General features: G+C 67.7%; 52 protein-coding genes, 2 tRNA genes and 1 pseudogene. 32 read left to right on the top strand and 23 right to left on the bottom strand.

Features of this window, described 5'->3' with window-relative positions; translation table 11 throughout:
• The first annotated feature begins 78 nt into the window (after positions 1-78).
• From dnaA to LF262_RS07140, 11 genes and pseudogenes are all read left to right on the top strand, one after another.
• A complete protein-coding gene (dnaA, locus tag LF262_RS07190; protein ID WP_235779600.1) occupies positions 79-1,503 on the top strand; it encodes a chromosomal replication initiator protein DnaA in 1,425 nt (474 codons plus the stop codon).
• Between the two features lie 482 nt (positions 1,504-1,985).
• Positions 1,986-3,110 (top strand): DNA polymerase III subunit beta, encoded by a 1,125-nt coding sequence (gene dnaN / locus LF262_RS07185; RefSeq protein WP_235779599.1) that lies wholly within the window; start codon positions 1,986-1,988, stop codon positions 3,108-3,110.
• Between the two features lie 68 nt (positions 3,111-3,178).
• A pseudogene (gene gnd, locus LF262_RS07180) lies at positions 3,179-4,072 on the top strand (phosphogluconate dehydrogenase (NAD(+)-dependent, decarboxylating)); the annotation flags it as partial.
• Between the two features lie 19 nt (positions 4,073-4,091).
• Complete coding sequence (gene recF / locus LF262_RS07175; protein ID WP_235779597.1) at positions 4,092-5,384, top strand: DNA replication/repair protein RecF; 1,293 nt, start codon at positions 4,092-4,094, stop codon at positions 5,382-5,384.
• Entirely contained in the window at positions 5,377-5,988 is a 612-nt protein-coding gene (locus LF262_RS07170; RefSeq protein WP_235779596.1) for a DciA family protein, read from the top strand. The genes recF and LF262_RS07170 overlap by 8 nt, the downstream gene beginning before the upstream one ends.
• Before the next feature lie 211 nt (positions 5,989-6,199).
• Complete coding sequence (gene gyrB, locus LF262_RS07165) at positions 6,200-8,308, top strand: DNA topoisomerase (ATP-hydrolyzing) subunit B (RefSeq protein ID WP_308190501.1); 2,109 nt, start codon at positions 6,200-6,202, stop codon at positions 8,306-8,308.
• Positions 8,309-8,400: 92 nt separating this feature from the next.
• On the top strand, positions 8,401-11,013 hold the full coding sequence (gene gyrA / locus LF262_RS07160; protein WP_268933681.1) for a DNA gyrase subunit A: 2,613 nt from the start codon (positions 8,401-8,403) through the stop codon (positions 11,011-11,013).
• Complete coding sequence (locus tag LF262_RS07155) at positions 11,010-11,606, top strand: DUF3566 domain-containing protein (protein ID WP_235779594.1); 597 nt, start codon at positions 11,010-11,012, stop codon at positions 11,604-11,606. Before gyrA ends, LF262_RS07155 begins: the two co-directional genes overlap by 4 nt.
• A gap of 71 nt (positions 11,607-11,677) precedes the next feature.
• Positions 11,678-11,751, top strand: a tRNA-Ile gene (locus tag LF262_RS07150).
• A gap of 22 nt (positions 11,752-11,773) precedes the next feature.
• Positions 11,774-11,905 carry a DLW-39 family protein gene (locus LF262_RS07145; RefSeq protein WP_308190500.1) on the top strand — a complete coding sequence of 44 codons (132 nt, stop codon included), beginning with the start codon at positions 11,774-11,776 and terminating at the stop codon, positions 11,903-11,905.
• A 21-nt stretch (positions 11,906-11,926) separates the two neighbouring features.
• Positions 11,927-11,999, top strand: a tRNA-Ala gene (locus LF262_RS07140).
• A gap of 135 nt (positions 12,000-12,134) precedes the next feature.
• On the opposite strand, the gene LF262_RS07135 is transcribed toward LF262_RS07140, so the two are convergent.
• Entirely contained in the window at positions 12,135-13,217 is a 1,083-nt protein-coding gene (locus tag LF262_RS07135; protein ID WP_235779592.1) for a DUF1648 domain-containing protein, read from the bottom strand.
• On the bottom strand, positions 13,214-13,606 hold the full coding sequence (locus LF262_RS07130; RefSeq protein ID WP_235779591.1) for a GntR family transcriptional regulator: 393 nt from the start codon (positions 13,604-13,606) through the stop codon (positions 13,214-13,216). Before LF262_RS07130 ends, LF262_RS07135 begins: the two co-directional genes overlap by 4 nt.
• A 92-nt stretch (positions 13,607-13,698) precedes the next feature.
• Between LF262_RS07130 and LF262_RS07125 the strand changes: the two genes are divergently transcribed.
• Positions 13,699-14,646: a DMT family transporter gene (locus LF262_RS07125; RefSeq protein ID WP_235779590.1), complete on the top strand. Its 948-nt coding sequence runs from the start codon at positions 13,699-13,701 to the stop codon at positions 14,644-14,646.
• On the opposite strand, the gene LF262_RS07120 is transcribed toward LF262_RS07125, so the two are convergent.
• A complete protein-coding gene (locus LF262_RS07120; RefSeq protein WP_235779589.1) occupies positions 14,643-15,518 on the bottom strand; it encodes a glycosyltransferase family 2 protein in 876 nt (291 codons plus the stop codon). The two genes, LF262_RS07125 and LF262_RS07120, sit on opposite strands and share 4 nt — an antisense overlap.
• Positions 15,519-15,661: 143 nt before the next feature.
• On the bottom strand, positions 15,662-16,750 hold the full coding sequence (locus tag LF262_RS07115) for a hypothetical protein (protein ID WP_235779588.1): 1,089 nt from the start codon (positions 16,748-16,750) through the stop codon (positions 15,662-15,664).
• A 165-nt stretch (positions 16,751-16,915) separates the two neighbouring features.
• Between LF262_RS07115 and LF262_RS07110 the strand changes: the two genes are divergently transcribed.
• Positions 16,916-17,461 carry a peptidylprolyl isomerase gene (locus LF262_RS07110; protein ID WP_235779587.1) on the top strand — a complete coding sequence of 182 codons (546 nt, stop codon included), beginning with the start codon at positions 16,916-16,918 and terminating at the stop codon, positions 17,459-17,461.
• 7 nt (positions 17,462-17,468) lie between these two features.
• Entirely contained in the window at positions 17,469-18,347 is an 879-nt protein-coding gene (locus LF262_RS07105) for a rhomboid family intramembrane serine protease (RefSeq protein WP_235779586.1), read from the top strand.
• A 238-nt stretch (positions 18,348-18,585) separates the two neighbouring features.
• On the opposite strand, the gene LF262_RS07100 is transcribed toward LF262_RS07105, so the two are convergent.
• Together LF262_RS07100 and LF262_RS07095 are read right to left on the bottom strand one after the other, a co-directional pair.
• The gene (locus LF262_RS07100) at positions 18,586-19,074 is read right to left on the bottom strand and encodes an SRPBCC family protein (RefSeq protein WP_235779585.1); all 489 of its coding nucleotides are present in this window, start codon (positions 19,072-19,074) and stop codon (positions 18,586-18,588) included.
• The gene (locus LF262_RS07095) at positions 19,071-19,475 is read right to left on the bottom strand and encodes an ArsR/SmtB family transcription factor (RefSeq protein WP_235779584.1); all 405 of its coding nucleotides are present in this window, start codon (positions 19,473-19,475) and stop codon (positions 19,071-19,073) included. Before LF262_RS07095 ends, LF262_RS07100 begins: the two co-directional genes overlap by 4 nt.
• 363 nt (positions 19,476-19,838) lie before the next feature.
• Here LF262_RS07095 and LF262_RS07090 point away from each other — a divergent pair, with 363 nt between their 5' ends.
• Together LF262_RS07090 and LF262_RS07085 are read left to right on the top strand one after the other, a co-directional pair.
• On the top strand, positions 19,839-20,687 hold the full coding sequence (locus LF262_RS07090; protein WP_235779583.1) for a polysaccharide deacetylase family protein: 849 nt from the start codon (positions 19,839-19,841) through the stop codon (positions 20,685-20,687).
• 54 nt (positions 20,688-20,741) lie between these two features.
• Positions 20,742-22,169: a bifunctional pirin family protein/GNAT family N-acetyltransferase gene (locus tag LF262_RS07085; RefSeq protein WP_308190499.1), complete on the top strand. Its 1,428-nt coding sequence runs from the start codon at positions 20,742-20,744 to the stop codon at positions 22,167-22,169.
• A gap of 191 nt (positions 22,170-22,360) precedes the next feature.
• On the opposite strand, the gene LF262_RS07075 is transcribed toward LF262_RS07085, so the two are convergent.
• Genes LF262_RS07075 through LF262_RS07045 form a run of 7 tightly spaced genes read right to left on the bottom strand, consistent with a single transcriptional unit; the run spans position 22,361 to position 30,037 of the window.
• On the bottom strand, positions 22,361-23,065 hold the full coding sequence (locus LF262_RS07075) for a GntR family transcriptional regulator (protein ID WP_308190505.1): 705 nt from the start codon (positions 23,063-23,065) through the stop codon (positions 22,361-22,363).
• Positions 23,046-24,734 carry a dipeptide ABC transporter ATP-binding protein gene (locus LF262_RS07070; RefSeq protein ID WP_235779581.1) on the bottom strand — a complete coding sequence of 563 codons (1,689 nt, stop codon included), beginning with the start codon at positions 24,732-24,734 and terminating at the stop codon, positions 23,046-23,048. The genes LF262_RS07075 and LF262_RS07070 overlap by 20 nt, the downstream gene beginning before the upstream one ends.
• Entirely contained in the window at positions 24,718-26,550 is a 1,833-nt protein-coding gene (locus LF262_RS07065) for a gamma-glutamyltransferase family protein (protein WP_235779580.1), read from the bottom strand. Before LF262_RS07065 ends, LF262_RS07070 begins: the two co-directional genes overlap by 17 nt.
• Before the next feature lie 3 nt (positions 26,551-26,553).
• Complete coding sequence (locus tag LF262_RS07060; protein ID WP_235779679.1) at positions 26,554-26,997, bottom strand: ABC transporter permease; 444 nt, start codon at positions 26,995-26,997, stop codon at positions 26,554-26,556.
• A complete protein-coding gene (locus tag LF262_RS07055) occupies positions 26,915-27,460 on the bottom strand; it encodes an ABC transporter permease (protein WP_235779579.1) in 546 nt (181 codons plus the stop codon). Before LF262_RS07055 ends, LF262_RS07060 begins: the two co-directional genes overlap by 83 nt.
• Entirely contained in the window at positions 27,460-28,413 is a 954-nt protein-coding gene (locus LF262_RS07050) for an ABC transporter permease (protein WP_235779578.1), read from the bottom strand. The genes LF262_RS07055 and LF262_RS07050 overlap by 1 nt, the downstream gene beginning before the upstream one ends.
• 4 nt (positions 28,414-28,417) lie before the next feature.
• A complete protein-coding gene (locus LF262_RS07045; protein ID WP_235779577.1) occupies positions 28,418-30,037 on the bottom strand; it encodes an ABC transporter substrate-binding protein in 1,620 nt (539 codons plus the stop codon).
• Between the two features lie 165 nt (positions 30,038-30,202).
• On the opposite strand from LF262_RS07045, the gene LF262_RS07040 reads away from it, so the two are divergent.
• Complete coding sequence (locus tag LF262_RS07040) at positions 30,203-30,940, top strand: YoaK family protein (protein WP_235779576.1); 738 nt, start codon at positions 30,203-30,205, stop codon at positions 30,938-30,940.
• A 114-nt stretch (positions 30,941-31,054) separates the two neighbouring features.
• Here LF262_RS07040 and LF262_RS07035 read toward each other — a convergent pair whose 3' ends face one another.
• From LF262_RS07035 to LF262_RS07020, 4 genes are all read right to left on the bottom strand, one after another.
• Positions 31,055-32,563, bottom strand: coding sequence for a DHA2 family efflux MFS transporter permease subunit (locus LF262_RS07035; RefSeq protein WP_268933641.1), 1,509 nt, complete (start codon positions 32,561-32,563; stop codon positions 31,055-31,057).
• A gap of 131 nt (positions 32,564-32,694) precedes the next feature.
• Positions 32,695-34,284, bottom strand: a complete 1,590-nt coding sequence (locus LF262_RS07030) for an ABC transporter permease (protein WP_235779575.1) — start codon at positions 34,282-34,284, stop codon at positions 32,695-32,697.
• Complete coding sequence (locus LF262_RS07025) at positions 34,281-35,294, bottom strand: ABC transporter ATP-binding protein (RefSeq protein WP_235779574.1); 1,014 nt, start codon at positions 35,292-35,294, stop codon at positions 34,281-34,283. The genes LF262_RS07030 and LF262_RS07025 overlap by 4 nt, the downstream gene beginning before the upstream one ends.
• A gap of 12 nt (positions 35,295-35,306) precedes the next feature.
• A complete protein-coding gene (locus tag LF262_RS07020) occupies positions 35,307-35,750 on the bottom strand; it encodes a GNAT family N-acetyltransferase (RefSeq protein ID WP_235779573.1) in 444 nt (147 codons plus the stop codon).
• Between the two features lie 883 nt (positions 35,751-36,633).
• Between LF262_RS07020 and LF262_RS07015 the strand changes: the two genes are divergently transcribed.
• A complete protein-coding gene (locus LF262_RS07015; protein ID WP_235779677.1) occupies positions 36,634-37,128 on the top strand; it encodes a uracil-DNA glycosylase family protein in 495 nt (164 codons plus the stop codon).
• 99 nt (positions 37,129-37,227) lie between these two features.
• Here the strand turns inward: LF262_RS07015 and LF262_RS07010 are convergent, their stop codons facing one another.
• On the bottom strand, positions 37,228-37,374 hold the full coding sequence (locus LF262_RS07010) for a hypothetical protein (RefSeq protein WP_235779572.1): 147 nt from the start codon (positions 37,372-37,374) through the stop codon (positions 37,228-37,230).
• Between the two features lie 64 nt (positions 37,375-37,438).
• Between LF262_RS07010 and LF262_RS07005 the strand changes: the two genes are divergently transcribed.
• Positions 37,439-37,840 (top strand): RNA-binding S4 domain-containing protein, encoded by a 402-nt coding sequence (locus LF262_RS07005; RefSeq protein WP_235779571.1) that lies wholly within the window; start codon positions 37,439-37,441, stop codon positions 37,838-37,840.
• Positions 37,841-38,036: 196 nt separating this feature from the next.
• On the opposite strand, the gene LF262_RS07000 is transcribed toward LF262_RS07005, so the two are convergent.
• Positions 38,037-39,089: a LacI family DNA-binding transcriptional regulator gene (locus LF262_RS07000; RefSeq protein ID WP_235779570.1), complete on the bottom strand. Its 1,053-nt coding sequence runs from the start codon at positions 39,087-39,089 to the stop codon at positions 38,037-38,039.
• A gap of 215 nt (positions 39,090-39,304) precedes the next feature.
• Here LF262_RS07000 and LF262_RS06995 point away from each other — a divergent pair, with 215 nt between their 5' ends.
• From LF262_RS06995 to LF262_RS06960, 8 genes are read left to right on the top strand one after another with little or no spacing between them, the layout of a single operon-like run.
• On the top strand, positions 39,305-40,612 hold the full coding sequence (locus LF262_RS06995; protein WP_235779569.1) for an extracellular solute-binding protein: 1,308 nt from the start codon (positions 39,305-39,307) through the stop codon (positions 40,610-40,612).
• A 16-nt stretch (positions 40,613-40,628) separates the two neighbouring features.
• A complete protein-coding gene (locus LF262_RS06990; protein ID WP_235779676.1) occupies positions 40,629-41,525 on the top strand; it encodes a carbohydrate ABC transporter permease in 897 nt (298 codons plus the stop codon).
• The gene (locus LF262_RS06985) at positions 41,525-42,427 is read left to right on the top strand and encodes a carbohydrate ABC transporter permease (protein ID WP_235779568.1); all 903 of its coding nucleotides are present in this window, start codon (positions 41,525-41,527) and stop codon (positions 42,425-42,427) included. The genes LF262_RS06990 and LF262_RS06985 overlap by 1 nt, the downstream gene beginning before the upstream one ends.
• Positions 42,428-42,456: 29 nt before the next feature.
• The gene (locus LF262_RS06980; RefSeq protein WP_235779675.1) at positions 42,457-43,599 is read left to right on the top strand and encodes a Gfo/Idh/MocA family protein; all 1,143 of its coding nucleotides are present in this window, start codon (positions 42,457-42,459) and stop codon (positions 43,597-43,599) included.
• Between the two features lie 9 nt (positions 43,600-43,608).
• The gene (locus LF262_RS06975) at positions 43,609-44,622 is read left to right on the top strand and encodes a sugar phosphate isomerase/epimerase family protein (RefSeq protein ID WP_235779567.1); all 1,014 of its coding nucleotides are present in this window, start codon (positions 43,609-43,611) and stop codon (positions 44,620-44,622) included.
• Positions 44,623-45,318 carry a ThuA domain-containing protein gene (locus LF262_RS06970; RefSeq protein ID WP_235779566.1) on the top strand — a complete coding sequence of 232 codons (696 nt, stop codon included), beginning with the start codon at positions 44,623-44,625 and terminating at the stop codon, positions 45,316-45,318.
• 5 nt (positions 45,319-45,323) lie between these two features.
• Positions 45,324-46,493: a Gfo/Idh/MocA family protein gene (locus tag LF262_RS06965; RefSeq protein WP_235779674.1), complete on the top strand. Its 1,170-nt coding sequence runs from the start codon at positions 45,324-45,326 to the stop codon at positions 46,491-46,493.
• Complete coding sequence (locus LF262_RS06960; protein ID WP_235779565.1) at positions 46,494-47,435, top strand: aldose 1-epimerase family protein; 942 nt, start codon at positions 46,494-46,496, stop codon at positions 47,433-47,435.
• Between the two features lie 15 nt (positions 47,436-47,450).
• Here the strand turns inward: LF262_RS06960 and LF262_RS06955 are convergent, their stop codons facing one another.
• Positions 47,451-48,671 carry an ROK family transcriptional regulator gene (locus LF262_RS06955; RefSeq protein ID WP_235779564.1) on the bottom strand — a complete coding sequence of 407 codons (1,221 nt, stop codon included), beginning with the start codon at positions 48,669-48,671 and terminating at the stop codon, positions 47,451-47,453.
• Positions 48,672-48,794: 123 nt separating this feature from the next.
• On the opposite strand from LF262_RS06955, the gene xylA reads away from it, so the two are divergent.
• Genes xylA through LF262_RS06940 form a run of 3 tightly spaced genes read left to right on the top strand, consistent with a single transcriptional unit; the run spans position 48,795 to position 52,711 of the window.
• Complete coding sequence (xylA, locus tag LF262_RS06950) at positions 48,795-49,994, top strand: xylose isomerase (protein WP_235779563.1); 1,200 nt, start codon at positions 48,795-48,797, stop codon at positions 49,992-49,994.
• A gap of 3 nt (positions 49,995-49,997) precedes the next feature.
• On the top strand, positions 49,998-51,446 hold the full coding sequence (locus LF262_RS06945; RefSeq protein ID WP_235779562.1) for a xylulokinase: 1,449 nt from the start codon (positions 49,998-50,000) through the stop codon (positions 51,444-51,446).
• Positions 51,443-52,711, top strand: coding sequence for a D-arabinono-1,4-lactone oxidase (locus LF262_RS06940; RefSeq protein WP_235779561.1), 1,269 nt, complete (start codon positions 51,443-51,445; stop codon positions 52,709-52,711). Before LF262_RS06945 ends, LF262_RS06940 begins: the two co-directional genes overlap by 4 nt.
• A 127-nt stretch (positions 52,712-52,838) precedes the next feature.
• On the opposite strand, the gene LF262_RS06935 is transcribed toward LF262_RS06940, so the two are convergent.
• From LF262_RS06935 to LF262_RS06925, 3 genes are all read right to left on the bottom strand, one after another.
• Complete coding sequence (locus LF262_RS06935) at positions 52,839-53,357, bottom strand: MFS transporter (RefSeq protein ID WP_235779560.1); 519 nt, start codon at positions 53,355-53,357, stop codon at positions 52,839-52,841.
• 442 nt (positions 53,358-53,799) lie between these two features.
• Entirely contained in the window at positions 53,800-53,991 is a 192-nt protein-coding gene (locus tag LF262_RS06930) for a hypothetical protein (protein ID WP_235779559.1), read from the bottom strand.
• Between the two features lie 213 nt (positions 53,992-54,204).
• Complete coding sequence (locus LF262_RS06925) at positions 54,205-55,083, bottom strand: SDR family oxidoreductase (protein WP_235779558.1); 879 nt, start codon at positions 55,081-55,083, stop codon at positions 54,205-54,207.
• An 82-nt stretch (positions 55,084-55,165) separates the two neighbouring features.
• On the opposite strand from LF262_RS06925, the gene LF262_RS06920 reads away from it, so the two are divergent.
• Both LF262_RS06920 and LF262_RS06915 read left to right on the top strand, forming a co-directional pair.
• Positions 55,166-55,783: a TetR/AcrR family transcriptional regulator gene (locus tag LF262_RS06920; protein WP_235779557.1), complete on the top strand. Its 618-nt coding sequence runs from the start codon at positions 55,166-55,168 to the stop codon at positions 55,781-55,783.
• Complete coding sequence (locus LF262_RS06915) at positions 55,780-55,950, top strand: YqaE/Pmp3 family membrane protein (RefSeq protein WP_235779556.1); 171 nt, start codon at positions 55,780-55,782, stop codon at positions 55,948-55,950. Before LF262_RS06920 ends, LF262_RS06915 begins: the two co-directional genes overlap by 4 nt.
• The last annotated feature ends 347 nt before the right edge of the window (positions 55,951-56,297 follow it).

Here is a 56,297-nt window from a genome sequence, read left to right as displayed (position 1 = left end):
GGACTCCCACCGGTCACCATCGCGTCACAGACGTGGGGCAGCCGGAGGGCGCAGATGATCAGGCAGGTAGAGGAGCACATGGGACCGGAGGAAGCCAACGAGGCAAACACCCTTGGCAGTTCGTGGCGCCGGGTGGTGCGTCTCCTTGAGGAGGACAACCGAGTCTCGCCACGTCAGCGCGGATTCGTCTCCCTTGCCCAAGCCCAAGGACTGATTGGCTCAACCCTCCTCGTCGCGGTTCCCAATGAACTCACCCGAGAGGTGCTCCAGGGGCAGATCAAGCCCGCACTCGACGACGCGCTCCGCTCGGTCTTCTCGGAGGACATCCGGTGCGCGATCGACGTCGACACGGATCTGGTCCCCGTGCACGGAGAGGCGTTCGAGCCAGTCAAGCGTCCGGACCTCCGCGAAGAACTGCGCGAAGAACTCCGCCCGGCGCCCACTCCCCCGAGTACATCCCAGGAGGTGAGCCGGCTCAATCCCAAGTACGTCTTCGACACGTTCGTGATCGGCGCTTCCAACCGCTTCGCCCACGCTGCGGCGGTCGCCGTCGCCGAAGCTCCCGCCAAGGCGTACAACCCGCTGTTCATCTATGGCGACTCGGGGCTCGGCAAGACCCACCTCCTGCACGCGATTGGCCACTACGCCCGCCGGCTCTACAACGGGATCCGGGTGCGGTACGTGAATTCGGAGGAGTTCACCAACGACTTCATCAACTCGATCCGTGACGACGAGGGCACGAGCTTCAAGACCACGTACCGCAATGTGGACCTCCTCCTGATCGATGACATCCAGTTCCTCGCTGGCCGCACGGGAACCATGGAGGAGTTTTTCCACACGTTCAACGCCCTGCACAACAGCAACAAGCAGGTCGTGATCACCTCGGACCAGCCGCCCAAGGCACTCCACGGCTTCGAGGACCGCATGAAGTCCCGCTTCGAGTGGGGGCTCCTGACGGACATCCAGCCGCCGGACCTCGAGACCCGTATCGCGATCCTCCGCAAGAAGGCCAACAGCGACGGGCTCTCCGCGCCGGATGACGCACTCGAGTACATCGCCTCGCGAATCTCCGCGAACATCCGCGAGCTCGAGGGCGCTCTGATCCGCGTGACCGCGTTCGCGAGTCTGAACAAGCAGCCGGTCGACGTCGCGCTGGCGGAGATGGTCCTCAAGGACCTCATCACCGACGACTCCGCGCTCGAGATCACCGCGGACCAGATCCTGACGGAGACGGCCGCCTACTTCAAGCTGACGGTGGACGAGCTCAACAGCAAGTCCCGAACCCGGACCCTAGTCACGGCCCGTCAGATCGCGATGTACCTATGCCGGGAACTCACCGACATGTCCCTGCCGAAGATCGGCCAGGTCCTGGGCGGCCGCGACCACACCACGGTGATCCATGCGGACCGCAAAATCCGTGAGCTCATGGCCGAGCGCCGCCCGATCTACAACCAGGTCACAGAGCTCACGAACAAGATCAAGCAGGCCCAGCGCGGCCTCTGATCACTCGGCCCTCGCGCATGCGTGCCTTATTAACAGGTGCTTGTGGACAACCTTGTGGATGGTTAAGTGCACATCCTCCTCGGATGGGGTGACAACCCATCCGTCGCTGTGGAGAGCACGAATCACACGGAATGACGCGTCCACAGCGCCACCTGACGATGTCCGCAGAGAATCAACACCGCGTGAACAGCCAACTTCCGCGCGAGTCCGCGGGCAGAAGCGGTTATCCACAGTTTCCACAGCGGTTATTAACACCACCAATACCAAGAATTATGAGATTTCTAGCCACCAGCTATCCCACGACCCTTCCCAACACCTCAGGTAGGCCTCAACTACACAAACCGGGTTGAGCCCGGACCCAGCCCTAGGGCTAAGCTGTGGTCAGCGTCTGCCGAGAGCCCACTTCCGTGTGATTCTCAGCAGGCACCCATGAACGTGCGCCCTCGCGGCCATGAGACAGCGATGAAAGGCGGAACGCGTCCGTGAAGTTCCGAGTCGAACGGGATGTCCTCACCGAGGCCGTGAGCTGGGCGGCCCGCTCGCTCTCTCCGCGTCCCCCTGTACCCGTCCTGGCCGGTCTCCTGCTCAAGGCCCACGACGGCGTTGTCAGCCTCAGCAGCTTCGACTACGAGACATCCGCGCGCCTTGAAATTCCCGCCGAGATCAGTGACGAGGGCACGATCCTCGTCTCCGGCCGCCTCCTCGCCGACATCTGCCGCAGCCTCCCGAATGCACCAGTGGACGTCGAGACAGACGGCACCAAGGTCACCCTCACGTGCCGACGCAGCTCGTTCCACCTCGCTACCATGCCCGAGGCCGAGTACCCGCCTCTCCCCGGCCTCCCTGCAATCCTGGGCAATGTCTCGGGTGACACCTTCGCGAAGGGCGTTGCCCAGGTGATCATCGCGGCCAGCAAGGACGACACACTGCCCATCCTCACGGGCGTACGGATGGAAATTGAGAGCGAGCTCATCACGCTCCTCGCCACCGACCGCTACCGACTGGCCATGCGTGAGATTCCATGGCAGCCGGCAAATCCCAACACATCGACCTCGGCCCTCGTGAAGGCGAAAACCCTCAGCGAAGTTGCCAAAACCCTCGGGGGATCCGGCGAGCTGAACCTCGCCCTCGCGGATGACGACTCCCGCCTCGTCGGCTTCGAAAGCGGCGGCCGCACCACCACATCCCTGCTCGTCGACGGCGACTACCCCAAGATCCGTTCTCTCTTCCCCGACTCGACGCCGATCCACGCCGTCGTCGCCACCCAGGACCTCGTCGAGGCCGTTCGCCGCGTTTCCCTCGTCGCCGAACGGAACACTCCCGTCCGCCTCGCATTCACCGAAGGCCTCGTCGCTCTGGATGCGGGCACGGGAGAGGACGCCCAAGCATCCGAGGAACTCGAAGCTCAGCTCACGGGCGAGTCAATCACGGTGGCCTTCAACCCCCATTACCTCATCGAGGGTCTCACCGTGATCGAGACGCCGTTTGTCCGCTTCTCGTTCACCAGCGCCCCCAAACCCGCCATGATCACCGCACAGCGGGAACTCGACGGCGAGGACGAGGACGATTACCGCTACCTCGTCATGCCGGTCCGGCTCCCGAACTAGAGGCCCTCACCGGATCACCCACCGGTAACCTCAACCACCCCCCGGGAAGCGTTCACGAAGGAAGGGACTCGCGCAAGATGCACATCGGACTCATCGGTCTTGGCAGGATGGGCTTCAATATGCGCGAGCGGCTGCGCCGCGCGGGCATCGACGTCACCGGATACGACCGCAACCCTGAGGCCAGCGATGTGTCGGACATCGAAGAGCTCGTCGGCGCTGTTCCCGTGCCCCGCATCATCTGGGTGATGGTCCCCTCCGGAGAGATCACGGACAAGGTCATCACCGAGCTCTCAGAGCATCTCTCCGAGGGTGATCTCGTGATTGACGGCGGCAACTCGCGCTTCACGGAGGACCAGCGGCACTCCGCGCTCCTGGCGGAGAAGGGGGTACGGTTCGCCGACTGTGGGGTCTCGGGTGGCGTGTGGGGCCTCGAGAATGGGTACGGCCTGATGGCCGGTGGTCAAGCGGAGGACATCGAACGCGCCATGCCGGTCTTCGATGCCCTGCGTCCGGAAGGCGAACGGGCCGACAGCTTCGTGCACGTAGGCGATGTCGGTGCGGGGCATTACGCCAAGATGGTCCACAACGGGATCGAGTACGGACTCATGCAGTCCTACGCCGAGGGCTACCAGCTCCTCGCGGCGAAGGACATCGTCACCGATCTGCCCGGTACGTTCCGCGCCTGGCAGAAGGGGACAGTGGTCCGCTCGTGGCTCCTCGACCTCCTGGTCAAGGCGCTCGACGAAGATCCCGGACTGGAGGCTATCGACGATTACGTCGAGGATTCCGGCGAGGGCCGGTGGACCGTCGAGGAGGCTATCGCCAACGCGATTCCGGCTCCCGCGATCACGGCCGCGCTGTACGCACGCTTTGAGTCCCGCGAGAACTCGTCCCCTGCCATGAAGATGGTCTCGGCGCTGCGCCACCAGTTCGGCGGGCACGCGACCCGACCGGCCAAGTAGGCAGGAGCCCGGCCCACCGGTGTACGTTGAACGCCTCTCCCTGACCGACTTCCGCTCCTACGCCCAGCTCGACCTCGAGCTCTCCCCGGGAGCCACCGTCCTCGTCGGACAGAACGGGGTCGGCAAGACGAACCTGGTCGAGGCCCTCGGCATGCTCTCGACGCTCAGCTCGCACCGGGTCAGCTCCGATGTACCACTCGTGCGCTTCGGCGCGGAGCGCGCGCTCGTCCGAGCAGGGTTCGTCCGTGGTTCACAGCGTTCGACCCTCGAGCTCGAGATCAACCCTGGCAGGTCCAATCGTGGCCGTGTCAACCGCGGAGGAACTGTTCGGGCACGGGACCTCCTCGGCATCGCACGCACTGTGCTGTTCGCCCCCGAGGACCTCAGCCTCGTCAAGGGCGACCCCTCTGCACGCCGCCGGTTCCTCGATGAGCTGCTCACGGTGCTCCTTCCCCACCTCGCCGGCACCCGCGCGGACTACGATCGTGTGCTCAAGCAGCGCAACGCCCTCCTCAAGAGCGCGAGGGCCGCCCGTTTCTCCCGCCGCGCACCGGTCGCCGATCGTGACTCGCCGGGCGGCGCCACCGTCGAGTCGACCTTGGACGTGTGGGACACGCACCTCGCCCGCGCCGGGGCCCGCCTCCTCGCCGCCCGGTTGAAGCTGGTGGACCGGTTGGGGCCGCACCTCGACGCAGCCTACGCGCAGCTCACCGACGGGTCGAAGGTTGCCCACGCGGTGTACCGCTCGAGCGTCGATGGCGCCGTCGCGGATACGGAGGAGGACGCGCACGACGCCGGCCACGCGCCGTCGTCCGCCTCAGAACCCGCGGCGGGACCCGCGGCCGGGATAGGTGGAAGCCTAGCGGGACTCGGTGTCGACGAGATCGCCGAACGATTCCTGGCAGCCCTCGCCGCGGCGCGGCGCCGCGAACTCGAGCGCGGACTGACGCTCGTGGGTCCGCACCGTGACGATCTGGAGCTGCTCCTCGGAGAGGCCCCCGCCAAAGGGTTCGCCTCGCATGGCGAGACATGGTCGTTCGCGCTCGCGCTCCGGCTCGCCTCCTACTACGTCATGCTCGATGACTCGGCAGTTGCCGGGGATGAGCCGATCCTCATCCTCGACGACGTGTTCGCCGAGCTCGATGCCGAGCGACGAGCGCGGCTTGCCGCAATTGTGGTGAAGGCGGAGCAGGTGCTCGTCACGGCCGCGGTCGACGCCGACATCCCACCTGAGCTCGGTGGGCGGCGGATCCGTGTGGTCCCGGGCGCGATCGCCCCGGACACAGCACCCGCGGAGCAGGGCGATGCCTGACGTCACGGGCCCGCACCACGGAGCCGGGCGTGCCGACCGAACCGGCGCCGTCGGTGGGGACACTCCGTCGGACGGCCAGCCTGCTTCCCACGAGGTCGACGCGGCGCGGGCCGCCCTCAACCGCGTGAGGCAGGCAGCCGAGGCGCGCGGTGAGGTCCGTGTCCGGGCCTCAGGCTCGCTCGTGCCTGACGCGAACGCGCCCCAGAAGCCGCGGGGAAGAAGGCCCAGGATTCCCGCCGGATACAGCGGGAGGGACCCTCAGGGGTTGGGTGCAGTGGTGAACCGCATGGTTGCCGAGCGCGGATGGAACGCACCAGTCGCCGTGGGGTCCGTCATCTCACGCTGGCACGAGCTCGTGGGACCGGAGATCTCTGCGCACTGCACGCCAGAGAGCTTCGAGGGCACCGACCTGCGCGTCCGCTGCGACTCGACCGCGTGGGCCACCCAGCTGCGCCTCATGAGCTCGACCCTCCTGGACCGCTTCCGCCGAGAGCTCGGCGAGGGCATCGTCACGCGCATCCAGGTGCTCGGCCCCTCCTCGCCGAGCTGGCGCAAGGGCCCACGGCATGTCCGGGGCAGGGGCCCGCGGGACACCTACGGCTGAGCGACGGGCGATTCATGGCGTGCACGGCGCGTGGGGCGCGCAGAAGCCCCCGAGAGGCACTCCCCCTTGGCAAGGCGCCGCTGGGAGACCCCGCGAGGCCTTTCCGGGCCTCCCAGCAGGCCCTCAGGGTGGCGATGGCCGTCCGGGCGAGCCGGACCCGGTAGAATTGACACGTTAAGCCCGCCTAAATGAAGAGGGGTCGAGAACGCCTGTGGCTGACGAGAGTCCAGTGGACCCGAACACCCAGCAGAACTCCGCGCAGCATGACGCTCACGAGAACGCAGATCGGCCCTCGGCATCCCGTCCGGAACCAAGGGAATACGGGGCAAGCAGCATCACAGTCCTCGAAGGCCTCGAGGCCGTGCGCAAGCGCCCCGGAATGTACATCGGCTCGACCGGCTCCCGCGGCCTCCACCATCTGGTCTATGAGGTCGTGGACAACTCGGTCGATGAGGCCCTCGCCGGATTCTGCGACCACATCCAGGTGACCCTGCAGCACGACGGCGGCGTGCGCGTCGAAGACAACGGCCGCGGGATTCCGGTGGACATCCACCCCACCGAGGGCAAGCCGACGGTCGAGGTCGTCATGACGATCCTCCATGCTGGCGGCAAGTTCGGCGGCGGAGGGTACACAGTCTCGGGCGGCCTCCACGGCGTCGGCATCTCCGTGGTCAACGCCCTCTCCACCCGGGTTGAGACCGAGGTGCGCCGCCAGGGCCACGTGTGGCGCATGTCCTTTCGTGACGGCGGCCACCCGGTGGGCGGGCTCTTCGAGGGCGAGGAGACGGAAGAGACCGGGACAACCCAGACCTTCTACCCGGATCCGACCATCTTCGACGACACGGTGTTCGACTTCGAGACGCTCCGTGCGCGTTTCCAGCAGATGGCCTTCCTCAACAAGGGCCTCCGCATCACGCTCACGGACGAGCGCAGGGGTGAGGAAGAGGAGAGCGAGGTCGCCGGCGAGCCTGGCGATGCGACGATCCGGCCCGAGGAAGCGGCCTCCACGGCGAAGCACCGCGTTGTCGACTACAAGTACGACGATGGCCTCCTCGACTACGTCAAGCACCTGAACTCCTCGAAGAAGATCGAGGTGATCGACGAAGAGGTCATCGCGTTCGACAGCGTGGACCACGAGCGCAAGATGGCACTCGAGGTTGCGATGCAGTGGACCACGGCATACGCCGAATCCGTGCACACCTACGCGAACACGATCAACACCCAGGAGGGCGGGACCCACGAGGAGGGCTTCCGCGCCGCGATGACCTCGCTCATGAATCGGTACGCGCGGGAGAAGGGCATCCTCAAGGACAAGGACGACAACCTGACTGGCGAGGACGTGCGCGAGGGGCTCACCGCGGTCGTGAGCATCAAGCTCGCCGAACCTCAGTTCGAGGGCCAGACCAAGACCAAGCTCGGCAATTCGGAGGCGAAGGGCTTCGTCCAGCGGGTTGTCACTGACCAGCTCGGAGACTGGCTCGAACGCAACCCGGGCCCGGCCAAGGACGTGATCCGCAAGGCGCTCCAGGCCTCGCAGGCGCGCATGGCGGCCCGCAAGGCCCGCGACAACGCCCGGCGCAAGAGCCCGCTCGAGTCGTTCGGCATGCCCGGCAAGCTCTCTGACTGCTCGAGCAAGGACCCCTCGCGCTGCGAGGTCTACATCGTGGAGGGCGACTCGGCAGGCGGGTCGGCAAAGCGCGGCCGCAATCCCGAGACCCAGGCCATCCTGCCGCTGCGGGGCAAAATCCTCAACGTGGAGCGCGCGCGCCTCGACAAGGCGCTCGGCAACGCCGAGGTCCAGTCCATGATCACCGCGTTCGGCACCGGGATCGGCGAGGAGTTCGACATCTCCAAGCTGCGCTACCACAAGATCGTGCTTATGGCGGACGCCGACGTGGACGGCCAGCACATCACGACCCTGCTCCTGACTCTGCTGTTCAGGTACATGCGCCCGCTCATCGAAAACGGCTACGTGTTCCTGGCCCAGCCCCCGCTGTACCGCATCAAGTGGTCCAACCACGCCCACGACTATGTGTTCAGCGATCGCGAGCGGGACGAGGCCATCCGCACGGGCATTGCCAACGGCCAGCGCCTGCCCAAGGAGAACGGCATCCAGCGCTACAAGGGCCTCGGCGAGATGGACTACACCGAGCTGTGGGACACGACCATGGACCCGGACCGGCGCACGCTCCTGCAGGTGACGATGGAGGACGCCGCTGCCGCGGACCAGACGTTCTCCGTGCTGATGGGCGACGACGTGGAATCCCGCCGCCACTTCATCCAGCAGAACGCCAAGGACGTCCGCTTCCTGGACATCTGATCTCGGGTACGACGAGCAACTAGAGGAGAGAATCTGTGAGCGACGAGACTCCCGAGAATCCCGACGGCACCACCCCCGACGAGGCGGCCTTCATGGCTGATTATTCGCCTGCGGCTGGCGCAGCGGTCGACCGCATCGAGCAGGTCGACCTCCAGACGGAGATGCAGCGGTCCTACCTCGACTACGCGATGGCCGTGATCGTGGGGCGGGCGCTTCCGGACGTCCGGGACGGCCTCAAGCCTGTGCACCGCCGCGTGCTGTATGCCATGTACGACGGCGGCTACCGCCCCGACCGCGCGTTCAACAAGTGCGCGCGCGTGGTGGGCGACGTCATGGGCACGTACCACCCGCATGGCGACATGGCGATCTACGACGCCCTCGTCAGGCTCATCCAGGACTGGGTCATGCGGTACCCGCTCGCTCTCGGCCAGGGCAATTTCGGCTCCCCCGGAAACGACGGTGCCGCTGCTCCCCGCTACACCGAGACGAAGATGGCCCAGCTGGCCATGGAGATGGTCCGGGACATCGACGAGGAGACCGTCGACTTCCAGGACAACTACGACGGCAAGAACCAGGAGCCCACGGTCCTGCCGGCGCGGTTCCCGAACCTGCTCGTCAACGGCTCATCCGGCATCGCCGTGGGCATGGCCACGAACATCCCCCCGCACAACCTGCGCGAGGTGGCCGACGGCGTGCAGTGGTACCTCGAGAACCCCGAGGCGACCCGTGAGCAGCTCCTTGAGGCACTCCTGACCCGCATCAAGGGGCCCGACTTCCCCAGCGGCGCCACAATCCTCGGCCGCAGGGGTATCGAGGACGCGTACCGGACTGGCCGCGGCTCGATCACGATGCGTGCAGTGGTCAACGTCGAGGAGATCCAGGGGCGCACATGCCTCGTGGTCACTGAACTGCCGTACATGGCCAACCCGGATAATCTCGCCATGAAGATCGCGGAGCTCGTCAAGGACGGCAGGATCTCCGGCATCGCGGACCTGCGCGACGAGACTTCAGGACGCACAGGCCAGCGCCTCGTGATCGTGCTCAAGCGCGACGCGGTCCCGAAGGTCGTCCTGAACAACCTGTACAAGCACACGCAGCTTCAGGACAACTTCGCGGCGAACATGCTCGCGATTGTTGACGGCGTGCCTCGCACCCTCTCGCTCGACGCGTTCGTCCGGCACTGGGTCACCCACCAGATCGATGTGATCGTCCGCCGCACCCGGTACCGGCTGCGCAAGGCCGAGGAGCGCATGCACATCCTGCGTGCCCTCCTGAAGGCCCTCGACATGCTCGACGAGGTCATCGCCCTCATCCGCCGCTCCCCCACGGTGGAGGATGCGCGAGAGGGCCTCAAGTCGCTCCTGGACATCGACGACATCCAGGCCCAGGCCATCCTCGACATGCAACTCCGCCGCCTCGCGGCCCTCGAGCGGCAGAAGATCATGGACGAGCACAATGAGCTCGAGGCGCTCATCACCGAGTACAACGCGATCCTCGCCGACCCGGCGCGCCAGCGGCAGATCATCTCCGAGGAGCTCACCGGAATCGTCGACAAGCACGGCGACGACCGCCGCACGCGCGTGGTCGCGGGCTTCGACGGGGACATGAGCGTCGAGGACCTCATCCCCGAGGAGGAAATGGTCGTCACGATCACCCGCGGCGGGTACGTCAAACGCACCCGCAGCGACCAGTACCGCCAGCAGCAACGCGGAGGCAAGGGCGTCAGGGGTGCCCAGCTGCGCGTGGACGACGTGGTGGAGCACTTCTTCGTGACGACCACGCACCACTGGCTCCTGTTCTTCACGAACCTCGGACGGGTGTACCGGGCCAAGGCCTACGAGCTCGCGGAGGGCGGCCGCGACGCGAAGGGCCAGCACGTGGCGAATCTGCTCGCGTTCCAGCCGGACGAGCGCATCGCCCAGGTCCTCGCCTTGCGGGACTACCAGCAGGAGCCCTACCTCGTGCTCGCGACGAAGAAGGGCCTGGTGAAGAAGACTCGCCTCGAGGACTACGACACGAACCGGTCCGCGGGCGTCATCGCCATCAACCTCCGAGAGGACGATGAGCTCGTCTCTGCCCAGCTCGTGAGCGAAACCGACGACCTCATGCTCGTCTCCCGCCACGGTCAGTCGGTTCGGTTCACGGCGAACGATGACGCGCTGCGTCCCATGGGCCGTGCGACGAGCGGCGTGACTGGCATGAAGTTCCGTGACGACGACGAGCTGCTTGCCGCGGACGTCGTGACCGACAGCTCCTTCGTGTTTATCGTCACCGGGGGCGGCTACGCCAAGCGCACCGCGGTCGAGGAGTACCGCGTCCAAGGCCGCGGCGGCCTCGGCATCAAGGTGGGCAAGTACCAGGAGGAGCGGGGGCACCTCGTGGGCGCCCTGATCGTCAACGAGGAAGACGAGGTGCTCGTGGTCATGGAGGGCGGCAAGGTGGTCCGCTCCGCAGTGACCGGCGTACCGGCTAAGGGCCGTGACACGATGGGCGTCATCTTCGCCAAGCCGGACAAGGGAGACCGCATCATCGCCGTCGCGAAGAACACCGAACGGACCCTCGGCGGCGAGCAGGAAGCGGCGCCCGAGGGCACGCCGTCGGACGCCGAGGAGGCCTCGGTGGCCGAAGGAGGGGAGGCAGCGGAGGAGCCTCATGCCGTAACGTTGGCTGGAGACTCAGACCAGACTCCGGGAGGTAACGAGTGAGCACGCCCGAGAACGCGCCGTCGTCCGGCGGCTACCCGCCGGCCGCTGCGCCGTCGCGCCCGCCGCAGCGTCCCAGTTCCCCGCCCCAGTCCGCCGGGGCGGGCGGCTACGGCGCTCAGCGCCCGTCCGAGCGCCCGCTCACGGCGGCTGCCGCACAGCGGGCCACTGGCCAGCGCACAGGGCAGCGCCCGGGCCAGTCCGGCCTGGTGCGCCCGGCCCCGAAGGCCAAGCAGCGGCGTGCCCGCCTCATCGTGAGCAAGGTCGACACCTGGTCGGTGCTGAAGATGGCCTTCCTGCTCTCCGTGGCGCTGGGCATCGTCACGGTGGTCGCCTCGATCGTGCTCTGGATGGTGCTGGACGTCACGGGCATCTTCGACAAGATCAACGGCCTCCTCGGCGAGGTGGCAGGCTCCGAGAGCGGCACCGTCGACCTCAAGAAGATCGCATCGCTGGGCCAAGTGGCCTCCTTCGCCACGATCATCGCGGTCGTCAACGTCGTGCTGCTCACGGCGCTGTCGATGCTCACGGCCGTCCTGTACAACATCTCAGCCACGCTTGTGGGAGGCATCGGGGTCACCCTCACCGACGACTGAGCTGATTTGGCCGGCAACAGAAATGTGCTGTAGAGTCAGGTCTCGGCCCGAGGGCAATGAACGGGCTGTTGGGGCGTATAGCTCAGGCGGTTAGAGCGCTTCGCTGATAACGAAGAGGTCCCAGGTTCAAGTCCTGGTACGCCCACGGAACTTTGGTATTCGTACACGTGGAGGTGCCCGTGAAGAGACTGATTGCGCTCGCAGTCGCTGCTCTGGCGGGTGCTTTCCTGTATCGGAAGGCCAAAGAGTCCGAGGCTCAGAAAGAGGTCTGGAGCGGGTCGACCGACGCAGTCGAGTAGCCCGAGATGTTCCAGAGCCACGGGGGCATGGCGCAATTGGTAGCGCACCTGCTTTGCAAGCAGGGGGTTAGGGGTTCGAGTCCCCTTGCCTCCACCGTGAGTTGAATGAGGGAAGCCAGGCGTTCTGAACGCCTGGCTTTCTGGTTTCCCCTGTCTGACGCGGATTCAGCACTTCGCGCCCACTGTCACGTTCGGGCCCATCTACGAGCGTTACGAGGGCAGGTGGGGGTCAGCCCTCGAAGCGTAGGGCGATCGCGAGGCCGATCAGGGCGACTAGACCGACCAGGAGCATCGCCGCCGTGGGGTTGCCGAAGTTGAGCGTCCATCCCAGACTGAACCGACGCGGGACCAGCAGCGCGCGGTCTTCACGATTGATGTAGATCAGTCCGCCCCGCCAGTATCTGTCGTCGTCCCGGTGGGACAGGCCGGTGTCCTCCTCCCCCTCGTCCGGCTCGCGGTTGTTCCGGGCCAGGACCACGGCGGCCACTGCGACGGCGGCCAGAATCGGGAGCCCGATCACCGCGGACGCCCACTGAGTGACCGTCCCTGTCCACATCAGCAGCGACGATCCGAGCATCCCGAGGTCGATCACCGCGGCCAGTCCGAGCAGGGCCTTCGCGCCGAGGACCATGTAGTGGCGGTGCCAGCGCGCGGAGCCGGCAGGGTGCGCCGGGTCGATGTCCGGTCGGCTGCGGAAGATGATGGCCGCCGCCATGCCGGCGAGCAGTGCGGTGATGCCGACCTGGACGAACACCAGTGAGAACGCTGTGCCCACCGACTTGGCGGCGATCCTGTTGGGCATGCCCTTGGCGTAGTGCACCGCGAGCACCTCGGGCATGGACGGGTAGCTGAGCACGCCGATGGCCACTGTGGCGACCGTGAGTATCAGCGCCGGTGCTAGCCAGAGCCAGGGGAAACGCGGCGGGTCGGTCCGCAGCCCGGTGTCCACCGCGATGGCCTGGTGCAGGCCCTTGTACCAGCCTCCAGCGGCCTTGGCCGCACGGATCTCGCGGTTGGCCAGGAAGAAGCAGCCGTACCAGAGCCCGACGAGAAGCAGCACCGATAGCGACGGCAGGAATGTCTCGCCGGTCAGGCCGTAGACGACGACGCCGACCGCGGCGGCGAGGGTCCAGCTGGCCACAACCCGCGAGCGGTAGATGCGGGTCTGCCTAAGCACGGTCGGGTCGTCTGCATGCTGCTCCGGCACCCGGACTCCGAAGGGCACGGTCCGACTGTTGATCGAGGGAAGCAGCAGGGCGACTGCCAGCACCAGTGCCGACAGCGCCGAGCTCAGCACGACGGCAATGGTCATGGCATCTCCTCTGTCTGGGTGGATCCGAATGATTCGAGCACGGCCCGGCAGGCCTTGAGGACCTCCTCGGGGGGCACTCCTGCGGCAACGGCCTCGGCCAGCAGGGTCCGCGCCCTCGCGGCCCACTCTGCGCGGAACGGCGCGCCCGCGTCCGTGAGGGCCACCACCGCGCCGGTCTTGCGGTTCAGCCGGATCAGGCCCTGCTGGCGCAGGAGGTCGTAGGCCTTGTTCACGGTGTGGAAGTTGATCCCGAAATCCGCAGCAAGGGCCCTGGTGGATGGCAGCGAGCTGCCCTCCGTCAGCACGCCGTCGGCGATCGCCTCCACGATCTGGTCCCGAAGCTGCTGGTAGATCGGCGCTTCGCTGTCGAGGTCGACGGTGAGGATCATCGGTCCAACCTCCCGCCCCTTTGATGTATGAGTTATAGAACAACAGGCGGAGAGAGGCAAGGTGCTGGGCCGCGCGGCACTAGAGTGGGCTGGTGATCCCCCTCCTCGTGGTGCTCGGCGTTCTGGGCGTCTCCGCCTCCGGCCCGCTCATTGCCGCCACCCTCGCGGGCACTTCGGTGACGGCGCTTGCGATCGCCTTCTGGCGCAACGCCATCGCGGCCGTCGTCATGGCCGGGCCGGTCGTGGTCCGGAGCCCGCAGCAGTTCCAGCGGCTCGGGCGGCGCGAGTACATGTGGTCAGGGATTGCTGGGACGGCGCTGGCCTTCCACTTCGTGTGCTTCATCCTCTCGCTCACGCTGACATCGGTCGCGGCCGCCACGGCGCTCGTCTGTCTCCAGTCGGGCTGGATCGCCGTGTTCTCGCTCCTGCGCGGCCGCAGGCTGCCGGCGGCCGTCCTGGTCGGGCTCGGGCTGGCGTTCGCTGGCGTCGTGGCGATCACTGGACTCGACCTCGGCTCATCGCGCGAGGCGGTGCTGGGCGATGTCCTCGCAGTCTCGGGCGGGATCCTCGCCGGCCTGTACACGATGGCGGGGGGCAAGGCACGCCAGACCATGGGAACGGGCACGTACACGGCCGTGTGCTACTCGGTCTGCGCCGCGCTCGTGGCCGTCATGGCGCTCTCCACGGGGCAGCAGCTCACGGGCTTCGAGCCTCTCGGCTGGGTGGGCATCCTCGCGATCACCGCCGCCGCCCAGCTTGTGGGGCACACCGCGTTCAACCATCTCGTGGCGACCCTGAGCCCGCTCGTCGTCTCGATGTTCATCCTGCTCGAGATTCCCGGCGCGGCCCTGCTCGCGGCAGTCTTCCTCCACGAGGTCCTCCCTGCCGGGATCTACGCAGGGCTCGGCCTTATCCTGGCGGGGCTCGCCGTCGTCGTCATCGGCCAGCGCCGCAACAGGTCAGCGGCGGGACCGAGGGCTCAGCCGGAGGCCGGGAGCGGACCGGAGGCCCGAGTCGAACCGGAGCTCGGCGCGGACTAGACCCCGCCGCGCTTGACCGCAGGCTGGTTGGCCGAGTGGATGGCCCGGAGGAGCTTGGCGGGGTAGTACACCGAGAAGATCACGGCCATTGGGGCGCGGAGGGCGATCTTCTTGATGTTGTGCGCTTTGTAGGTGCGGTCAAAGCGCTGGACGTAGTACCGGTAGTCCTTCGGCGAATCCTCGAGCCGGCGGGCGGACATCCCTGAGACCATTTCGGGCCAGTACTGGATCTTGAGCCCATGCTCGGCCAGATGCAGCGACAGGTCGATGTCCTCGTGCATCTCGTCCTTCTCATCGCGGCAGGTGGAGCCGCGGATTGACTCCCAAGCCGTGCGGCGCATTGCCATGTTGGAGCCGAACAGGAAGTGGTACTCGTGGCGCGAGAGCTTGAGCAGGAGCTGGCGCACCTTGTCGTCCGCCTTGAGCCCGAACCGCCGCATCGGCATGTCGTAGTAAATCACCGGCCCCGTTGCGGCCTGCACGCTCTGGTCCGCGAAGGCCCGCTGAACCTCCTCGACCCAATCGGGTTCCAGGAGCGAGTCCGCGTCGATCCTGCCGAGGATGTCTCCCGTGGCGTGGTCGAGGCCGAAGTTCCGGGTGGGAATGAGTCCCTGCTCGCGGTCCTGGGTCAAGAGGCAGATCCTTGACTCTGGATATTCCTGCTGCAGCTGGCTCACGGTCTGGGCGGTGGAGTCCTTCGACATGTTGTCCACGACGATGATCTCGTGGGCCGGGACCGACTGGTAGATCGCCGCCGTCACGCACTGGCGAATCACGCTCTCCTCGTTGTACGCCGGGATCACGATCGACACGCTCGGCGACAGCGACGCAGGCGCGGCCGTGGCGTTGATCAGGGCGTTTTCCGTGAGCATCAACACCAAATCTAGCAAAAGCGAGGGCCCGTCCGGGGCGCCCTGTGACGGCAGAGCGCACGACGGCGGCAACGCACGCGGACGCGGAACCGCACCTAGGCGGTTCCGCGCCCGCTGGTTCCGTGAGGGCGGGTGGACGGGTGTCAGGCGCCCGGGGTCTCCTTGCCCTCGGACTTGTCGCCGTTGGAGGCGGCATGGATGTTCTTCATCGCCGTCGACGCTTCCGCCGCATGGGTCCCCGTTTTCGGCGCGCCAGACACTTCGTGCGCGGCGGTCTCGGTCCCGACGGTCCCGCTGACCTCCTCGGGATTGGTCGGCGAACCTTCGAGCACTGCGGCCTGGCCGGCGTCGAAGGTCGCCGCCGCTGCTGCCTCTGCCTCGTCAGCCGCCTCGGGTTCGACGGCAGAGACGGGCTTCTCTGCCGTCACGACCGGCTCGGTGTTGGCTGTGCTGGCCGGGACGGGTGCTGGCGTTGTGGTTGGAGTTGTCGCGGCGGCCGGCGTGGCGGCTGGAGGTGCCGTCGGCGTGCCGCCGGGAGCCGGCGTTACAGGAACGGGCGTCTTCCAAGGGTCCTCCACCGGCTTCGCTGCCTTCCAAGCGGCTACACCGGCTGCCACTGCTGCAGCCACCACTCCGAAGATGAGGAGGCCACGGCGCTTCTTCCTGCGCGGCGACACTTGGTCAGCGGCCCTGCGTGCGGCCTGCTGGGCTGCGACGACGGCATCCCTCGCGGCGGCGTCCGCCTGACGGACGATGCCCGACTCGGCGAGCTTCTGGGCCACCGAGTCGACGTGGCCTGGTGCAGTGGCGAGGCCGCGGTTCACGGACTCGGCGGCCTGCGCGATGCCGCCGGAGATCCTCGGCAGATAGGTGTCTGCCGCGTCCTTAATCGCGGGGGCCGCCTTGTCCACTACCTGATGGAGCCGCGGCGCGGCACTGTCGACTGCATCGGTGATCCGCGGCGCGAGCTGGGACAGCCCGTCCTGGAGCTTGGGCGTCACCGTCGCCACGCCTTCGGCGAGATTGTGGGCTGCGGACTTGAGCCCTTCCTGGATCCGCGGGGATGCGGAATCGAGTCCCTGCTGGATCCTCGGTACAGCCCACTGCACCGCGGCGTCGACGCGGGGCTGTGCCCACTCTCGCGCGTTCTCCACACCTGCGGCCACATTCTCCTGAACGTCCCGCGCCAGGGACTCGGACGCGTTCAGGCTCTTCTCGACTGGTTTCTTCACGACTACCTCCGGGAATCTGCTGGAACCAACGCCAGCCTACGTGGCACGCGTTGCCTAGGCTATGGCCACACGGCCCAAGAAGCCCCCGGGCTCCCCGATTTCACCCAGCGCGGAACGCCACGGGCACCGGGATTCGGCGCGTGCTGCCATGGAAGAATGGCCGCCATGAGCGCACAACCAACTGCCAAGGCAACCATCCACACAAACCACGGCGACATCGTGGTCAACCTCTTCGGCAATCACGCGCCGAAGACCGTGAAGAACTTTGTGGGCCTCGCCACCGGCGAGCAGGCGTGGACCCATCCCGAGACCGGCGCGGACATGACCGGCACCCCGCTCTACAACGGCACGATCTTCCACCGGATCATCAAGAACTTCATGGTCCAGGCCGGCGACCCGCTCGGCAAGGGAATCGGCGGCCCGGGCTACAAGTTCGATGACGAGATCCACCCGGAGCTGAACTTCAAGGAGCCCTACAAGCTCGCCATGGCCAATGCCGGCATTCAGGGCGGCAAGGGGACGAACGGTTCGCAGTTCTTCATCACCACCGTGGACACGAGCTGGCTCTTCGGCAAGCACACCATCTTCGGCGAGGTCGCGGACGAGGCGTCCAAGAAGGTCGTGGACGAGATCGAGTCCGTGCGCACGGGCATGCAGGACCGCCCGGCGGAGGACGTGGTCATCAACTCGATCGACGTCGAACAGCTCTGACCCACCCGTGGCCTTTGGAAGCCCGGCGGCCGGACCCGAGAGCATCCCGGTCTGCCCCCGTCACCCCGACCGCGTCTCCTATGTGACGTGCCAGCGCTGCGGGCGCCCCGCGTGCCCCGAGTGCCAGCGGCCGGCCGCCGTCGGCTTCCACTGCGTGGACTGCGTCCGCGAACTCTCCGCCGAACGAAAGGGCAGCCAAGCGCGCACTGCCTACGGCGGCACCGTCAGCCAGGGCGGCCGCCCGGCCGTCACGCTGACCCTCATCGGCGTCTGCGCCCTTGCCTACCTCCTGCAGTGGGTCATTCCCGGCTTCTCCGAGGACTTTGCCTACGCGAACTCGGCTGCGCTCACCGCCGCCCAGCCGTGGCGGATGCTCACGAGCGCGTTCCTGCACTCGCAGGGCTTCCTCCTGCACATCGTGCTGAACATGTACACGCTGTGGCTGTTCGGGCAGGCGCTCGAGCCGTACCTCGGCAGGACCCGCTTCCTGGCGGTGTACCTTCTCTCCGCTCTCGGCGGGTCCGTCGGATTCCTGCTGCTCACGCCCCACCAGGAGGCAGTGGTGGGGGCTTCAGGTGCAATCTTCGGACTCTTCGGCGGCCTCTTCGTCGTCATGCGCCAACGTGGGGGAGATGTGCGGCAGCTCGTCATTCTCATCGCGATCAACGCGGTGCTCGGCTTCATGATCCAAGGGATCGCGTGGCAGGCCCACCTCGGAGGCCTCCTCACCGGAGCCGTGTCGACGGCGGTGATCGCCTACGCGCCCCGGGGACGCGCGCGCACGGGAGTGCAGATCGGGGGACTCGTGGCGGTCGCAGTGGTTCTCGTGGCGGCGACGCTGGTGAAGGTCTCGAGTGTGCCCGTTCATGGGGGCGCGGTCCTCTAGAAGCCGCCGGTGCCGGAAATCCGGGGCCTACGGGAAACCCCTGTGGAGAGTTCTCCACAGGGGTTTTCCACATTGTGCACAACTTACAGGCTTGTACTTACTGACGCGTAGTGAGGCCGCACGTGCCGTATCGCATAGGAAGAAGACCGTGGAGCCCGTGGCGCAGGACCGAGAAGTCCCCATGCTGTGGACAACGTTGTCCTCGATGCTGTGGATCGGCGCGGTTGCGCCACCCCGCCTACGCTGCGCCGGAGGCGAGGATTCCGTCGAGGCGGTCGTAGCCCTCGTTCATGCCGTCGGTCATGCCCGCGGCGAGCATGGCGTCGCGGTCCTCGACCGATTGGAACGTCGAGTGCACCGTGAGACGGCACCGCCCGCCGTCGAGGTTCTCGATCTCCGAGATGTCGAGGGAGACGTGCCCAGGGGCACCCTCGAACTCGAAGGTCTGGACCATGCGGCTCGGTGCGGTGAGCTCGTGGAAGGAGCCGTGGAAGGCGAATCGCTCACCATCGGGACCCGTCTGTGAGAAGCGGTAGGCGCCGCCGGACCGGGCATCGAAGTGTTCGATGGCCGTGGTGTACTTCGCGGGTCCCACCCACTGCGCGTAGAGGGCTGGGTCCGTATGTGCGTGGTAGACGCGCTCGGCCGGGGCGTTGAACTCGCGGACCACGTCCACGAACGGGAGGGCCGGCTCGGCCGTTACACGGGTGGTCTGGGTGGTGCTCATGGCTGCTTCCCCTTGTCTTGTTCTGTTCGGCGTTTGTCTTGTTCTGTTCGGCGTTGTGTCTCCTCGGCGAGGACGGCGTCGAGGCGTCCGTACTTCTGCTCCGTGCGTTCGCGGTAGGTCTCGATCCATTCGCCGAGAGGTCCGAAGGCGGCAGGTTCGAGATGGCAGGGTCGGCGCTGGGCGTCGCGGCGGCGGCTGATGAGGCCCGCACCCTGGAGCACCTTGAGGTGCCGGGACACAGCCTGCAGGGTCACGTCAAACGGTGCCGCGAGCTCATTGACGGTGGCGTCTCCGAGGGCGAGACGGGCCACGAGCTGCCTCCGAAGTGGGTCGGAGAGGGCAGCGAAGGCGCGGTTGAGCCGGTCCTCTTCCCTGGCCTGTTCGATGGCGGGGGTGCTCATGGTCGTCTTCGGTCCTTCCGGCCGCTCGATACATCAATACATCGTAATCAAAAGATCGTTTGATCAACTGATATATTGAATACAAGCTACGCCTAATGCGCTCCGCGCGTCAAGGGCTTGTTGTCCACAGCAGTTGTCCACAGTGTGGGTAACTTACAGCGGTGTAGTTCACGCGTTGTTCACCAGTCCCCGTCTGCAATGTTCATCTCCGCGGCGATTCTTGCCCGCAATTGTCCCCAGCTGTGGATAACTTTGGGCATAACCTGTTGACGAGAGGGGTAAATCCTAGTGAGTCCCCTAGCATGACCAAGGAAGCCGCATCCGGAGGTTCGCCGGAGCGGACCCCTCCGCGGGAGGAGACCCATGGAACCCACGCCACTGACGCGACGCGCCGCCCTTGCTGGTCTTGCCGCGGCCGTCGGCAGTGCGGCGGCTGCCTGCGGCGTGTCAGACGGGGGAAGGCAGGGTGCCGCGGCACTGGGGCACGATCCGGCGGTAGCCGACCCCGCGGCGTCGTCCGCCATGGCGACCCCGACGGCCACGGCCACGCCCACGGTCACCCCGGCCCCCACGACGGCGGCAACGCCGAAGCCGACCTTCGCCTCCGACTACGTCCTCCCGCCGGTCGAGGGAGGACTCGCGCCGGTGGTCACGCGGGTCATCACCAAGCAGCCGGTCGTGTTCCTCACGATCGACGACGGTGTTGTCAAGCACCCTGAGTTCCTTGCCTTGCTCAAGAAGTACGACTACCCCGCAACCCTCTTCCTCACGAAATCCGCCCTGGGCGACAACCCCAAGTTCTTCGTTGACTTCCAGAAGGCCGGTGACCGCATCCAGGACCACACGCTCAGCCACGACACCGGCATGAGCACCAAGGCCTACGCCTACCAGTTCGGTGAGATCAAGGGGATGCGCGATTACATCGCCGCGACGTACGGGGCCGCACCCACCCTCTTCCGCCCCCCCGGCGGCGCCTACTCGGCAACCATGCGCAAAGCCGTTGCGGATTCCGGGCTCAAGGCCATCATCGACTGGGAGGCCAAGGCCAACGCCGGCTCCATGCAGTACCAGTCCGGGAACGCCCTACGACCCGGGGACATTGTCCTCATGCACTTCCGCGAGGAGTTCGCGAAGGACCTCGAGGCGTTCCGTGCGGCGCAGCTCGCGGCAGGGCTGACCGTGGTGCGGCTCGAGGACTTCATCGGCGCGTAGGCGACCTGACAAAACGTCGGTGCCACGGCGTAGGCTCGGGCCAGGAGGTACGCCATGAGCAATCTGGAAATCGATCCTCAGGAGACCCTCTGCACCGATCTCCCCGCGGGACCGGGCGTCGAGATCATCGAACCCCGCGACGTCCCCCTCGGCGGGCCCCGTGCCATGCAGGTGCGCAGGACACTCCCGTCCAAGCAGCGCTCCCTCGTGGGGGCCTGGTGCTTCCTCGACCACTACGGGCCCGATGACGTCTCCGCGACAGGCGGCATGCGGGTCCCGCCCCACCCCCATACCGGCCTCCAGACCATCAGCTGGCTCTTCACGGGCGAGATCGAGCATCGCGACAGCGCCGGGAACCAAGCCATGGTCCGTCCCGGGGAGCTGAACATCATGACGGCCGGGCGGGGGATCAACCACTCGGAGTACTCGACCGCCGCCACGACCATGCTGCACGGGGTCCAGCTGTGGACGGCGCTTCCGGATGCCTTCCGCGGCGCGCCGCCGGGGTTCGAGCGATACGTGCCGCGCGCCGTCGTGCTCGAGGACGAGGAGGGCGGCCGCGCGGGCGAGCTCCGCGTGTTCCTCGGGTCCCTGCACGGCTCGGCCTCCCCCGTGCGGACGTACACCGCGCTGCTCGGGGTGGAGGCAGTACTCGAGCCGGGGGGCGCAGTGACGCTCGGGATCGCCTCCGAGTTCGAGCACGCATTCCTCGCCGACGGAGGCCCGCTGGCCGTGGACGGGGAGACGGTTGCCGAGGCGCACCTCGCGTACCTGGCCCCGGGGCGCCAAGCGGTGCGCCTCGCGAATCCGGGCACCGTGCCGCTGCGCGTGGTGGTCCTCGGTGGGCCGCCCTTCGACGAGGAGATCACCATGTGGTGGAACTTCGTGGGCCGCGCGCATGAGGAGATCGTCGCGTTCCGCGAGGCATGGAACGGCCAGCTCACCGGGGTGCCGGAGGGGGACGCGCACGACGGCGCACCCTTCGGCCCCGTCGTCGAGCTCACCGAGGGCGAGGCGGCGCTTCCCGCGCCTCCACTGCCGAACGTACGGCTCCGCCCCCGCCCACGGGCACGCGACAATCAGGGAAGCGCCGAGAGGACCGAGAGGAAGGTACCGGTGAACGTGCAGGAATCCGAGAAGGCGAAGGACCCGGAGAAGGCCGAGAAGGACCGCGGACACGTCGAGTTCGTCCATGCCGAGCAGCGCCATCGCTACGAGGTGCACGTGGGCGGTGTGACGGCCGGCTTCACGCAGTACCGCCTCAAGCAGGACGGCAGAATCGTCGCGTTCGACCACACCGAGGTGGCCGAGGGCTACTCGGGGATGGGCCTCGCGAGCAGGCTCGTGACGTTCGCCCTCGACGATGTGCGTGCCAAGGGGCAGCGGATTCGCCCGTACTGCCCCTACGTGAGGGCCTTCATCAAGCGACATCGGGAATACGCGGACCTCGTCGAGGAAGGTTTCAAGGATCCAGAGGATTAAGTTGTCCACAACGTTGTCCACGCCGTGGATAACTTACACCTGTGTCGTTCCCCTCAACCGGCTAGTGTCCTAGCGGTTTCCCACAGCCTGTGCACAATTCGACCACACGAAGTCCACACCCTGTGCGAGGAGGATTCATGGACATAGTCTGTGCAGGATCCGGGTGGCTCTCCCCGACCCTCGCACTTCGTCTAGCCTTCCCCTTCGTGCATTGAGAATCGGCTCATGTATCCGGTCCTGGACCTGTGGACGTGGGCGGCCATGCGTTCCTCGGCGGCTGAGGCATCTCCGGCGTCGATCGCGGCCATGATGGCCCGGTGTTCCTGCCAGGAGGACTTCCCGCGCGAGTGCACATCGGAGGCGTAGAGCCATTCGATCTTTCCGGCGATCTGCCGCAGCAAAGCCGCCAGCGAGACGCTCCCGGACAGCTCTGCGACGGCGAGGTGGAACCTGATGTTCAGTTCGGGGAGCAGATCCGGGCGGTCGGCCTCGATCGCAGTGTCGCCCTCGCCGAGGATCGCGGCGATCTCCTTGCGGGAGGTCCACCAAGCAGGGTTCGGGGCACCGGCCGACAGCTGGGCGGCCGCCCGCTTCGCGGCGCGCCGGGCAGTGGCGGCCTCCAGGGCCTCACGGACAGTGAAGAGGTCCTCGGCGTCCTCGACGGGGATCGCAGAGACGGTGGACCCGGCGTAGGGCTTGGATTCGACGAATCCTTCCGCCTCGAGGGCGCGGAGCGCCTCACGCACCGGAACGCGGGATACTTCATACTTCGCGGCCAGCGATGCCTCGGTGATCCGGGTGCCGGCGGGCAGCGCGCCCAAGATGATATCCCGGCGAATCACGTCCTGGACACGGTGCTTCTGGGCCCGTTCTGACCTAGTGGGCGAAGACGGCACCGGGGATCGCTCCAAGTAGCTCCTTGGTGTACTCGGCATCGGGCGACGAGAAGACCTTGTCGACCGTGCCTTCCTCGACGACAGTACCCGATTTCATGACCACCACGTGGTGGGCGATCTGTCGTACGACGGCCAGGTCGTGGGTGATGAACAGGTAGCTCAGGGAGAGCCGGTCCTGCAGCTCCGCGAGGAGTTCCAGGACCTGTTCTTGGACCAGCACGTCGAGCGCCGAGACGGCTTCGTCGCAGATCAGCAGCTCCGGTTCCAGTGCGAGGGCTCTGGCGATCGCCACCCGCTGCCGTTGTCCTCCTGAGAGTTCGTTGGGCCGGCGCTGGGCAACGGCGCGCGGCAGCGCCACGTGGTCCAGAAGCTGTGCGACCCGCGCCCGCCGTGCTGCCCGGTCGCCGACCCTGAACACGCGCAGCGGCTCGTCGATGAGGCGCTCGATGCTGTAGGTCGGATCAAGGGAACCGTAGGGGTCTTGGAAGACGGGCTGGACCTTCCGGCGCAGCGCCCGGCGAGTGCGGCCCCTACTGGAGGTGATGCTCCTGCTGTCGATGAGGGCCTCGCCGCTGCTGGCCTCCTCGAGTCCGAGGATGATCCGTGCCACGGTTGTCTTGCCGGAGCCGGATTCGCCCACAACAGCAGTGGTGGATCCGCGACCGACGTCGAAGGAGACGCCGGAGACGGCACGGACTGTTCCGCCCCTCTGACCGCGCAGGCGGAAGTCCTTGACGAGATCGCGGACCTGCAGGATCGGCGGGCCGGTCCTGCCCGAGCTGTCCGAGGACGGATCGGCAGGGGCCGGGACAGGCTGGTCGGGTGCGACGTCCGGGACGGAGGCGAGCACGGACGGCGCCGCACCCACCAGTCGTCGGGTGTAGTCCTCCTTGGGTTCGAAGAGGATCTCCTGAGGGCTGCCGGCCTCCACGACCCGCCCGTCTGCCATGACGATGATCCGATCCGTCCGGTCCGCCGCCACTCCCAGATCGTGGGTGATGAAGAGGAGCGAGGTCCCACGCGCCTCGACCAGGGTCTGCAGGTGGTCGAGGATCTGCCGCTGCACGGTGACGTCCAGTGCGGACGTGGGTTCGTCGGCGATCAGCAGGTCCGGTTCGCCGGCAAGCGAGATGGCAATGAGGACGCGCTGGCGCATTCCCCCCGAGAACTCATGGGGGTACTGGCCGTACCTCCTGTCCGCGTCCGGAATGCCGGCCTCGGCCATGAGGGCAACCGCGCGCCGCCGGAGGTTCGCCTTGCCGCGGTGGCCGGCCGCGGCAAGGGCGTCGGCGATCTGGGCGCCCACCTTCATGGACGGGTTGAGGTTGGACATCGGGTCCTGGGGGACGAGCCCGATCCTGCGCCCACGGAACCTTCGCATCTGCTCCTCACTGGCGCCCGCGAGGTCGTGTCCTTCCACCTCGATGCTGCCCCCAGTGATGCGACCCGTCCCGGGCAGGAGCCCCAGGATAGCGGCAACAGTGGTCGACTTGCCGGACCCGGACTGGCCTACGATCGCGACCCGATCGCCTCGCCTCAGGTTGAAGCTGACGCCGTGCAGCACGGGCTCCTCGCCGAACGCCACCTCGAGGTCGCGGACCTTGAGGAGGGGGCGTTCGGGCCCGGACGGGACCTGGGGCTGGTCCTTCACGCTAACGTCCTGCTGCATAGCCCTGTGCTCCTCGCGGGTTGGCGGATGCGGTGAGTGTTCCGTTGAGAGGGTTCCGGCCCACCGAGGAGAGCCGGCCCAGCGCCCAGTCGCCGGCACGAGTGACGAGGTGGCCGCGCCTTTCCAGCTCGGAGATGACGTCCTCGCCGAGTCTGTCTTCCACCACTGCTCCCCCGGGGGTCCAGGTACGCGGCCAGAACGATCCCGGGATCGACGTGGTGTGCAGGGCCGGCGCGTCCACCGCCTGCTGTGGCTCGTAGCCGCCGATCAGGGTGCGCAGCAGATAGAGCAACTGCCACTGGTCCTGTTGGTCTCCGCCGGGAGAGCCCACTGCCGTCACGGCGGCCCCGTCTTTGAGAACCAGCGTCGGGGTGAGGGTGGTCCGGGGACGCTTGCCCGGTTCCAGGGCCGAAGGGGCGCCTTCCTCGAGCCAGGTCATCTGCAGGCGCGAGCCGAGGCAGAAGCCCAGTCCGGGAATCGTCGGGGAGGATTGGAGCCAGCCGCCGGAGGGGGTTGCGGAGATCATGTTGCCCCAGCGGTCCACGACGTCGATGTGGCAGGTGTCCCCGCGAGTCTCCCCGTTCGCCCTGACGGTAGGCTCGCCCACTCCCGCAAGGGCCGCGTCGCCGCGGCCTCCCAGTGCTGGCGGCAGGTACTCGGCCCGCAGTGGGGGGCAGAATGGCGTGCGGCCCGGGACGGAACCGGGACGGAACTCCATGCTGGCGCGGTCGGTGATCAGCGCGCGCCTCTGCGCCGCGTACTCCTCGCTGAGCAGGTACGCGATGTCGACGTCCGCGTCCCCGTAGTAAGCCTCCCTGTCCGCGATCGCGAGCTTCTGGGCTTCCAGGATGGTGTGGGCACCGAGGGCGGTGGACGGGTCGAGGCGCTCGTCATCGAAGCCGTCGAGGATGGCCAGCATCTGCAGTAGGGCGGGCCCTTGGCCCCACGGGCCGGTCTTGGCGATGGTGTAGCCCCGGAACTCGAGGGTGAGGGGCTCCTCGTAACTGGCCTGGAAGGCGGCGAAGTCCGCTTCCGTCATGACCCCGGCATGGTCTGTGCCGGAGGAATGGCGGTGTGGCGTCGAGAGGAACTCGACAGCGCGTCTGGCAGGGTGCCCCTCCCGCCATTCCCGACGGGCCGCCTCGATCCTGGATTCCCTGCTGTCCGGCACCTCCGCTCCGTTGGCCGGCGCGCCTGCCGCGATGAGCAGTTCCAGAACGGCAGCGTATGCCTCGTTGCGCATGATCTCGCCTGCGACGGGGATCTTTCCCCCAGGCATCCACTGCTGCGCTGAGGTGGGCCAGTGTTCGGTGAAGAGGTCTGCGACCGAGGCGATGGTGGTGCAGACGCGTCCGAGGACCGGGTGACCGTCACGGGCGTAGCCGATGGCGTATTCGAGGACGGCCTCGAGTTCCCATGTGCCGTGGTCGCGCAGGAGCATCAGCCACGCATCGACGGCTCCGGGGACAGCGGCAGCAAGAGCGCCGGAGCCGGGCACGAGTTCCAGGCCTTCGGCCAGGTAGTGCTCGCGGGTAGCCCCGGCAGGCGCCGGTCCTTGGCCCATGAGGACTACAGGACGGCCGGGGTGCTCCGCAGTCGTGAAGATTCCCGTCATGTCGCCGCCGGGTCCGTTCAAGTGGGGCTCGACGACGTGCAGGACGAAGGCCGCGGCGGTGGCGGCGTCGAAGGCGTTGCCTCCGCGCTCCAGCACGGCCTGGGCCGAGGCCGTGGCCAGCCAGTGGGTAGAGGCGCTCATGCCGAAGGTCCCGTGGAGGGTCGGCCTGGAGGTGAACGAGTCGGGGGTTGTGAAGGTCACGGGTCACTTTCTGCCGTTGGCGGTGGGGTCGAAGGCATCGCGCAAAGCGTCGCCGAAGAGGTTGAAGGCCAAGCAGATGAGGGCGATGCCCACACCGGGGACGATGGCCGCCGTTGGAGAGCGGAAGATGTACTGCTGGGCATCGGAGAGCATGATCCCCAGGCTCGGCGTGGGCGGCTGGATGCCCAGGCCGAGGAAGGAGAGAAGGGCCTCGCCGATGACCGCCACAGGCATGATCACCGTTGCCTGGACGATGATCGCGCTGGCCGCATTCGGCAGCACATGGGTGAAGATGATGCGCAGCCCAGAGGCATCCATGGTCTTGGCTCCAAGGACGAAGTCGCTTTCCTTGATGCGCAGTGTCTCACCCCGCACCACCCGGATCATGGCGGGAATGTGGGCGATGCCGATGGCAAGAGCGGCATTCTGGAGGCTCGGGCCGCTGATCGCGGCCAGTCCGACGGCGATGATCAGGAAAGGGAAAGGCCAGAGTGACATCCGTCAGCCTGGACACGATGGCGTCCAGCCATCTCCAGTAGCCCGCGAGCAGGCCCAGCGGTACGCCCACCAGCACGGAGAGCAGGACGGACAGGGCCCCGACCTCGAGGGAGGCTCGCATGCCATAGACCATCCTGGAGAAGATGTCCCGGCCCAGATCATCGGTTCCCAGCAGGAAGCCGACGGTGCCGGGCTTCTGGAACGGGGTCGCGAAATGGACTTCTGCAGGACCGTAGGGCGCGATGAGCGGGGCGAAGACGGCGGCCAGGACCACAAGGGCGAGGAGGATCCCGCCGGCCAGTCCGAGCCTGTTCGAGCGCAGGGACCGCCAGAGCCCTCCTCGTCCCGAGCCGAGACCGGTGCCGCCGCCGAGCCCGGGGTCCGTCGCGGGGCGAATTTCGATGATGGCCATCAGTTGGCTCCTCCGACTCGGATCCGTGGATTGACCATGGAGTACAGGATGTCCACGGCGAGGTTGATCACCACGTAGGCGACGGTGACGATCAGCACGACTGCCTGGATCACGGGGTAGTCGCGTGTGAAGACTGCGTCAAGGGTGAGCTTTCCGAATCCTGGGAGGGCGAAGATGCGCTCGGTCACCACGGCTCCCGAAATGAGCCCGCCCAGCTGCAGGCCGACGATCGTCACCACGACAATGAGCGAGTTGCGGAGCCCATAGCGGAAGAGGATGCGTCCGCTGCTCAGGCCCTTGGCCCGGGCGGTGCGGACGTAGTCGGTGCTCATGGCCTCGATCATGGATGCACGGGTTTGGCGCATGATCACGGCTGCCAGGGCGGTCCCGAGGATCACGGCTGGCAGCGTCAGGTAGTAGAGGCCCCGGACGGGGTTGGACGGCACGTCCACATAGCCTGACGCCGGGAACCAGCCCAGTGTCACCGCCAAGTAGAGGATGGCCAGGATACCCAGCCAGAAGCTGGGCACCGACAGGCCGACCAGACCGAAGGCGTTGGTCACCCACTCCGGCCAACGGCCACGGAACCGCTCTGCAATGACCCCGAAGGCGATGCCGACGACAATCGCGACCACGATGGCATAGGCGGCGAGCCAGAGTGTGACGGGAAGGGTGCTCGCCACTAGGTCGGCCACGGGCGTCCCGGTGCGGGTTGAACGCCCTAGGTCGCCGTGCAGCAGGTGCTCCAGGAAGGCGAGGTACTGCGCAGGGAGCGGCTGGTCCAGACCCAGCTGGGAGCGCACGGCAGCGAGCTGGGCAGGATTGGCTTCCTCGCCAGCCATCGCGAGGGCAGGATCACCGGGGAGCAGGCGCACCCCGATGAATATCACCAGGGAAGCGAGGACCAGGGTAAGGAGCGAGTGCCACAGTCGGGTGGCGACATAGCGCGTCATCGGTTCAGCCCTTCTGCCCATTGACGAACGCCGCGCCGCTGAGGCGCACCACGCCGTCTTGGAAGGTTTCGATTCCGGCGACCTTGGAGCTGTACGCCGTCAGGCTTCGGATCCGGTACAGGTAGATGATCGGGTTGTCCTGCTGGACCTTTGTCACTGCCTTGCCGTACAGCTCGGCCCGCTTGGCCGCGTCGTTCGTCTGCGAAGCGTCGGTCAGGAGGCGGTCCATCTCGGGATTGCTGTAGCCGGAGCCGTTGTTCCCGCCGCCTGTGGACAGGAAGTTGAACATGTTCCCATGGGGATCGATCCGTCCCGACCAGCCGAGCTGGAGAAGGGAGAAGTCACCGCGGTTCTGCTGGTCGAGCAGGGTGGAGTACTCCACGGGCTTGATGGTGAGGGCGAAGCCGCCCTCGGCCACAGTCGCCTGCAGCGCCTGGGCGAAGCGCAGGGAATCGGGGGTGTTGCTGACCACCATTGACAGGGGATACGGGGTCTGGACGCCGGCTTGCTGGAGCAGTTGGCGTGAGGTGGCGGGATTGAACTCGGGGCAGGCGTTGGACGCGGGTGAGGCGAAGGGGCTGGATGGGGCGATGGGCGAACAGGCTGGCTCATACCAGTTGTTGAAGACGGTATTGATCAATGCCTTGCGGTCTATTGCCATGGACAGGGCCTGGCGAACCAGGGCGTTCTGGGCCAGCGGCGTCTCGATCCGGCCGTAGGGCTTGCCGACTCCGGCAGTATTGCCGAGATTCACCGTCAGCCCCTGATATCCCAACGAGCCGACCTGCAGCACGCCCACGCCCTTCTGCTGCATCAGCGCATCCACGTCCTGCGGGGATATTGAATCGGCTACCTGCACGTCACCGGAGCGCAGGTTCGCCGCCCGGATGTTCGCGTCGGTCATGATCCGGTAGGTGATCGAATCGAGGTGCACATTCTTGGCGTCGTAGTAGAGCGGGTCCCGCTGGATGGTGATGGAGGTCTGCGGGATGCGGTTCACGAACTTGAAGGGGCCGACGCAGACCGGGTGGTCCCCGAAGGCCGTGCCCTCCTCGGTGAGGGCTTTGGGCGAGAGGATCATTCCCGCGCGGTCGGCCAACGCTGCGGCTAGCGGTGCGAAGGGCTTCTTGTAGGTGATCTCGACGTGAGTGTCGTCGAGGGCCTTGACGGAGCTGATGGGCCCGAGCTCGCTCTTCCGCCCGGACCCTTTCAGGGTCAGGCCACGCTCGAGGGTGATGCGCACGGCGTCCGCGGTGAACTTGGTCCCGTCCGCGAAGGCGGCATCGCCGCGCACCGGGATCGTCACGGTGAGCCCATCCGGGGAGATGGCAGGCACCGCCGTAGCGAGCTGCGGGACGAGTGCGCCCTTGTCGTCGATGTCGTAGAGCTTCTGGCACATCGTCTGCATGACGTACCGGGTATACAGCGAGGACGACGTGGTGGGGTCCAGTCGGTCCGGCTCGGCGGAGAGCGCCATCACCAGGCTGCCTCCGTCCTGGACCTTCTGGTCCCCGATCGGAGCGCTCAGGACGTCGGGACGCGTCTGTGCGGCCTGCAGCGGCTGAATCGCCTGGCAGCCCGTGGTCCCGGCGGCCAGAAGGACGGTGGATGCGGTGGACGCCATAAAAGCGCCGAGCCTGCGTGGCGTCCGGCGCCAGGGGATGCGTGGAAGGAGCCGCATGAACTTCCTAGGAATCGGGCCACGTCAACGTGACATTGAATACAATTCGTAGGAGAAGGCTAAGCTTTGTATACGTTGGCCACAAGAGCTTTGGACAAGGACGTTTGGATGAAGCGAGACCGACTCACGACCGAGCGCCTGCATCTGATCCTGATGCTCGCGCTGACGTTCTCGACCGGCGTGGTGGACGCTGTCGGGTATTTGGGCCTAGACCGGGTGTTCACCGGCAACATGACCGGAAATGTCGTGATCCTCGGCATGGCACTTGCGGGCGGGGCCAGCCTCCCGGTCCTCAGGCCAGCGCTCGCGCTGCTGGGGTTCATGTTCGGTGCTGCTGTCGCCGGCCGGCTCCTCCGGCCCGACGGCCCCGGATGGGGCAGCCGGTCCTCGGGCGCGTTCCTCGCCGTCGCGGCCGGGTTGGCCGCCCTGGCAGCCGTCGCGTTCCTCGTGCCCGAGGCAGACAGGGGGCCCACCGGCACCGTCGTGACCACCGTTCTGGCGATTCTGATGGGAGTTCAGGCTGCGACGGCGCGCAGGCTGAAGGTCACCGACGTGACAACCGTGGTGGTGACCTCCACCATCGTCGGATTGTCCTCTGAATCCCGGCTCGCCGGCGGCACGGGTGGCTTCTGGCGCCGCCGGTCGCTCGCCGTCGTCCTCATCCTGCTCGGCGCCCTTGCTGGAGGAACAGCATTGCGATGGCACCTCGGGCTGGGACTGGCGCTCTCGGCGGCGCTGACCGCCGCTGTGGTGGGTGTCGGCCACGCGCGCCACCGGAAGGATGCCCACACCGCCGCACGAGGTCGGCTCGACGTCACCCCCCTCAGCCCAGACAGGCACAGCTGAACTCACTGCCCCCCCGGAGCACTCGCCAGCCATGTTGGAGAGATGCCTTGAAGTGCACGTAAGAGCGTTCCGGATCGGTTCTTTCAGAGGGAGAGTTGTTTCCCGCGAAAGCCGTCAGTGAGGGGACGGCGCAGCCGCGGCAGCAACATCCTGGCGGGGTGATCCTTCCGGGGTCTGGTTCCGCAGGAACGCCGCGAGGACGATCGCCGCCGCTCCCGCGCCCGCCGCCACAAGGAACGCCGCGTGGAAGCCGGCCAGAGCAGAATCGACCGCAGGCATGCTCGAGGACGACGCGTGGGCTGTTCCCGCCATGACGGCAACAAGGAGCGCCGTTCCCGCCGCGCCGGCCACCTGCTGCAGGGTGCTCAGGATCGCCGAGCCGTGGCTGTACAGCTGCGGAGGCAGGGGGTTGAGGCCTGACGTGAACGTCGGTGCGAACAGGAACGCGAGTCCCAGGGACAACACGCTATGCAGGCCCATCACGAGCCACACGGACGTGTCTGCCGCGAGGAAGCTGAGGGCTACGAGCACCGCCGTGATGAGGGAGGTTCCCGTGACCGTGAGCGGGACGGGTCCGACTCGGTCGAACCACTTCCCCACGGTCGGTGCGAGCAGGCCCATCACGAGCCCGCCCGGTAGGAGCAGGAGCCCGGTGCCGAGGGTGTCGAGGCCCCGCAGCTCCTGGAGGTAGAGGGGCAGGAGGATTACGACGCCGAACAGCGCCATCATGCCCACCATGAGCAGCGCGGTGGCCACGGTGTACATCGGGTACGCGAAGGCGCGAAGGTCCAGCAGCGGCGATCCGCCGCGCTGCAGCGCGATCTGGCGCAGCACGAACGCCACGAGCGCCACACCGCCCACCGCGAGTGGGACCACGGGACCGAGCCCGCCGGCCCCAGTGCCTCCCAGCTGGCTGAGTCCGTAGACCACGCCGCCGAACGCCGGAACTGAGAGCGCCACGGAGAGGACGTCGAGGGCCGGTCGCTCGCTGTAGGAATTCCCGTGCAGCTTCGCGGCGCCGAACAGCAGTGCGGCTACGGCGATCGGCAGCACGGTGAGGAACATGAACCGCCACGAGAGGAACTGCAGGATGAGGCCCGAGAGGGTGGGCCCCACGGCGGGCGCCACGGAGATCACGATGCTCACGGTCCCCATGACCTGACCGCGGCGGGCAATCGGGATGAGGTTCAGGACGCTTGTCAGGAGCAGCGGCATCATGATCGCGGTGCCCGATGCCTGGACTACGCGCGCCAGCAGGAGCACGCCGAAGCCGGGTGCGAGCGCCGCGAGCAGGGTGCCGGCGCTGAACAGGCTCATCGCGAGGACGTAGACGGTTCGGGTGGTGAACTTCTGCAGGAGGAAGCCGGTGGTCGGGATGACCACGGACATCGTGAGCATGAACGCGGTCGCGAGCCACTGGACAGTGGGCGCGTCGACCTTGAGCTCGGCCATGAGCCGCGGCAGGGCGACGTTCATGATCGTCTCGTTGAGGATCACCACGAAGGCTGCGACCACCAGGACGGTCACGACGAGCCGGTTCTCGGGGGTGATGCGGTCCGCGTCGCGAGGGCTTCCGGGGTCTCCGGTCACCGACGGCGAGTCGGGCTTGGCTTCGGAAGGCAACGGGGTCTCCTGGGAGGGTGGTTCAGGAAGGCGTACGGGAGGTGCAACCGGAGCCGGGGCGCGCTGATTCCCGGAACAGGTGCGCGGGAGGCACTATTCTTCCAGAAGATGGGCGAAACCGGCACCCGCTCTCACCCGCCGCGGATGCTCCTGATCCTGTAGCCGATGAACCCGGCCAGGATGAGAGCCACTGTGATGGCGACGATCCAGCCCACGGGCGCCCAATCGGCATCGGAGGCGGTCACGCTGGGGATCACGTGGAAGGGGCTCGTGTCCAGGAGCCAGTCGGGGGCCTTGAGCAGCGGCCCGAAGACGGTCAGGATCAGCCAGTACACGACGAGGAGCCAGGCGATCCAGCGGAACAGCGGCGCAACGCCCACGAAGGCCAGACCCACCGCCGCGGTCAGCCACAGCGCCGGGACGGTCGCGAACGCCTGGCGCACCACGTCCCCGGCGTCGATCGCGGTGCCCGTCGCCACGGCAGTGAACGCGAGCACGACGCCGCCGATGACGGCCGCGATGGCGGGCGCCACGACGGCGACGGCCACGACCGGGGCGAAGTAACCCGAGCGGGAGATGCCAGCCGAGAGGACCCAGTCGGCGCGGCCCTCTTCCTCCTCCACAGCGAACCGCACGGCCAGCTGGATGCCGAACACGCCGCCGCCCATCGCGAGGATCAGCAGCAGCATCGACACGAAGGTGAACGTGAGGTCCGTCTCGGTGGCGGAGCGCGTGGCGATGAGCTGGCGCACAAAAGCGTTCTTGGCGAAGAAGTCCCCCATGGTGCCCGTCACGAGCCCGTACACGAACCCGAGGAACACGAAGGTGGCGAGCCAGGTGACCATGGGCGCCCGATTCAGTGTGGCCGTCTGGCCCCAGATGCCGGCCTGCCATCTCGATGGGCCGGGACGCTGTCCGATGAGGCCGGAGCCGTAATCGCGCCGCCGCGAGATCCAGCCTCCGGCCACGGCGGTCGCGACCCCGGCCGCGACGAGCGCCGCGAGCGGGAGCACACGTCGCTCGCCGGCGGGACGGATGAGCTCGCCCCAGCCCATCGGGTTGGTCCACAACAGCCACTGCCCGTCCGTGAGGGAGTCGGCGACGCCGCGGAGCACGTAGCTGAGCACGAGGACCCCGGTGGCGAGCGTGTTGGCGGTGCGCGAGAAGGCGCCGACCTGCGACGTGATCGCCGCTACCCCGCTGAACGCCACCCCCATGCCGCCGAACTGGGCACCGAGGGCAAGCCCCTCGGCCGCTGTCGCACCCGAGGCCGCGAGCGTGCCCGCGACCGCGAGGCCCACCGCGGCGGAGGCGATCCACGCGAGCAGGATCGCGGCAGTGAGCCTGGCATACGGCCCCACGGCGCCCGAGTCGATGAGCTCGGCCTGCCCCGAGTCCTCTGCCGCCCGCGCATGCCGGGTGACAGCGAAGACGGCCATGAGCGCCGCGAAGAACATGCCGAAGACGCCGACACGCCACGCGGTGAACCCGAAAGCGGTGCCGAAGTGCTCCGCCGGGCCCACCAGCAGCATGAATGCCGGGTTCGCACCCATGCTCGCCTCGAGTGCCAGGGCCTCGCGGGGGCCCGAGAACACAGCCGAGTATCCGTTGTAGGACACGACAGGGAAGAACGCGATGATCAGCACCCACGGCGCGAGCTTGAACCGGTCGATCCGCAGCGCGAGGAGGAGCAGGCGCCCCGTCCCCGCGAATCCGGTCACGGTCTGTCCTGCGGCGAGTCCGCGCGGTGGCGGGGCACCACCGGGCGGTGCTGGGCGGCGTCGTGCGTCTCCTCCCCGTCTGCGGCCCCCCGGTCTTCTCCGGCTCCCGGGGTGGGGATCCGCTCCCCGTAGTGCTGCAGGAAGAGGTCCTCGAGACTGGGCGGGGTCACCGTGAGGGCGAGGATCCCTTGGGTCCCGAGGGCCGCCATCGCGGCGCCGAGTCCCGCGGCGTCGACGCTGAAGCGAACCCGGTGGCCTTCGACGAGCAGGTCCTCAACGCCGGGAATCCCCGCGAGGCCAGGGTGCTGTCCGGCGCTGTCGTCGAGTGTCGCGGCGACGTTGGTACGCGTGCGGAGGCGCATCTGCTCGAGCGTGCCAGTCTCCACGACGCGCCCCTGACGGATGATGCTGATCCGGTCCGCGAGGGCCTCGACCTCCGAGAGGATGTGGCTCGAGAGGAGCACGCTGCGGCCGGCGGCCTTCTCGCGGCGGATCTCCCCGCGGAACAGGGCCTCCATGAGGGGGTCCAGCCCCGCGGTGGGCTCGTCGAGTATCAGGAGCTCCGCGTGCGAGGACAGGGCCGCGACGATCGCGACCTTCTGCCGGTTCCCGGTGGAGTAGGCCCGCCCGCGTTTGGACGGGTCGAGCTCGAAGGTCTCGATGAGCTCGGCGCGGCGTGACTCGTCAAGACCGCCGCGGAGCCTGCCCATGAGGTCGATTGCCTGGCCGCCCGTGAGTGACGGCCACAGGCTCACGTCCCCGGGCACGTACGCGACGCGCCGGTGCAGCGCGACCACGTCCCGCCACGGGTCCCCGCCAAGGAGTTCCACGCGGCCCGAGTCCGGGCGCAGCAGGCCCAGGAGGATGCGCAGGGTGGTGGACTTCCCGGCGCCGTTGGGCCCGAGGAACCCGAGAACCTCGCCCTCCCGGACGTCCAGGTCGAGGCGGTCTAGCGCGAGCGCCCGCCCGAACGACTTCGTCAGACCGGTGATCGCCACAGGAGCGCCCATGTGGATCGCCGCTCACGCGAGGTCGTAGACCACTGTCGTGGTGCCCGGCTCGAGGCGCGCACCCGTGGACAGATAAGTTGCCAGGGCGGCCTCGTTGCCGGGCTCCGTGCCCGTCCACATGCCGTAGCAGCCGAGCTCGCGGGCGATCTCCGCGAGGGCGTTGACCAGATGGGAGGCCACCCCGCGGCGACGCCAATCCGGGGCCACCGCCAGCTCGTAGAGGAACATCTCGGTGCCCTTGTCCGGGTGGCTGGTCTCGACGCCGCTGACGAATCCGACCGCCCGGCCGTCCGCGTCCTCGGCCAAGAGCAGGTGGTGGCCCGGTTTGGCGAGGAACTCGCGCGCGCCGGAATCGGCGACGGGGTGGTCGAAGAGGTCGGAGGCGGCCACGAGGCGGGCCGCGTCGCCTGGAATCAGGCGCCGCAAGGTGATGTTCCGCGCGCTGTCCGCGTCCACAGGCCGAGCCTACGCTGAACCCGCCGGGAGGTGAACGGCAGGCGAACCGAACGTCAACCGCGGCTTGCTAGACTCGAACGGCTGAGCCCACCACAGGCTCACCACCCCATGACAGCCCGGAACGGACGCCACCTGGCGCCCGCGGCCGGGTCGCGCCCGAAAAGAGGAGATTCCCGCCCTCATGACCGCCCTGGCCGAGCCTGACTACTACGACGACTTCGACTCCGACTACCGCTCGGAGCTCGATGCCAAGTACGAGGAGGGCTTCGGGTTCGGCCCGCAGATCGACGATGAGGACGATGACGGATCCGACGACCTCTTCGCGGGGCTGTTCGACGAGGAAGGGGACGACGACCTCGAGCCCGTCAAGCCGCAGGCCTCACCGAAGAACGCGGCGGCGAAGGCGACGGTCAGTACGGCGAAGGCTGCTGCGCCCGCGAGTTCGGCCAAGAAGAGGGTCACGTCCAAGGGGACGCCCCGGGCGTCCGAGGTGATTGGGGCGGCCGTTCCCGAGCGACGTGCTGCCTCGGCTCGGGCCGCCGCAGAGCGGGCCCGTGCTGCCGCCGACGCCGCTGCCGCCACCGCGGAGCAGGCCGTGGCGCACGCCGTGGCCAAGGCCGCGGCGGCCAAGGCGGCCGCGGCCGAGGCTTCGGCAGCCGAGCAGGCGGCACAGGAGGCGCTCGCCGCGTCCGCAGCTGCAGAGCAAGCTGCCCTGCACGCTGGCGCCGAGCTCGAGCTTGCCCTTTCCGTGCCTGCAGGCTCGTCGGACCCGATCTCGGCGTCGCAGGACCCGAACTTCGCCGCGCATATCGCGCCGGTCAACCAGCACGTCGAGTTCCTCCGGAAGCTGCGCCCGGGTTGTGAGGTGCCGTACGTCGACCCCATGCACTCGGTCGAGGAGTGCCGGATTGTGAGCCTCTTCTCCAACACCGGCGAGGCGAGTCCCTGCGGTTACGTCTGGGCGGGCGACGACGCCGCTGTCACCCGCCTGCTCGGCCTCCAGTACCAGCTCGGGCTGCGCCCGGAATGGACCATGCCGTGGAACGCATATCCTTGGTTCACGCCCGGTGAGGCGAACGGCAAGCTCACGCCGGAGCAACTGCACGCCGGCCTCAAGCCGCTTCTGACGTTCCTCAAGGCGGTCCCGCGCGCCTCCGCGATCGTGGCGCACGGTACCGAGGCGAATCGCCTCGCCCAGATGCTCCTCAAGACGGACAACCCGCTCATCTGGCGCCGCGGGCTCAAGGTCTACAAGGCGCGTGCGCTGCACGGCCGCGCGTTCGCCGGGTCGAAGGAGCGCCAGACGGAGTGGCTCATCGACATGGGCCGCGCCTACGCCGACGCGATGGCCCGCGCGGGCCTCAAGAGCGGCCGGTAAAGGGCCTTTTCGAAAGCACCCCAGAGCAAGGAGGCGGACGACGGCGGCCACTTGGCCGGCGTCGTCCGCCCTGCCCTGTCGGGGCTACTTCTTCAAGCCCTACTTGCTGCGCGGCTTGCGCAGATGCGCCACGGGATCCGCGTCAAGGGCGACGGCCCTCTTCGCCTTCTTCACCGCGCGCTGCTCCTTCAAGGACTTGGACGGCTTTTTGTGGGTTTCGGGCTGGTGAGGCTGCTTGTCAGGCATGTCTGAGCTCCTTTGGTCATCCCCCCGGTGCACACGACGATACGCCGGTAAGATGCTGGGCACCATGCCCCTTTCCCACGCGCCAGCCAGTGTTTCCTCGGCCGTCCGCATCGACTCCTGGCTCTGGGCGGTGCGCGCCTTCAAGACCCGCTCCGCCGCGACTGCAGCATGCCGCGCGGGGCATGTAAGGCTCAATGGCAATCCAGTCAAGGCGTCCCAGACCGTCGTTCCGGGGGACACGATCCGCCTCCGGCAGCCGGGGTTCGAGCGAATCTTGGAGGTGCACGTGCTCATCGTCAAGCGCGTCGGGGCGGAGGCGGCGTCGCGGTGCTACACGGACCACACGCCCGAGCGGCCGCCCGCGCCGTTCCTCGGGCTCCCCCAGCGCGACCGCGGTGCTGGCCGGCCCACCAAGAAGGACCGGCGGGAGATGGAGCGGCTGCGGCGGGAGGGCCGGGACGATTAGCCGGGCCTGGGAGGGAAACGATGGTTTGCGCGACAGCCGGGACAACGGGTGGCCTAGGCTTACGGCTGTGGGCGGATCAGAGAGGGGCCCGAGTCATGAGCCGCGTTGTCACGAACCTTTTCCCGGATAGTGCACATCCGTGCAGCGGCCTCACACATCGACGCAGGCCCGATGCCTCCTATCCGTGCCGCAGACCCTAGGCCGCTGGCAATGCGGCGGGAGGGGCGGTGGACTCGCGCACCACGAGTTCGGTCGCCAGTTCGACGCGATGGGAGTCGAGTGGCTCCCCGTGGGCCTGACGCAGGACCGAGCGGAGTGCCGACCGCCCCATCTCCTGAAGCGGCTGTGAGACCGACGTGAGCGCTGGCACCGAGTCCTCCGCCTGAGCGGTGCCGTCGAAACCCACCAGGCTCAGGTCCTCGGGAACTCGTATCCCCTGAAGATGCGCCTCGCGCAGCACGCCGACGGCGATGCTGTCGCTGGCAGCGAAGATCGCCGTTGGCCGTTCCGGGAGCGAGAGCAGCCGCTTCAGCCCCTCGATGCCCTGCTCGATGCGGAATTTTCCGTGCACGATGTACTCCGGCTTCACGTCAATCCCGCGGGACATCAGAACCGACATGTAGCCGTGCAGGCGGGCCTGGTTGCACTCTGCCCCCTCTGGACCGCCGAGATACCCGATCCTCTCGTGGCCCAGTTCCAGCAGGTGTTCGGCTGCGGCCTTGCCGCCTGCCCAGTTCGTGGCTCCCACGCTGACCACGTCCGGGGGCGGAGGGTTCTGTGGGTCGATGACGACGACCGGGATCCCGTGCCTGCGAAAGGCCGACAGCTGCGCCTGGCTGAAGGCCGAGGTCACGACGATCAAACCTGCGCGACCCTGGTCGAGCATCCTCTGGGCGCGCGGTTGAGGACCTAGTCCCGTGTGGGAGGCTCCGCCGGTAATGCTGACCAATACTTCGACGCCGGTGAGGGCGGCATACTCGAGGATTCCCGTGAGCACATCCGTGTTGTAGGCCGAGGTCAGGGCGTCGAAGGCCACCTCGACCACGTCCGGTCCCGGCGTTGCCACGCGACGCTGGGCCGGCGACGCATACCCGATCTGCGCCAGCGCGGCCAACACCTTGGCCCGCGTCTCCGGGGCGACGTCATTGCGACCGTTGACCACCTTGGAGACGGTAGGTGCTGAAACGCCTACAAGCCGGGCGACTTCCGCAAGTGTGGGTTTGGTTCCGGCCTTTGTCGCGGTCGCCATCAGCCCACCAATCTTTCGAAATGTTTCGTCGTCCAGTCTGTAGGGAGAAGCGCCTCAGGTCAAGTGTTGGTTCGTCAAGCTCCTGAACTTTCTCGGCTTTTCCCGTTGACCGTGACCCATGTCACCGTTTAGCGTGGCAGTGCACGCCGAAACTAATTCGAAAGATTTCGAAGCCTTGCGGTCAGTGACGACCCCTGAGGATGAAACGGAAGACCATGAACATTCGGAAATTGCGCACGGCCGCGACGGCCATCCCCGCCGCGGCACTGGCCCTGTCCCTCGTTGCCTGCGGCTCCGCTGGCCCCGGCGGCGGGGACGCCGCCACCATGTGGGGCCTCACGGGTGGAAACCAGGCATCCCTGCAGAAGTCTGCGGACTCGTGGAACAAGGCCCACAGCGACCAGACCATCAAGCTCGACTTCTTCGCCAACGATGCGTACAAGACCAAGGTCCGCACGGCTGTCGGCGCAGGCCAAGGCCCCACCTTCATCTACGGTTGGGGCGGCGGCGTGCTGAAGTCCTACGTGGACGCCGGCCAGGTCGATGACCTCACCGGCTTCCTCGACCAGAACCCGCAGGTGAAGGACCGCTACCTGCCCTCGGTGCTCAAGAACGGCCAAGTGAACGGCAAGACCTACGCGGTGCCGAACAACAACACCCAGCCGGTCGTCCTGTACTTCAATAAGGACGTCTTCGCGAAGGTGGGGGCGCAGCCACCCAAGACCTGGGACGAGCTGATGGCCCTCGTGCCGAAGTTCAAGGATGCCGGGATCGCCCCGTTCTCCCTTGGGGGGCAATCGAAGTGGCCTGACCTGATGTGGCTCGAGTACCTCGTGGAGCGCATCGGTGGCCCACAGGTCTTCGCCGACATTGCAGCCAACAAGCCCAACGCGTGGTCGCATCCCGCGGTCACCGAGGCCCTCACCAAGATCCAGCAGCTGGTGGACGCCGGTGGCTTCGTCAACGGCTTCTCCTCCATCGCCGCGGACAGCAACGCCGACCAGGCCCTGCTGTACACCGGCAAGGCGGCGATGATCCTGCAGGGCGGCTGGATCTACCAGGGCATGAAGAAGGATGCGGCCGACTTCGTCAAGAGCGGCAAGCTCGGCTTCGTCACCTTCCCGACGGTCGGTGGCGGCGCTGGGGACCCGAAGGACATCGTGGGCAACCCGTCCAACTTCTGGTCCGTGTCCTCCAAGGCCACTGATGCCCAGAAGAAGACTGCGCAGAACTACATCAAGGACGGCATGTTCAACGAGGAGAACACGCAGGATCTCATCAACTCCGGTGCGGTCCCGGTGATCAAGGGGGTTGAGGGCAAGCTCGAGGCTTCGCCCGACAAGGACTTCCTGACCTTCGTCTACGGCCTGGCCAAGAACGCGCCGAGCTTCACCCTCTCCTGGGACCAGGCGCTGAGCCCGGCCCAGGGCGACGCCATGCTCTCCAACCTGGACCAGATCTTCCTGAAGAAGATCACCTCCGAGCAGTTCGTTTCCTCGATGAACGCGACGATCGGCAAGTAGGCGCTTCACCGTGGCTCTGACAACCCTCGTCTCCCGACGGGCCCGCGAGAAGGGCCCGTCGGGTTGGCTCGCCGTTCCGGCTCTCGTGTTCTTCCTGGTCTTCGCCATCCTCCCGCTCATCGGCGTTGTCGCCCTGAGCTTCACCCGCTGGAACGGGCTGAGCGAGATAACGTTCGACGGCGTGTCCAGCTGGACACGCGTCCTCACGGACGAGCTCACGCTCAACGCCCTCTGCGTGACCGCGAAGATCATGTTCTTCTCCTTCATCGTCCAGGCACCCATCAGCCTCCTGCTCGGTGTTTTCACAGCTGGCGGCCAGAAATACCGGGCTGCCCTCGCGGTCCTCTACTTCATGCCGCTCCTGCTGTCCTCGGCGGCCGTGGCGATCGCCTACAAGGCCCTGCTCGACCCGAACTTCGGGGTCGGCCCGGGTTTCGGGTTGCCCGCCCTCGCCCAGGACTGGTTGGGCAACTCGGACCTGGTGCTGTTCGTCGTCGTCTTCGTCATCGCGTGGCAGTTCGTGCCGTTCCACACGCTGATCTACCAAGGCGGTGTCCGCCAGATCCCTACCTCGTTCTACGAGGCCGCGCAGATCGACGGCGCCGGACGGGTGAAGCAGTTCCTGCACATCACGCTCCCGCAGCTGAAGTACACGATCATCACTTCCTCGACGCTGATGGTGCTGGGGTCCCTCGCCTACTTCGACCTTGTATTCGTCCTCACGGCGGGCGGCCCCGGCTACTCGACCCGTCTCCTGCCCCTGCACATGTACCTGACCGGCTTCAAGGCCAACGACATGGGCGCGGCCAGCGCGCTCGGCGTCATCCTCGTCGTCATCGGCCTCGCCCTGGCCCTGCTCCTGCAGCGCCTCGGAGGCAAGAACGCGAGTGCGAGCCAATTGGAAGGTGCCTGATGGCTTCCACCACCCAACTCCCCGTCCCCCCGGTGGCGCGCGCAGGCCGCCGCCAACGTGCAGGGACCCCTCCCAAGGGCCCCGGCAGGTTCCGACCGAACGTCCTCGGCGGCCTCGGCGGCTGGCTCTGGCTCGCGATCATCATCCTGCCCATCTACTACGTGGTGATCACGAGCCTGAAGGACCAGGCCGGCTTCTTCACCGCCAATCCGATGGCCCCGCCCACCGAGCCGACACTGGCGAACTACCAGCTGGTGCTCGAGAACAACTTTGTCCAGTACTTCACCAACAGCCTGATCGTCACCATTGGCAGCGTGGTCCCCACCCTGTTCGTCTCGTTCATGGCGGCCTACGCGATTGTGCGGGGCAGGGGCTGGTTCTTGAACGTCACCAATAAGCTGTTCCTGCTGGGCCTCGCCATTCCGCTGCACGCCACGATCATCCCCATCTACTGGATGATCACGAGGGCGCACATGTATGACACCCTGCTTGCGCTCATGCTGCCCTCGATCGCCTTCGCCATCCCGATCTCGGTCCTGATCCTCGCGAATTTCATGCGCGACGTTCCGAACGAGCTGTTCGAATCGATGCGGTTGGACGGGTGCAGCGACTGGACCATGATGTGGCGTCTCGCGTTCCCGCTCGTCAAGCCGGCCGTGGTGACCGTGGGCATCTACGACGCGCTCCACGTCTGGAACGGCTTCCTCTTCCCGCTCATCCTCACCCAGAGCCCGTCCACGCGGGTCCTGCCCCTGTCCCTGTGGACGTTCCAGGGCGAGTTCACCGCTAACATCCCAGCCGTGCTCGCTTCAGTGGTGCTCGCGACGCTCCCGCTCCTGGTCATCTACGTTGTTGCTCGCCGCCAGCTGCTGAGCGGCCTCACCGCGGGATTCAGCAAGTGAGCGCCCGGGCGAGGCCCGTGCGTGTGGGGATGGTGGGGTACGCCTTCATGGGCGCGGCCCACTCGCAGGCATGGCGGACCGCGCCGCGGTTCTTCGACCTTCCGCTGGCGCCGGTGATGGCCTCGGTGGCTGGGCGAGACCCGGAGCGTGTGTCGGCGGCCGCGGAGAAGCTTGGGTGGCACTCCGCCGAGACTGAGTGGCGACGACTGATCGAGCGGGACGACATCGACCTGATCGACATCTGCACGCCCGGCGACACACACGAGGAGATCGCCGTCGCCGCTCTCGAGGCGGGCAAGCATGTGCTGTGCGAGAAGCCGCTCGCGAACTCGGTGGCGGAGGCGGAGCGGATGGCGGCGGCCGCCGACGCGGCCGTGTCCCGCGGGGTGTTCGCGATGTGCGGGTTCTCCTACCGGCGGACCCCGGCCCTGTCCCTCGCGAAGAGGCTTGTGGACTCCGGCGCGCTAGGGCAGCTCCGGCATGTGCGGGCTCAGTACCTCCAGGACTGGCTCACGGACGAGAACGCGCCGCTGACTTGGCGGCTCGACAAGTCGAAGTCCGGTTCAGGCTCGCTCGGAGACATCGGCGCACACATCATCGACGCGGCCCAGTGGATCAGCGGGCAGAGCATCACCGGCGTCTCGGCGCTGCTGGAGACGTTCGTGAAGGAGCGGCCCCTGGGCGGGGACTTCGTCGGCCTGGGCGGGGCGGGGGCCGCCGGGGGGCCGAAGGGACCGGTGACGGTCGACGACGCCGCGATCTTCTCGGCGCGGCTCGACGGCGGCGCGGTCGGGGTCTTCGAGGCGACGAGGTTCGCCCTCGGCAGGAAGAACGCGATGCGGCTGGAGCTGAACGGCTCGAAGGCCTCGCTCGCGTTCGACTTCGAGGATATGAACTCGCTGTGGTTCTACGGCGCGGCTGACGAGCCGAACGCCGGCTTCCGGAAGATCCAGGTCACCGAGCCCGAGCACCCCTACACCGCGCACTGGTGGCCGGTCGGGCACGGACTCGGCTACGAGCACGCGTTCACGCACCAGGTGGTGGACCTCGTCGAGGCGATCGCCGCCGGGAAGCAGCCCACGCCGTCGTTCACCGACGCGCTCCAGGTCCAGCGCGTCCTGGAGGCCGTCGAGACGAGCGCCGCGGACGAATCACGCTGGACCAAGGTTTAGGAGCATCCCGTGACAAGACCGATCACGCTTTTCACCGGCCAGTGGGCCGACCTGCCCTTCGAGGAGGTCGCACGGCTCGCGGGGGAGTGGGGCTTCGAGGGGCTCGAGATCGCCTGCTGGGGCGACCATCTCGACCCGGTGCGGGCCGCTGAGGACGACGCGTACCTCCAGACCCGGCTGGACATCCTGGAAAAGCACGACCTGAAGGTCTACGCGATCGCGAACCACCTCACGGGCCAGGCCGTGTGCGACGACCCGATCGACGCCCGGCACCGCGGCATCCTCCCCGATGAGGTGTGGAGCGACGGCGAGCCCGAGGGCGTGCGCACCCGCGCGGCCGAGGCCATGAAGGCCACCGCCCGGGCCGCGGCCCGCCTCGGCGTCAAGACCGTCACGGGGTTCACGGGGTCCTCGATCTGGAAGGCCGTGGCGATGTTCCCGCCCGTGCCGGAGGGGATGATCGAGGCCGGGTACCGGGACTTCGCGGACCGGTGGAACCCGATCCTGGACGTCTTCGACGAGGTCGGGGTCCGGTTCGCCCTAGAGGTGCACCCGTCCGAGATCGCGTACGACTACTGGACCGCCAAGCGCACGCTCGAGGCCATCGGGGACCGGGAGTCGTTCGGGCTCAACTTCGATCCCTCGCACTTCATCTGGCAGGACCTCGACCCTGTCATGTTCCTGCAGGACTTCGCGGAGAAGATCTTCCACGTGCACGTCAAGGAATCCATCCGTCAGCTCAACGGCCGCAACGGCCGGCTCGGCTCCCACCTCGCGTGGGCAGACCCGCGGCGTGGCTGGGACTTCGTCACCGCCGGGCACGGGGACGTGCAGTGGGAGCCGATCTTCCGCACCCTCAACGCGATCGGCTACGAGGGACCGACGAGCATCGAATGGGAGGACGCTGGCATGGACCGTCTCATCGGGGCCCCGCAGGCGCTCGTTCTCGTGCGCGGTCTGGCCGAGATCGCCCCGCCCGCAGCGGCATTCGACGCCGCCTTCAGCAGCAAAGGAAACCAGTAGATGACCACGAAGAACGCGCTCGTGGTGCGCGGGGGCTGGGACGGCCACCAGCCCGTCCAGGCCACAGACCTCTTCATCCCCCACCTGAGGGCTAACGGGTACGAGGTGCGCATCGAGGAATCGCCCAAAATCTACGCGGACGCCGAGTACATGGGCACCGTTGACCTCGTGATGCAGTGCATGACGATGTCCACGATCGAGAAGGACGAGTTCGAGGGCCTTCGAACCGCGGTCGAGCACGGCACGGGGCTCGCCGGCTGGCACGGCGGGATCGCGGACTCGTACCGCAACACCTCGGACTACCTGCACCTCATCGGCGGCCAGTTCGCGTGCCACCCGGGCAAACACCCCGACGAGCGCATCGGCGAGCAGTCCGACAACTACGTGCCCTACACCGTGAACATGCTCCCGGCCGCCACCGAGCACTCGATCACCCGCGGCATCTCAGACTTCGACCTCGTGACCGAGCAGTACTGGGTTCTCGCCGACGACTACATCGACGTCCTCGCCACGACCACGCAGAAGGTCCGTGCGTGGGACCCGTGGCACCGCGAAGTCACGTCCCCAGCCATCTGGACACGTGAGTGGGGGGCCGGGCGCATCTTCGTCTGCACGCCCGGGCACCGGGTCGAGGTCCTCCAGGACCCCAACGTCCGCACGATCATCGAAAGGGGCCTGCTGTGGGCAAGCCGGTAGGAACTGTGGGCAAGCCGGTAGGAACGGAAGGGCCGCGCGCTGGCGGGAAACCGCTGAAGGTGGGCATCATCGGCTGCGGGAAGATCGTGGGCCAGTACCTCGCAAGCTTCCGGCGGCTGCCGGACGTGGAGCTTGTCGCGGTCGCCGACCTCGACGCCTCACGGGCTCAGGACGTCGCCAAGGATTACGGGGAGGGAGCGCGCGCCCTCGGCGTCGAGGAGCTCCTCGCGGCCGATGACGTGGACCTCGTCCTCAACCTCACCATTCCAGCAGCGCACGCCGAGGTCGCGCTCGCCGCGATTGCCGCAGGCAAGCACGTGTACGGCGAGAAGCCCCTGGCCGCGACGACCGCTGAGGCCCATGGGGTGCTTGAGGCGGCGCGGGAGGCCGGCGTCATCGTGGGCTGCGCGCCGGACACCGTGCTCGGAACGGGCATCCAGACCGCCAGGAAGGCGATCGACGACGGCCTCATCGGCGCACCCGTCGCCGCCACCGCAACCATGGTTACCCCCGGCCACGAGCGATGGCACCCGAACCCGGACTTCTACTACGTGCCCGGCGGCGGCCCGCTGTTGGACATGGGCCCGTACTACGTCAGCGCGCTGGTCACGCTGCTCGGGCCGGTCGTCTCGGTGATCGGGGCGGCGAGCCACACGCGCTCGGAACGGGTGATCGGCTCTGGGCCGCGCGCCGGTGAGAAGATCCCTGTCACGACCGACACGCACGTCACGGGCGTCCTGATGCACGAGTCCGGCGCCCTGTCGACGCTCGTCATGAGCTTCGATGCCGTGCAGACCAACTCGCCGAACATCGAGATCCACGGCTCGCTCGGCACGCTCGCCGTGTCGGACCCGAACCACTTCGATGGCGACACGCGGCTGTTCCGGCTCGGCGGCACCGAGTGGGAGACGCTGCCCGTCTCCGCAGGCTACGTGGACTCGGGACGAGGCTACGGCATCGCGGACCTCGCGCGGTCGCTCGCGGACGCGGGCCCCGGAGAAGAGCCCCGCGCCGGCGGCACCCTCGCGTTCCACGTGCTCGATGTCATGGAGTCCCTGCTCAGGTCGGCGGGGACGGGCCGGGCCGAGCCGGTGGTAAGCCGGGCTGAGCGGCCGCGCCCGGTCGCGCTCCAGAATCTCTCCCAGCGCGAGCGCGAGGATTCCCTGTCCACATGAATGGCAGAGCATGAACGGAGCGTCGTGAGCGCCGTCATCCGCTCCGGCGAGTACGTCGCCGTCGTGGCCCACACGGCGGCGGCGCTCGCCGCGCTCACCTACCGCGGACGCGACCTCGTGGTCCCCTTCGCCCCCGAGGCCCCGATCCCGGACTACCGCGGGATCATCGCGGCGCCGTGGCCCAACCGACTGGTCGACGGACGCTATAGGGTGGATGGCCGCGAATTCGCCGTGAGGGTCAACGAGGCCGAGCGCGGGTGCGCGCTCCATGGCCTCGCCTTCGGACGGAAGTGGGTGCTCGCGGCGCACGACGACGCGTCGGCAACCTTCGCGCTCGACCTGGGCCCGTGCGCGGGCTACCCCTACCAACTGCGACTCGAGGCTGTCTACGCGCTGAGGGCGCCAGAGCCCGGAGACCCAGGGGGCCTCACGTGGTCTGTGCGCGCCGTGAACAGCGGCGAGGAGACGGCGCCATACGGCGTTTGCCCGCACCCATACCTCGTCGCAGGGCCTTCGCCCCTGGATTCATGGGAGCTGGGGCTGCCGGCGGAGCAGTTCCTCGAGGTCACGTCGGAGCGCATGCTGCCCCTGGGGCTGCGCCGGGTGGCAGGGCACCCGTTCGACTTCTGCGAGCCTCGGCCCATCGGCTCCGTCGAGATCGATCACGCCTTTACTGGCGTGCGGTTTGACTCTGACGGTATGGCCCGCGTGACCCTGCGGGATCCTGCGGGGAACGGCGTCGGAATGGCTTGGGACGGGACGTGCCCGTGGGTCCAGATCCACACTGCGGACAAGAGGCCGCCCGCGCCGAACCGCCTGGGTCTGGCTGTGGAGCCCATGACCTGTCCTCCGAACGCCTTCGCGAGCGGCACAGACCTCGTCTGGCTCAGCCCCGGCGAGGAGCACGTCGCGCGGTGGCGCATCTACATGCTGGAGGCGTGAGCGCCCGCGGTGCTGTCACCTGAGGAGCTGATGAGGTGACGCGAGGGCCCTCCGGAGCGCGGCACCGGCGGCGCCCCGGACGGCGGCCGTGGAGCCGAGCTCGGAAAAGTGGAGGGCCGTGACACGTCCCGGCGCCAGATCCTCGAGCGCGGCCTCGAGTGGCCGTCCGATGAGGTCCCGCAGTGTCGCAAAGTGGCCGCCGAGGACCACCGCCGAGAGGTCGACGAGGCGTGCTGCCGCGATCACGGCAACCGCGAGGGCCTCGCCTGCGCGTTCGACCGCGCTGATCGCCCGGGCGTCCCCCTCCGCCAGGGAAGCCTGCAGCGCAGCCAGCCTCGCCGCCGTCGTGCTACCCCCGTCGGTGAGCCCCGCGGCGGCGAGGATGGCTTCTTGGCCAGCCATCGTCTCGACGCACCCCCGCCCGCCGCACGAGCAGCGGCGGCCGCGAGGGTCGACGACGACGTGCCCCACCTCGCCAGCGTGCCCTCCGGCCCCGGTGAACAGCGACGAGCCGATGACGAGCCCGCCGCCCACACCGACCTCGCCGGAGAGGTACAGGTAGGTGTCCACCGCCGGGCCGGTGCCGTACCAGAGCTCGGCGAGCGCGGCGCTATCCGCCTCGTTGGAGAGGACGACGCCGCACGGTGCCCCGGGCGCGAGCCCCGCCAGGCCCTCTTTGAGGGAGATGTCGGCCCAGGCGAGGTTCGGGGCGGTGACGACGGTTCCCGTGTCAGGTTCCACCAGCCCGGGGACGGCGAGTCCGCCGCCCAGGAGCGCGATGCCCTTGTCCGCGGCGGCTTTGCGCACCCGGGCCGCCAGCCCGTGCAGTTCGGCAAGGATATCCTCGGGCGGTCGCCGCTGGTTCGCGGCCTCGATCCTTTCGTGGACACGGAGGGTCCCTTGGAGGTCGACGACTCCGACGGCGAGGTAGTCGACGTTGACCTCGGCCCCAAGCGCCCCCTGCCCTGGGCTGAAGGCGAGGCCGACGCCCGGGCGTCCACGTTCGCCATCGCGAGTCACGCCCCGCTCCTCGATCAGCCCGGTGGCGAGCAGGTCCGCGACGAGGCTTGAAACGGAGGCTTTCGTCAACCCCGTGGCCACGGCGATCTCGGCGCGTGTGGCGACGGCGTGCGGGGTGAGCCGTGTGAGGACGAGCGCGAGATTGCGTCGTCGTACGTCTCCCACCCGGCCCGGAGCCTCCGCTCCCGGCGAGGTGGTGCCGGTCCGAACAGTCATGGCACCTTCTCGGTCAGAAACATGTTGACCACATCACATCATGACACATATAGTTTAGAATACATACTAATTCGCGGGGACGCACCGTCCCGGCCGCCGCCACAGTTCAACGAGGAGCTCTCCATGTCCGCGAACCCCACCTCTGCCCCCTCGCCCGACCACAAGTTCACCTTCGGCCTCTGGACAGTCGGCTGGACTGGAAACGACCCGTTCGGCGTCCCGACCCGCGCCCCCCTGGACCCGATCGAGGCCGTCCACCGGCTCGCCGAGCTCGGCGCCTACGGCATCACCTTCCACGACAACGACGTCGTGCCCTTCGGAGCATCCAAGGACGAGCGGGAGCTCATCCTCAAGCGTTTCCGCGCCGCGCTCGAGGAGACGGGGCTGAAGGTGCCGATGGTCACGACCAACCTGTTCAGCCATCCCGTGTTCAAGGACGGCGGCTTCACATCCAACGACCGCTCGGTACGCCGCTTCGGGCTCGCGAAGGTGCTCCGGAACATCGACCTTGCCGCCGAGCTGGGCGCGGAGACGTTTGTCATGTGGGGCGGGCGCGAGGGCTCGGAATACGACGGGGCGAAGGACCTCAACGCGGCCCTGGACCGCTATCGCGAGGGCGTGGACACCGCCGCCGCCTACATCAAGGAAAAGGGGTACGGGCTGCGGATCGCGCTCGAGCCCAAGCCGAACGAGCCGCGTGGGGACATCCTCCTGCCCACCGTGGGTCACGGCCTGGCCTTCATCGCCCAGCTCGAGCATGGGGACATCGTGGGCCTCAACCCTGAGACCGGCCACGAGCAGATGGCTGGGTTGAACTTCACCCATGGGATCGCTCAGGCGCTCTGGGCGGGCAAGCTCTTCCACATCGACCTCAACGGCCAGCGGGGGATCAAGTACGACCAGGACCTCGTGTTCGGTCATGGCGACCTCACGAGCGCCTTCTTCACGGTCGACCTTCTTGAGAACGGCTTCCCGAACGGCGGTCCCCGGTACGAGGGCCCCCGGCACTTCGACTACAAGCCGTCCCGCACCGACGGCTACGACGGCGTGTGGGAGTCCGCGAGGGCCAACATGCGCATGTACCTTCTGCTGGCCGAGCGGGCGGCGGCGTTCCGCGCGGACGCCGAGGTCCAGGAGGCCCTCGCCGCCTCGGGCGTCTTCGAGCTCGCCGAGCCGACCCTCGCGGCGGGGGAGACGACGACGGACCTGCTCGCTGACACCTCTGCGTTCGAGAACTTCGACGCCGAGAAGGCCGCCGCGCGCTCGTACGCATTCATCCGGCTCAACCAGCTCGCACTCGAGCACCTCCTCGGGGCACGCTGAGCCATGGCCACCCTCGTCGCCGGCGTCGACAGCTCCACACAGTCCTGCAAAGTCATCATCCGTGATGCCCAGACCGGGGCGGCTGTGCGCTCGGGATCGGCCCGCCACCCGGAGGGCACGGAGGTCCACCCGGACGCGTGGTGGGACGCCCTCCAAGCCGCCGTCGCCGCGGCGGGCGGCCTCGACGACGTCGCTGCCGTCTCCATCGCAGGCCAGCAGCACGGCATGGTCTGCCTCGACGCATCCGGTGCCGTGGTCCGCCCGGCCCTGCTGTGGAACGACATCCGCTCCGCCGGGACCGCGGAGACGCTCATCAAGGAGGCGGGCGACGGCGACGAGGCGGCCGGTGCGCGGTGGTGGGCCCAGACGACCGGAACTGTGCCGGTCGCCTCGATCACAGCGGCCAAGCTGCGCTGGCTGGCCGAGAACGAGCCCGCGAACGCTGAACGAACGGCGGCCGTGTGCCTCCCGCACGACTGGCTCACCTGGCGGCTCGCCGGGTATGGGGCAGGGTCGGGGGAGCCGGGCCTCGCCGCCCTGGCCACCGACCGCTCCGATGCTTCTGGGACCGGGTACTGGTCACCGGCCTCAGGAGAGTATCTCCCGGCCGTGCTCAAGCAGACCCTCGGGCACGTTCCGGTCCTGCCGCGGGTGCTCGGCCCGTTGGAAGCCGCGGGCCGCGCCCGCACGGTGGCGCGGACGGGTGCTCTTCTCGGCCCGGGTGCCGGGGACAATGCGGCAGCCGCGCTGGGGGTCGGAGCGGGCGTCGGCGACGTCGTGGTCTCGATCGGAACCTCGGGCACGGTGTTCGCCGTCGCCGGGCACGCGACGTCGGACGCGTCCGGGCTCGTGGCTGGCTTCGCCGACGCGGCGGGCCATTACCTGCCGCTGGTCTGCACGCTCAACGCCTCGCACGTGCTCGACGCCAGCGCGGCGCTGCTCGGCGTCACGCTGCCCGGGCTGACGGAGCTCGCGCTCTCTGCGTCTCCCGGGGCCGAGGGCCTGACACTCGTTCCCTACTTCGAAGGGGAGCGGACCCCCAACCTGCCGGATGCGACCGGGTCCCTTCACGGGCTCACGCTGAGGAACTACACGCGGGCGAACCTGGCGCGAGCGGCGGTCGAGGGGATCGTGTGCGCCCTCGCGGACGGCCTGGCCGCGCTCACCGCGCAACGGGTCGCAGCGGAGCGGATCATCCTCGTGGGCGGAGCCGCGCGGTCAGAGGCCGTCCAGCAGGCCGCCGCCGGAATCTTCGGCCTACCCGTCCTCGTGCCCGAGGCCGGCGAGTACGTCGCCGACGGCGCAGCCCGCCAAGCCGCGGGAGTCCTCGGGGGCCGGTTCCCCGACTGGGAGGAAACACGCACGGCCCCGATCGCCTCGCCTCCCCTTTCCGGCGTCCTCGAGCGGTACCGCGCCGTCGTCTCAGCTACTTATACGGAGGGACGGCCATGAAGAACTGGGCAGGGAACCTCGAGTACTCCGCGGCCTCCGCGATCCGGCCCACGACCACTGCCGAGCTGGCGGAGGTGGTCGTGGATGCCGGGCGCCGCGGCGGCCGTGTCAAGGCCTTAGGGTCGCGGCACTGCTTCAACGATGTCGCCGACACCCCTGGTCTGCACGTGCTGCTCGACCGGCTGCCGGGTGGGATCGAGGTGGATTCGTCGCGCCGTGTCGTGCGCGTGCCCGCAGGGTGCACGTACGGGGAGCTGGGGCTCGCGCTCGAACGCGCGGGCTGGGCGCTCCACAATATGGCGTCCCTGCCGCACATCTCCGTGGCCGGGGCGGTCCAGACCGGCACCCACGGCTCAGGCATGAGGAGCCCGGGACTGGCATCGGCGGTGAAGGCGGTCGAGTTCGTGCGCGCGTCCGGGGAGACCGACCGCCTAGCGGAGGGGTCTGGCGATGAGTTCCTCGGCTCCGTCGTCAGCCTCGGGGCTCTGGGCATCGTCACCTCGCTCGAGCTCGCGATCGAGCCGAGCTACCAGATGCGCCAACAGGTGTTCGAGGACTTGCCGTGGGACGAGGTGCTCGCCGACTACGACGCCGTGGCTGGAGACGGCTACAGCGTATCGCTCTTCACCGACTACGCGGGGGACACGGTGCAGCAGGCATGGCGCAAGGTGAAGTGCGAGGCCAGCGACGAAGGCGCGGCAGAGCCTCCCCATGCCTTCCATGGCGCCGTGCGCGCAACCAGGCCACGGCACCCGCTTCCGGAGATGGACGCCGTGAACTGCACGCAGCAGCTCGACGTGCCCGGGCCGTGGCTTGATCGGCTCCCGCATTTCCGTCATGAGTTCACCCCGAGTGCGGGCGACGAGCTCCAGACCGAGTACCTGCTTCCGCGCTCACACGCTGCCGAGGCGCTCCGGACAGTGCGCGGCCTCGCGGCGAAGCTCGCGCCGCTCCTGTTCGTCTCCGAGGTCCGGACCGTCGCATCGGACGAGTTCTGGCTGAGCCCCTCGCAGGGCCAGGAGAGCATTGCGCTGCATTTCACTTGGCGGCCCCTGCAGGCCGAGGTCGAAGCGTTCCTGCCCGAACTCGAGGCCGCACTCTCGCCGTTTGCACCCCGTCCGCACTGGGGGAAGTTGTTCGCGCTGGCCCCTTCGCAGCTCAGGGGCTTGTACCCCCGGTTCGTCGACTTCCACGACCTGGCGGCGAAGCGCGATCCGGGAGGAGTCTTCCGCAACGGCTTCCTGGACCGGGTGCTGGGGACGTAGGCGGCGCCGCGGGGGCGCAAGCCTTCGCACGGCGCCGACCGCCCAGCTATTCCTTCGCTGCACTGCGGGAGAAGTTCAGGACATTGGCGCCACAGCAGTTGCAGATCGACGAGACGTCGCGTCATCCTCAGTCGATGACGCGGTTCTTGCCCTCAGGGGTGAAGAAAGTGGTCACTGCCGCGAGGGCGAGCAAGCCTGCCCAGAAGAGGGCGATGAGCCACACGCCCCCGCCGGCGATTCCGAGGGCTTCCGCGATCACCGGGGTGAAGCCGGCGCCCAGCATCGAGCCGCCCTGGTATGCGAGGGATGCGCCGGAGTAGCGGCTGCGGGCGGGGAACTGTTCGGCGACGTAGGCGGTGATGGGGCCGCACAGGAAACCCTGGATGAGGCCGTTACCCAGGAGCATGGCGAGTCCGAAACCCCACACTGTGCCGTCCGAGAGCAGGGACACGATGGGGTAGGCGAGCACGACGCCGGCAATCGCCGCCGCGATGAACACCGGCTTGCGTCCGAGCCGATCGCTGAGGCGGGCCGCGTAGAGCGTCACGAAGAGGGTGATCACGGCGGTGACAGCCTTGAGGTTGAGCACGTCATTCTTGTCGACGCCGTGGCCGACCGCCGCGGACACGCCCCAGACGGTGGTCATGGCCTGGCAGGAGCGCGGGCCGCACCATGACCTTCCTCGAAGACGGCCAGACCGTCACCATGGCGGCCACCGCGCCGGGGCCCGGCGGGGCCACCATCTCGTTCGGCGAGGTGACCGGCAGGATCGAGCCCGCACGGTAGACTCGGCGACCAACGGGGCAGGGGCGCAGGGAGTACACCCAGCGCCCCTGCCTTGTGTCGAGCTCGAGTGCCAAATCAAGACAGGCGGATGCTACGCGGCTTGGGCTCCGTGTTTCGGGTGCCCATCGGGTTTCGTACGTGCATCTGAAATGAGACACAGGGCCCGGGCGCCGTCGACCGTGCCTTAGGGTGATGACCCCTTAGAACTCCGCCGCCTTGTCGCTGACTGCATTGTCGCCCGAGACGACGATCCACTCCGGTGCCATGAGGTAGCGGCTGTCGTGCTCACGGCCCTCCAAGGCTCATGCAACAACCAGTGGGTCGGCGTTGCCCTGGTTGGCGTAGAGGTTGACGAGCCGGGTGTCAGCGTCCGGCACTGTGGCCATGACTTCGACCAGCAGTTGAAGCACCCTCGGCGTCGTTGGATGGGCGTTGTGGTGCAGGGATTTGAAGTCCGGAAAACCTCGGGCCTCGTGCAATACAGCCTCTGGCACAACGGCACTCTCCAGAAAGTACTGGCTTGCTCTTCGCTGCCTCCCAAGCTGACTGAGCGCGTTCGTGTCGAGTGGCTCGCCGCCGCGACGGACTCCCCTGACCCCAGGCGGATGACGAGGGCATCGTTCCCGGATCGGCGGAGCGGCCTCGACGAGAGCCGCATCTAGCGGCTCCCGGTCGCCTGGTACGACGACGTCCGCTCGCCCACGTGCCTACTCGAAGTAGTGGCCCTTCGCGAGGTCTTCCAGGAGGCCGGGCTGCACTGGGCTCCACGGGAGCGTGTGCTGGGTGAGCCAGCTCGACGCCGGTTGGTCATGAGCGAGGATCCCGCCCAGGAAGCCGAACTGCTCGGGCGGGACGGACGCCGTTGGAAGCCCCAGACGGCGTCCGATCCCGGCCGCAATCTCCCCGATGGGCACCCCCTCGTCCCCCACCGCATGAAGGACTGACCCGGCAGGCGCCTGCTCCACTGCGAGACGAAACATGTGAGCAGCGTCGAGCACGTGAACGGCCGGCCAACGGTTGGACCCGTCACCGACGTAGCCCGAGACTCCGCGTTCGCGGGCTATCGAGATGAGGCGGGCCACGAAGCCGTGGTCGCCTTCGCCGTGAACGGTTCGGGGCAAACGCACGACGACGGAACGCACCGCGTGCTCCGCCATGGCCAGAAGCGCTTGTGCGTTGGCTTCCCGCCCTGCGGCTGGAGAGCCGGAAGCGTTGCGGTCGTGCTCGGTGGCCACGCGCCCCGGGACCACAGGTGTGCCCGAGGCGATGACGAACGGCTTGCCCGATCCGACGAGCGCATCGCCCATCGCGCCGATGGCGTCGCCGTCTGCCTTTACTGCCGCGGGAAAGTCAGTGAAGTCGTGGATAAATGCGAGGTGGATGACGCCGTCGGCCGCTTCGGCTCCCGTGCGAAGGACGCCCAGGTCACCCAGATCGCCCCGGAGCACCTCGGCGCCCAGCGCGGTCACGACTTCGGCGGACGCTGCGGATCTCGCCAGCCCCACGACGTCATGACCCGCGGCAAGCAGCCCGGGAACGAGCGCGGAGCCGATCCATCCGGATGCCCCTGTCACAAAGATCTTCATGTTCCACTCCTCATGATGTCAGTCACTGTCATCACTAAGAGTACGACTGATGTCAGCGTCTGTCATCACCTATGATCGAGGTATGGGTCGATGGGAGCCGAACGCGCGCGGCCGCCTCGCCCAGGCGGCTTTAACGCTCTACAACGAGAAGGGATTCGATGCGACGACTGTGGCCGAGATCTCGGCGCGCGCGGGACTGAGCGAGCGGACCTTCTTCCGCCACTTCCCCGACAAGCGTGAGGTCCTCTTCTCTGGGACCGAGATGGTGCGTGATCTCCTCGCGCGCACCATCGCCGAAGTTCCCGCTACGGCAGCCCCCGTCCAGGCGGTCGGAGCAGCGCTCGGCGCGGTCTGCGGCATCATGCAGGAAGACCCCGAAAGGGTGAGGCTGCGTGACTCGGTGGTCTCGGCGCACACCGAGCTGCGGGAGCGCGAGCTCATCAAACTCGCGATGTTCGCCTCAGTCATGACCGAAGCCCTGATCGAACGCGGAGTCTCCGAACGCGTCGCGAATTTGGCTGCCGAACAAGGGGTCGCGATCTTCAAGGTTGCGTTTGCGCTTTGGGTGCGCGGCCCGGATGGCTCGAAACTGACGGACATCCTTCACGAGCTCATGGCCGAAGCCCGAGGCGTCCTGGGTGCGGTGTCGCGGCCGCACAGCTGTGCTGGGGGCTCTTCATGGCCCACTATGGGGCCATGAAGAAACTCCTGCTCATCGTCCTGTGCTTCATCCTCCCGCCTCTGGCCGTGTTCCTCCACGAGGGCCTGACCCGAAAGGTGCTCTGGGCCCTCCTGTGGCAGCTGCTCGGCCACGTGCCCGGTGTCATCTACGGCCTCTTGGTAGTAACGAAGGACCCGGCCAAATAGGTCTGGGAAGGCCGACAACCAGAGGAGGGGTTCCTGTATTCGAGGAAAGGGTTGAGGGCGAAGACCTCGTCAGGCCTCGCCATCTGCACCCGCTCCCATCCCTCACGGTCTCGGCTCATGCGATTCGGCGAGGATGGAGGAATGTGCGACGTGAGCGACCGAATCGTGCAACACCGAATTGCTGATGGAGAGAGACGGAACCGGGAAGCACCGCGCACCTTCTCATTCCTCCTCGCCACGAGCGGGAGTCCCTGCGGCCAGGCGATTACGGCAAACTCTTGTTTGAAGTGATTGACCCGGTGCCAGATGATCCCGGCGCGGAACCCATGTGGGTGCAGGTGCTCGGC

Source organism: Sinomonas notoginsengisoli (assembly GCF_021554725.1).
Taxonomy (GTDB): domain Bacteria; phylum Actinomycetota; class Actinomycetes; order Actinomycetales; family Micrococcaceae; genus Sinomonas; species Sinomonas notoginsengisoli.
The sequence above is the reverse complement of the archived record's forward strand: the minus strand, read 5'-3'. Positions and strand labels throughout refer to the sequence as shown.

Excerpts from the sequence above, each read along its gene's own strand:
- dnaA (WP_235779600.1), top strand. The coding sequence starts at position 79 with ATGGGACCGGAGGAAGCCAACGAGGCAAACACCCTTGGCAGTTCGTGG.
- LF262_RS07170 (WP_235779596.1), top strand. The coding sequence starts at position 5,377 with ATGCCTGACGTCACGGGCCCGCACCACGGAGCCGGGCGTGCCGACCGA.
- gyrA (WP_268933681.1), top strand. The coding sequence starts at position 8,401 with ATGGCTGATTATTCGCCTGCGGCTGGCGCAGCGGTCGACCGCATCGAG.
- LF262_RS07135 (WP_235779592.1), bottom strand. The coding sequence starts at position 13,217 with ATGACCATTGCCGTCGTGCTGAGCTCGGCGCTGTCGGCACTGGTGCTG.
- LF262_RS07130 (WP_235779591.1), bottom strand. The coding sequence starts at position 13,606 with ATGATCCTCACCGTCGACCTCGACAGCGAAGCGCCGATCTACCAGCAG.
- LF262_RS07120 (WP_235779589.1), bottom strand. The coding sequence starts at position 15,518 with ATGCTCACGGAAAACGCCCTGATCAACGCCACGGCCGCGCCTGCGTCG.
- LF262_RS07110 (WP_235779587.1), top strand. The coding sequence starts at position 16,916 with ATGAGCGCACAACCAACTGCCAAGGCAACCATCCACACAAACCACGGC.
- LF262_RS07100 (WP_235779585.1), bottom strand. The coding sequence starts at position 19,074 with ATGAGCACCACCCAGACCACCCGTGTAACGGCCGAGCCGGCCCTCCCG.
- LF262_RS07095 (WP_235779584.1), bottom strand. The coding sequence starts at position 19,475 with ATGAGCACCCCCGCCATCGAACAGGCCAGGGAAGAGGACCGGCTCAAC.
- LF262_RS07090 (WP_235779583.1), top strand. The coding sequence starts at position 19,839 with ATGGAACCCACGCCACTGACGCGACGCGCCGCCCTTGCTGGTCTTGCC.
- LF262_RS07085 (WP_308190499.1), top strand. The coding sequence starts at position 20,742 with ATGAGCAATCTGGAAATCGATCCTCAGGAGACCCTCTGCACCGATCTC.
- LF262_RS07070 (WP_235779581.1), bottom strand. The coding sequence starts at position 24,734 with ATGCAGCAGGACGTTAGCGTGAAGGACCAGCCCCAGGTCCCGTCCGGG.
- LF262_RS07055 (WP_235779579.1), bottom strand. The coding sequence starts at position 27,460 with ATGGCCATCATCGAAATTCGCCCCGCGACGGACCCCGGGCTCGGCGGC.
- LF262_RS07050 (WP_235779578.1), bottom strand. The coding sequence starts at position 28,413 with ATGACGCGCTATGTCGCCACCCGACTGTGGCACTCGCTCCTTACCCTG.
- LF262_RS07045 (WP_235779577.1), bottom strand. The coding sequence starts at position 30,037 with ATGGCGTCCACCGCATCCACCGTCCTTCTGGCCGCCGGGACCACGGGC.
- LF262_RS07040 (WP_235779576.1), top strand. The coding sequence starts at position 30,203 with ATGAAGCGAGACCGACTCACGACCGAGCGCCTGCATCTGATCCTGATG.
- LF262_RS07025 (WP_235779574.1), bottom strand. The coding sequence starts at position 35,294 with ATGGGCGCTCCTGTGGCGATCACCGGTCTGACGAAGTCGTTCGGGCGG.
- LF262_RS07015 (WP_235779677.1), top strand. The coding sequence starts at position 36,634 with ATGCACTCGGTCGAGGAGTGCCGGATTGTGAGCCTCTTCTCCAACACC.
- LF262_RS07010 (WP_235779572.1), bottom strand. The coding sequence starts at position 37,374 with ATGCCTGACAAGCAGCCTCACCAGCCCGAAACCCACAAAAAGCCGTCC.
- LF262_RS07005 (WP_235779571.1), top strand. The coding sequence starts at position 37,439 with ATGCCCCTTTCCCACGCGCCAGCCAGTGTTTCCTCGGCCGTCCGCATC.
- LF262_RS07000 (WP_235779570.1), bottom strand. The coding sequence starts at position 39,089 with ATGGCGACCGCGACAAAGGCCGGAACCAAACCCACACTTGCGGAAGTC.
- LF262_RS06995 (WP_235779569.1), top strand. The coding sequence starts at position 39,305 with ATGAACATTCGGAAATTGCGCACGGCCGCGACGGCCATCCCCGCCGCG.
- LF262_RS06985 (WP_235779568.1), top strand. The coding sequence starts at position 41,525 with ATGGCTTCCACCACCCAACTCCCCGTCCCCCCGGTGGCGCGCGCAGGC.
- LF262_RS06980 (WP_235779675.1), top strand. The coding sequence starts at position 42,457 with ATGGTGGGGTACGCCTTCATGGGCGCGGCCCACTCGCAGGCATGGCGG.
- LF262_RS06970 (WP_235779566.1), top strand. The coding sequence starts at position 44,623 with ATGACCACGAAGAACGCGCTCGTGGTGCGCGGGGGCTGGGACGGCCAC.
- LF262_RS06960 (WP_235779565.1), top strand. The coding sequence starts at position 46,494 with ATGGCAGAGCATGAACGGAGCGTCGTGAGCGCCGTCATCCGCTCCGGC.
- LF262_RS06955 (WP_235779564.1), bottom strand. The coding sequence starts at position 48,671 with ATGACTGTTCGGACCGGCACCACCTCGCCGGGAGCGGAGGCTCCGGGC.
- xylA (WP_235779563.1), top strand. The coding sequence starts at position 48,795 with ATGTCCGCGAACCCCACCTCTGCCCCCTCGCCCGACCACAAGTTCACC.
- LF262_RS06945 (WP_235779562.1), top strand. The coding sequence starts at position 49,998 with ATGGCCACCCTCGTCGCCGGCGTCGACAGCTCCACACAGTCCTGCAAA.
- LF262_RS06940 (WP_235779561.1), top strand. The coding sequence starts at position 51,443 with ATGAAGAACTGGGCAGGGAACCTCGAGTACTCCGCGGCCTCCGCGATC.
- LF262_RS06935 (WP_235779560.1), bottom strand. The coding sequence starts at position 53,357 with ATGACCACCGTCTGGGGCGTGTCCGCGGCGGTCGGCCACGGCGTCGAC.
- LF262_RS06925 (WP_235779558.1), bottom strand. The coding sequence starts at position 55,083 with ATGAAGATCTTTGTGACAGGGGCATCCGGATGGATCGGCTCCGCGCTC.
- LF262_RS06920 (WP_235779557.1), top strand. The coding sequence starts at position 55,166 with ATGGGTCGATGGGAGCCGAACGCGCGCGGCCGCCTCGCCCAGGCGGCT.
- LF262_RS06915 (WP_235779556.1), top strand. The coding sequence starts at position 55,780 with ATGAAGAAACTCCTGCTCATCGTCCTGTGCTTCATCCTCCCGCCTCTG.